At 71.3% G+C, this 55079-nt stretch carries 58 protein-coding genes (2 of these 58 only partly in view); 22 read left to right on the plus strand and 36 right to left on the minus strand.

Going from position 1 to position 55079, the window contains the following annotated elements:
* The 6 genes from AB0K82_RS21485 to AB0K82_RS21510 all read right to left on the minus strand — a co-directional run.
* Positions 1–744, minus strand: partial view of a lysophospholipid acyltransferase family protein gene (locus AB0K82_RS21485; protein WP_364399319.1) — the 5' portion only. The gene continues 186 nt to the left of window position 1, outside the view; 744 of the gene's 930 nt are visible here — the first part of the coding sequence; it begins with the start codon at positions 742–744; its stop codon lies beyond the left edge, outside the window.
* A 10-nt stretch (positions 745–754) separates the two neighbouring features.
* On the minus strand, positions 755–1813 hold the full coding sequence (locus tag AB0K82_RS21490; RefSeq protein ID WP_364399321.1) for an NAD-dependent epimerase/dehydratase family protein: 1059 nt from the start codon (positions 1811–1813) through the stop codon (positions 755–757).
* Between the two features lie 29 nt (positions 1814–1842).
* Complete coding sequence (locus AB0K82_RS21495; RefSeq protein ID WP_018654693.1) at positions 1843–1941, minus strand: AURKAIP1/COX24 domain-containing protein; 99 nt, start codon at positions 1939–1941, stop codon at positions 1843–1845.
* Between the two features lie 157 nt (positions 1942–2098).
* Entirely contained in the window at positions 2099–2302 is a 204-nt protein-coding gene (locus AB0K82_RS21500; RefSeq protein WP_187233448.1) for a helix-turn-helix domain-containing protein, read from the minus strand.
* A 108-nt stretch (positions 2303–2410) separates the two neighbouring features.
* Positions 2411–3226 carry a phosphatase gene (locus tag AB0K82_RS21505; RefSeq protein ID WP_364399322.1) on the minus strand — a complete coding sequence of 272 codons (816 nt, stop codon included), beginning with the start codon at positions 3224–3226 and terminating at the stop codon, positions 2411–2413.
* Entirely contained in the window at positions 3223–4311 is a 1089-nt protein-coding gene (locus tag AB0K82_RS21510; protein WP_364399435.1) for an acetoin utilization protein AcuC, read from the minus strand. Before AB0K82_RS21510 ends, AB0K82_RS21505 begins: the two co-directional genes overlap by 4 nt.
* Positions 4312–4446: 135 nt before the next feature.
* Between AB0K82_RS21510 and AB0K82_RS21515 the strand changes: the two genes are divergently transcribed.
* The 3 genes from AB0K82_RS21515 (at position 4447) to AB0K82_RS21525 (ending at position 6357) form a co-directional block, all read left to right on the plus strand.
* Positions 4447–4620: a DUF1272 domain-containing protein gene (locus AB0K82_RS21515; protein WP_364399324.1), complete on the plus strand. Its 174-nt coding sequence runs from the start codon at positions 4447–4449 to the stop codon at positions 4618–4620.
* Positions 4621–4712: 92 nt separating this feature from the next.
* A complete protein-coding gene (locus AB0K82_RS21520) occupies positions 4713–5312 on the plus strand; it encodes an RNA polymerase sigma factor (RefSeq protein WP_364399326.1) in 600 nt (199 codons plus the stop codon).
* On the plus strand, positions 5305–6357 hold the full coding sequence (locus AB0K82_RS21525) for a CU044_5270 family protein (RefSeq protein WP_364399328.1): 1053 nt from the start codon (positions 5305–5307) through the stop codon (positions 6355–6357). The genes AB0K82_RS21520 and AB0K82_RS21525 overlap by 8 nt, the downstream gene beginning before the upstream one ends.
* On the opposite strand, the gene AB0K82_RS21530 is transcribed toward AB0K82_RS21525, so the two are convergent.
* On the minus strand, positions 6344–7528 hold the full coding sequence (locus AB0K82_RS21530) for an MFS transporter (RefSeq protein WP_364399329.1): 1185 nt from the start codon (positions 7526–7528) through the stop codon (positions 6344–6346). The two genes, AB0K82_RS21525 and AB0K82_RS21530, sit on opposite strands and share 14 nt — an antisense overlap.
* Complete coding sequence (locus AB0K82_RS21535; RefSeq protein WP_364399331.1) at positions 7525–8199, minus strand: FCD domain-containing protein; 675 nt, start codon at positions 8197–8199, stop codon at positions 7525–7527. Before AB0K82_RS21535 ends, AB0K82_RS21530 begins: the two co-directional genes overlap by 4 nt.
* Before the next feature lie 130 nt (positions 8200–8329).
* On the opposite strand from AB0K82_RS21535, the gene AB0K82_RS21540 reads away from it, so the two are divergent.
* A complete protein-coding gene (locus AB0K82_RS21540) occupies positions 8330–9337 on the plus strand; it encodes an alpha/beta hydrolase (RefSeq protein WP_364399333.1) in 1008 nt (335 codons plus the stop codon).
* 327 nt (positions 9338–9664) lie between these two features.
* On the opposite strand, the gene AB0K82_RS21545 is transcribed toward AB0K82_RS21540, so the two are convergent.
* Complete coding sequence (locus AB0K82_RS21545) at positions 9665–10705, minus strand: NAD(P)-dependent alcohol dehydrogenase (RefSeq protein WP_364399335.1); 1041 nt, start codon at positions 10703–10705, stop codon at positions 9665–9667.
* A 154-nt stretch (positions 10706–10859) separates the two neighbouring features.
* Between AB0K82_RS21545 and AB0K82_RS21550 the strand changes: the two genes are divergently transcribed.
* Complete coding sequence (locus AB0K82_RS21550; RefSeq protein ID WP_364399337.1) at positions 10860–11735, plus strand: helix-turn-helix transcriptional regulator; 876 nt, start codon at positions 10860–10862, stop codon at positions 11733–11735.
* A 55-nt stretch (positions 11736–11790) separates the two neighbouring features.
* On the opposite strand, the gene trpS is transcribed toward AB0K82_RS21550, so the two are convergent.
* Complete coding sequence (gene trpS, locus AB0K82_RS21555; protein ID WP_364399339.1) at positions 11791–12774, minus strand: tryptophan--tRNA ligase; 984 nt, start codon at positions 12772–12774, stop codon at positions 11791–11793.
* Between the two features lie 194 nt (positions 12775–12968).
* On the opposite strand from trpS, the gene AB0K82_RS21560 reads away from it, so the two are divergent.
* Positions 12969–13868, plus strand: coding sequence for a hypothetical protein (locus AB0K82_RS21560; RefSeq protein WP_364399341.1), 900 nt, complete (start codon positions 12969–12971; stop codon positions 13866–13868).
* Positions 13869–14080: 212 nt separating this feature from the next.
* Here the strand turns inward: AB0K82_RS21560 and AB0K82_RS21565 are convergent, their stop codons facing one another.
* The 6 genes from AB0K82_RS21565 to AB0K82_RS21590 all read right to left on the minus strand — a co-directional run bounded on the left by AB0K82_RS21565 (position 14081) and on the right by AB0K82_RS21590 (position 19168).
* Positions 14081–14476, minus strand: a complete 396-nt coding sequence (locus AB0K82_RS21565) for a hypothetical protein (RefSeq protein ID WP_364399343.1) — start codon at positions 14474–14476, stop codon at positions 14081–14083.
* A 62-nt stretch (positions 14477–14538) separates the two neighbouring features.
* On the minus strand, positions 14539–15303 hold the full coding sequence (locus tag AB0K82_RS21570; RefSeq protein ID WP_364399345.1) for an amino acid ABC transporter ATP-binding protein: 765 nt from the start codon (positions 15301–15303) through the stop codon (positions 14539–14541).
* Entirely contained in the window at positions 15300–16262 is a 963-nt protein-coding gene (locus tag AB0K82_RS21575; RefSeq protein ID WP_364399346.1) for an amino acid ABC transporter permease, read from the minus strand. Before AB0K82_RS21575 ends, AB0K82_RS21570 begins: the two co-directional genes overlap by 4 nt.
* A gap of 4 nt (positions 16263–16266) precedes the next feature.
* Complete coding sequence (locus AB0K82_RS21580; protein WP_364399347.1) at positions 16267–17202, minus strand: ABC transporter substrate-binding protein; 936 nt, start codon at positions 17200–17202, stop codon at positions 16267–16269.
* A 23-nt stretch (positions 17203–17225) separates the two neighbouring features.
* On the minus strand, positions 17226–18119 hold the full coding sequence (locus AB0K82_RS21585; protein ID WP_364399348.1) for a BadF/BadG/BcrA/BcrD ATPase family protein: 894 nt from the start codon (positions 18117–18119) through the stop codon (positions 17226–17228).
* On the minus strand, positions 18116–19168 hold the full coding sequence (locus tag AB0K82_RS21590) for a hypothetical protein (protein WP_364399349.1): 1053 nt from the start codon (positions 19166–19168) through the stop codon (positions 18116–18118). The genes AB0K82_RS21585 and AB0K82_RS21590 overlap by 4 nt, the downstream gene beginning before the upstream one ends.
* Before the next feature lie 115 nt (positions 19169–19283).
* Here AB0K82_RS21590 and AB0K82_RS21595 point away from each other — a divergent pair, with 115 nt between their 5' ends.
* Positions 19284–20474: an ROK family protein gene (locus AB0K82_RS21595; protein ID WP_364399350.1), complete on the plus strand. Its 1191-nt coding sequence runs from the start codon at positions 19284–19286 to the stop codon at positions 20472–20474.
* A 134-nt stretch (positions 20475–20608) separates the two neighbouring features.
* On the opposite strand, the gene proC is transcribed toward AB0K82_RS21595, so the two are convergent.
* Positions 20609–21403: a pyrroline-5-carboxylate reductase gene (proC, locus tag AB0K82_RS21600; RefSeq protein ID WP_364399351.1), complete on the minus strand. Its 795-nt coding sequence runs from the start codon at positions 21401–21403 to the stop codon at positions 20609–20611.
* Positions 21404–21572: 169 nt separating this feature from the next.
* Here proC and AB0K82_RS21605 point away from each other — a divergent pair, with 169 nt between their 5' ends.
* Positions 21573–24878 (plus strand): S8 family serine peptidase, encoded by a 3306-nt coding sequence (locus AB0K82_RS21605; RefSeq protein ID WP_364399352.1) that lies wholly within the window; start codon positions 21573–21575, stop codon positions 24876–24878.
* A 182-nt stretch (positions 24879–25060) separates the two neighbouring features.
* Here the strand turns inward: AB0K82_RS21605 and AB0K82_RS21610 are convergent, their stop codons facing one another.
* The 3 genes from AB0K82_RS21610 to AB0K82_RS21620 form a co-directional block, all read right to left on the minus strand.
* Positions 25061–25987, minus strand: a complete 927-nt coding sequence (locus AB0K82_RS21610; protein ID WP_364399353.1) for a proline dehydrogenase family protein — start codon at positions 25985–25987, stop codon at positions 25061–25063.
* Positions 25988–26088: 101 nt separating this feature from the next.
* Positions 26089–26823, minus strand: a complete 735-nt coding sequence (locus AB0K82_RS21615) for an ABC transporter permease (RefSeq protein WP_364399354.1) — start codon at positions 26821–26823, stop codon at positions 26089–26091.
* Positions 26820–27548, minus strand: a complete 729-nt coding sequence (locus AB0K82_RS21620) for an ABC transporter ATP-binding protein (RefSeq protein WP_364399355.1) — start codon at positions 27546–27548, stop codon at positions 26820–26822. The genes AB0K82_RS21615 and AB0K82_RS21620 overlap by 4 nt, the downstream gene beginning before the upstream one ends.
* A gap of 149 nt (positions 27549–27697) precedes the next feature.
* Here AB0K82_RS21620 and AB0K82_RS21625 point away from each other — a divergent pair, with 149 nt between their 5' ends.
* Positions 27698–28225 (plus strand): SigE family RNA polymerase sigma factor, encoded by a 528-nt coding sequence (locus AB0K82_RS21625; protein ID WP_364399357.1) that lies wholly within the window; start codon positions 27698–27700, stop codon positions 28223–28225.
* A gap of 1 nt (position 28226) precedes the next feature.
* Positions 28227–29129, plus strand: a complete 903-nt coding sequence (locus tag AB0K82_RS21630) for a hypothetical protein (RefSeq protein ID WP_364399358.1) — start codon at positions 28227–28229, stop codon at positions 29127–29129.
* Positions 29130–29145: 16 nt separating this feature from the next.
* Here AB0K82_RS21630 and AB0K82_RS21635 read toward each other — a convergent pair whose 3' ends face one another.
* Positions 29146–29730 (minus strand): TetR family transcriptional regulator, encoded by a 585-nt coding sequence (locus AB0K82_RS21635; RefSeq protein ID WP_364399360.1) that lies wholly within the window; start codon positions 29728–29730, stop codon positions 29146–29148.
* A gap of 76 nt (positions 29731–29806) precedes the next feature.
* On the minus strand, positions 29807–30664 hold the full coding sequence (locus AB0K82_RS21640) for a sugar phosphate isomerase/epimerase (RefSeq protein ID WP_364399362.1): 858 nt from the start codon (positions 30662–30664) through the stop codon (positions 29807–29809).
* Positions 30665–30900: 236 nt separating this feature from the next.
* Between AB0K82_RS21640 and AB0K82_RS21645 the strand changes: the two genes are divergently transcribed.
* The gene (locus tag AB0K82_RS21645) at positions 30901–31488 is read left to right on the plus strand and encodes a class I SAM-dependent methyltransferase (RefSeq protein WP_364399437.1); all 588 of its coding nucleotides are present in this window, start codon (positions 30901–30903) and stop codon (positions 31486–31488) included.
* 12 nt (positions 31489–31500) lie between these two features.
* Here AB0K82_RS21645 and AB0K82_RS21650 read toward each other — a convergent pair whose 3' ends face one another.
* The gene (locus AB0K82_RS21650) at positions 31501–32373 is read right to left on the minus strand and encodes an SGNH/GDSL hydrolase family protein (RefSeq protein ID WP_364399364.1); all 873 of its coding nucleotides are present in this window, start codon (positions 32371–32373) and stop codon (positions 31501–31503) included.
* Between the two features lie 172 nt (positions 32374–32545).
* Between AB0K82_RS21650 and radA the strand changes: the two genes are divergently transcribed.
* Together radA and disA are read left to right on the plus strand one after the other, a co-directional pair.
* Positions 32546–33946, plus strand: a complete 1401-nt coding sequence (gene radA / locus AB0K82_RS21655) for a DNA repair protein RadA (protein WP_364399366.1) — start codon at positions 32546–32548, stop codon at positions 33944–33946.
* Between the two features lie 92 nt (positions 33947–34038).
* Complete coding sequence (disA, locus tag AB0K82_RS21660; RefSeq protein WP_364399368.1) at positions 34039–35118, plus strand: DNA integrity scanning diadenylate cyclase DisA; 1080 nt, start codon at positions 34039–34041, stop codon at positions 35116–35118.
* Positions 35119–35263: 145 nt separating this feature from the next.
* Here disA and AB0K82_RS21665 read toward each other — a convergent pair whose 3' ends face one another.
* The 4 genes from AB0K82_RS21665 to AB0K82_RS21680 form a co-directional block, all read right to left on the minus strand.
* The gene (locus tag AB0K82_RS21665) at positions 35264–35437 is read right to left on the minus strand and encodes a CsbD family protein (RefSeq protein WP_364399369.1); all 174 of its coding nucleotides are present in this window, start codon (positions 35435–35437) and stop codon (positions 35264–35266) included.
* Between the two features lie 250 nt (positions 35438–35687).
* A complete protein-coding gene (locus tag AB0K82_RS21670; RefSeq protein ID WP_364399370.1) occupies positions 35688–35921 on the minus strand; it encodes a hypothetical protein in 234 nt (77 codons plus the stop codon).
* A 286-nt stretch (positions 35922–36207) separates the two neighbouring features.
* Entirely contained in the window at positions 36208–36486 is a 279-nt protein-coding gene (locus AB0K82_RS21675) for a hypothetical protein (RefSeq protein WP_364399372.1), read from the minus strand.
* A gap of 237 nt (positions 36487–36723) precedes the next feature.
* Complete coding sequence (locus AB0K82_RS21680; RefSeq protein WP_364399374.1) at positions 36724–37383, minus strand: hypothetical protein; 660 nt, start codon at positions 37381–37383, stop codon at positions 36724–36726.
* Between the two features lie 66 nt (positions 37384–37449).
* Between AB0K82_RS21680 and AB0K82_RS21685 the strand changes: the two genes are divergently transcribed.
* Positions 37450–38325 carry an A/G-specific adenine glycosylase gene (locus AB0K82_RS21685; protein WP_364399375.1) on the plus strand — a complete coding sequence of 292 codons (876 nt, stop codon included), beginning with the start codon at positions 37450–37452 and terminating at the stop codon, positions 38323–38325.
* Between the two features lie 67 nt (positions 38326–38392).
* Here the strand turns inward: AB0K82_RS21685 and AB0K82_RS21690 are convergent, their stop codons facing one another.
* Complete coding sequence (locus AB0K82_RS21690; protein WP_364399377.1) at positions 38393–38605, minus strand: hypothetical protein; 213 nt, start codon at positions 38603–38605, stop codon at positions 38393–38395.
* A 125-nt stretch (positions 38606–38730) separates the two neighbouring features.
* Between AB0K82_RS21690 and AB0K82_RS21695 the strand changes: the two genes are divergently transcribed.
* From AB0K82_RS21695 to AB0K82_RS21715, 5 genes are all read left to right on the plus strand, one after another.
* Complete coding sequence (locus tag AB0K82_RS21695) at positions 38731–39522, plus strand: helix-turn-helix transcriptional regulator (protein ID WP_364399379.1); 792 nt, start codon at positions 38731–38733, stop codon at positions 39520–39522.
* Between the two features lie 2 nt (positions 39523–39524).
* Positions 39525–39677 carry a DUF397 domain-containing protein gene (locus tag AB0K82_RS21700; RefSeq protein ID WP_364399381.1) on the plus strand — a complete coding sequence of 51 codons (153 nt, stop codon included), beginning with the start codon at positions 39525–39527 and terminating at the stop codon, positions 39675–39677.
* 54 nt (positions 39678–39731) lie between these two features.
* The gene (locus AB0K82_RS21705; RefSeq protein ID WP_364399382.1) at positions 39732–40259 is read left to right on the plus strand and encodes a DinB family protein; all 528 of its coding nucleotides are present in this window, start codon (positions 39732–39734) and stop codon (positions 40257–40259) included.
* Positions 40260–40482: 223 nt separating this feature from the next.
* Entirely contained in the window at positions 40483–40698 is a 216-nt protein-coding gene (locus AB0K82_RS21710) for a hypothetical protein (protein WP_364399384.1), read from the plus strand.
* Between the two features lie 5 nt (positions 40699–40703).
* Positions 40704–40856 (plus strand): DUF397 domain-containing protein, encoded by a 153-nt coding sequence (locus AB0K82_RS21715; protein WP_364399385.1) that lies wholly within the window; start codon positions 40704–40706, stop codon positions 40854–40856.
* Here AB0K82_RS21715 and AB0K82_RS21720 read toward each other — a convergent pair.
* Together AB0K82_RS21720 and AB0K82_RS21725 are read right to left on the minus strand one after the other, a co-directional pair.
* On the minus strand, positions 40825–43098 hold the full coding sequence (locus AB0K82_RS21720) for a glycoside hydrolase family 44 protein (protein ID WP_364399387.1): 2274 nt from the start codon (positions 43096–43098) through the stop codon (positions 40825–40827). The genes AB0K82_RS21715 and AB0K82_RS21720 overlap by 32 nt on opposite strands.
* Positions 43099–43186: 88 nt before the next feature.
* Positions 43187–44020 carry an SAM-dependent methyltransferase gene (locus AB0K82_RS21725; protein ID WP_364399389.1) on the minus strand — a complete coding sequence of 278 codons (834 nt, stop codon included), beginning with the start codon at positions 44018–44020 and terminating at the stop codon, positions 43187–43189.
* Positions 44021–44406: 386 nt separating this feature from the next.
* Here AB0K82_RS21725 and AB0K82_RS21730 point away from each other — a divergent pair, with 386 nt between their 5' ends.
* Positions 44407–44640: a hypothetical protein gene (locus tag AB0K82_RS21730; RefSeq protein ID WP_364399390.1), complete on the plus strand. Its 234-nt coding sequence runs from the start codon at positions 44407–44409 to the stop codon at positions 44638–44640.
* On the plus strand, positions 44637–45038 hold the full coding sequence (locus AB0K82_RS21735) for a type II toxin-antitoxin system VapC family toxin (RefSeq protein WP_364399392.1): 402 nt from the start codon (positions 44637–44639) through the stop codon (positions 45036–45038). Before AB0K82_RS21730 ends, AB0K82_RS21735 begins: the two co-directional genes overlap by 4 nt.
* Positions 45039–45198: 160 nt before the next feature.
* Here the strand turns inward: AB0K82_RS21735 and AB0K82_RS21740 are convergent, their stop codons facing one another.
* The 3 genes from AB0K82_RS21740 to AB0K82_RS21750 all read right to left on the minus strand — a co-directional run bounded on the left by AB0K82_RS21740 (position 45199) and on the right by AB0K82_RS21750 (position 49516).
* The gene (locus AB0K82_RS21740) at positions 45199–46170 is read right to left on the minus strand and encodes an aldo/keto reductase (RefSeq protein WP_364399394.1); all 972 of its coding nucleotides are present in this window, start codon (positions 46168–46170) and stop codon (positions 45199–45201) included.
* A gap of 275 nt (positions 46171–46445) precedes the next feature.
* On the minus strand, positions 46446–48953 hold the full coding sequence (locus AB0K82_RS21745) for an ATP-dependent Clp protease ATP-binding subunit (protein ID WP_364399396.1): 2508 nt from the start codon (positions 48951–48953) through the stop codon (positions 46446–46448).
* Between the two features lie 242 nt (positions 48954–49195).
* Positions 49196–49516 carry an Lsr2 family protein gene (locus tag AB0K82_RS21750; RefSeq protein WP_252779361.1) on the minus strand — a complete coding sequence of 107 codons (321 nt, stop codon included), beginning with the start codon at positions 49514–49516 and terminating at the stop codon, positions 49196–49198.
* Positions 49517–50333: 817 nt separating this feature from the next.
* On the opposite strand from AB0K82_RS21750, the gene AB0K82_RS21755 reads away from it, so the two are divergent.
* Positions 50334–53801 (plus strand): UvrD-helicase domain-containing protein, encoded by a 3468-nt coding sequence (locus tag AB0K82_RS21755; protein WP_364399398.1) that lies wholly within the window; start codon positions 50334–50336, stop codon positions 53799–53801.
* Here the strand turns inward: AB0K82_RS21755 and AB0K82_RS21760 are convergent.
* The 3 genes in view from AB0K82_RS21760 to AB0K82_RS21770 are tightly spaced (each overlapping or abutting the next) and all read right to left on the minus strand, a layout consistent with a single transcriptional unit that may run on beyond the window.
* On the minus strand, positions 53787–54332 hold the full coding sequence (locus AB0K82_RS21760; protein WP_364399400.1) for an RDD family protein: 546 nt from the start codon (positions 54330–54332) through the stop codon (positions 53787–53789). The genes AB0K82_RS21755 and AB0K82_RS21760 overlap by 15 nt on opposite strands.
* Positions 54329–55021: an RDD family protein gene (locus tag AB0K82_RS21765; protein ID WP_364399402.1), complete on the minus strand. Its 693-nt coding sequence runs from the start codon at positions 55019–55021 to the stop codon at positions 54329–54331. The genes AB0K82_RS21760 and AB0K82_RS21765 overlap by 4 nt, the downstream gene beginning before the upstream one ends.
* On the minus strand, positions 55018–55079 hold the 3' portion of the coding sequence (locus tag AB0K82_RS21770; RefSeq protein ID WP_364399404.1) for an amino-acid N-acetyltransferase. It continues 454 nt past the right edge of the window; only the last 62 of its 516 coding nucleotides appear in the window; its start codon lies off the right edge, out of view; it ends in the stop codon at positions 55018–55020. The genes AB0K82_RS21765 and AB0K82_RS21770 overlap by 4 nt, the downstream gene beginning before the upstream one ends.

The following is a 55079-nucleotide window of genomic DNA, read 5'->3' on the forward strand; positions in this document are numbered from 1 at the left end:
CAGCCCGAACATCGGCCACGTCGGCGTGATCGGGAAGTACGGCAGGCCGAAGAGCCGGGCGATCGGCCGCAGGTCGGCGATCTTCGGGTAGATCTCCTCCGCGCCGACGATCGCGGCCGGGATGATCGGCACCTGGGCGCGCAGCGCGGTGGCGACGAAGCCGCCGCGGCCGAACCGCTGCAGCTTGTACCGCTGGCTGTAGGGCTTGCCGACGCCCTTGAACCCCTCGGGGAACACGCCGACCACCTCGCGCTTGGCCAGCAGCCGGGCCGCGTCGGCCTGGCAGGCGAGCGTGTGCCCGCTCTTGCGGGCCAGGTGGGCCAGCCCCGGGATCTGGTACACGAGGTCGGCGCCGAGCAGCCGGAGGTTGCGCTTGGCCGGGTGGTGGTCGTGCAGGCCGACCTGGAGCATGACGCCGTCCAGCGGAAGCGTGCCGGAGTGGTTGCCGACGACCAGCGCGGGCCCGGTGTCCGGGACGTTCTCCAGCCCGAACATCTCCACGCGGAACCACCGCTCGTACAGCTGACGGGCGAGCGGCATCAGCAGCGTGTCGTTCAGCTCCGGGTCGAAACCGAACTCGTCGACGTGGTAGTCGCCGCCCAGCCGGCGGCGTACGAAGCGCAGCGCCGACGCGATCTTCTCCTCCAGCTCCCCGGGTGGCTGGGTGCGGTGTTCGGGCGTGCCGCCGTGAAGTGGGATCACCTCGGCCTCGTGCCCCATCACCGCTCTCGCTTCCTCGGACATCAGACTGCGGTCACCTCCTGCTGAAGCCCCCTACCCCGCCGGTGACCAGGTCAAAGATTTCCGTACGCAGGCTTCGCCCGAGCCCCTGCGAATCGATGAAGTCGGCGAAGGCCTCTTCGGAGCTGTACTTCGGACGCCAGGACAGTTCGGACGTCAGACGGGCCGTGTCGATGACCCGGCCGTAGGTCAGCCAGCGCAGCAGTTCGGGCGAGAAGCCCTTCAGCCCGCCGAACCGGCGGCCGACGTCGCCGAGCGTCTGCACGGCGGGCGACGGGAGCCGGACGATCGGCCGACCGGCCCGGCGCAGGGCCTGGGACAGCAGCACGACGCCGTCGCCGGCCGCGTTGAAGCAGCCGGGATGGTCCTCCACGGCCATCCGGCGCAGGATCTCGACACCGTCGTCCTCGTGGATGAACTGCAGCCGCGGGTCGAACCCGAGCACCGTCGCCACCACCGGCATGTGGAAGTAGCGGCTGAGCGGGTTGTCGACGTTCGGCCCGAGGAAGTTCGCGAAGCGCAGCACGGAGACCAGCAGGTCGGACCGGCGCCGGGCCAGCCCCCGGACGTACCCCTCGACCTCGACCGCGTCCCTGGCGTAGCCGTGCGCCGGCGGCGCCACCGGCTCGTCGAGCTCGGTGAACACGGCCGGGTCACGAGGCGACGAACCGTACACCGCCGCCGACGACCGCACCACCAGCTTGCGCATGACGGCGGACCGCTGGCAGGCGGCCAGCAGCTGCATCGTGCCGATGACGTTGACTTCCTTGGTCGCCATCCGCGCGGCCGCGGTCATCGTCACGAGGTTCAGGTGCACGACGGTGTCGACGCGCGCCGAATCTATGATCTTCGCGATGCTCGGCGTGCGGATGTCGACACGGACGAACTCGGTGCGCCCGAGGGACGCCTCGGGCGGCACGGTGTCGACGCCGATGACCCGCTCGATGCTCGGCTCGGCCTGCAGCGCCTCGGCCACCCGTGCTCCCAGCCACCGGGAAACGCCCGTGACCAGGACCACCCGGCTCGCGCCGGGGCCGGACGCTGTACTCGCGGAGGGACGCGTCGACGGCACCGGTGTCCCCCCATCCGTGGACGGCTGCGTTACTTCTTGTTGCGACGCTGGATGCGCGTCTTCTTCAGCAGCTTACGGTGCTTCTTCTTGGCCATGCGCTTACGACGCTTCTTGATGACAGAGCCCACGGAACCCTCACTCGATGATCAGCAGGAGACGGGCGATCAGCACCCTTGGCGGGCACATGGCCCGGTGCCCAAGGGTACCGCCGCCGCGACGCCGATCGGTCGTGGGCCGCCGCCACTCGCCGCGAAGGCCGCCGCCTTCCGGTGAGGAACGTGAGCGTCAGCCCGCTTCGATGTACGCGTCCCGCAGATAGTCGTGGACAGCCTGCTCTGGTACGCGGAACGAACGTCCCACGCGAATCGCCGGTAGTTCTCCCGAGTGAACGAGGCGGTATACGGTCATCTTGGACACCCGCATCACCGCAGCCACCTCGGCCACAGTCAGGAACCTGACCTCGCTCAGAGGTCGCTCGCCTGAGCTCATCGGACGCCCTCTTCCACACGCCGCGCGTCAGACCTTTGGGTGACTTTGATCACGGCCGTGTACTTTCCTCCAGCGTAAATCGTGATTCCCGAGTCGCAAGAGGGGAGTTCAATCAATCAGGCTCGAATGTGTCAAAAGATACACAGTGAGCGGGGTGTAGTGATCCGGGAGCACGTTGTCGTCGAGGGGAACCACGGTACGAACCCTCCCCTCCGCCTCCCCCGCGAACAGGGCCGGATCATTACAGTCCGCGAACCCGACCGTGTCGACGCCCGCCTGGCCCGCCGCGCCCGCCCATCCGTGGTCCGCGATGACCAGATCCGGCCAGGGTCCGCCTTCGTCGGAAAGTTCTCGCAAAATCGCGCGCATGGGGTCCGCGTCGTGCGTATGGCGCAGGTCCGCGCCGGTGGCCAGCGTCGCGACGCCCTCCACATAGCGGATCTCCCGCCGCTCCACGCCGGACGCCGTCCGCACGTCGCAGGCCCAGCCGGACGCGGGCGTCGGCACCCGGCAGCCGCGCGCCCGCAGCGCCCGGCCCACCGCGCGGTACACCGGCAGCAGCCCGTCCGGATGCCCGGTGGCCAGCAGCACCGTCTCCCGGCGCTCCGCCGCCCGCGCGAGCCGGCCCGCCAGGGCCTCCAGGGCGTCGATCGTCCGGTCCGGGTCGATCGTGTCGTCGCCGTACAGATGCGCCGGATCCGGGTCGATCCCGCACCTGTCCACCATCAGCGCGAAGATCTGCTCGAACCCCCAGTCCCGCTCCAGCTCGAGCCCGAACAGGTAGTCCGGTTTACGCGCCGCCATCCGCCGGTAGTGCAGGAGGTTGCCCTGGCGCGGCGTGGCGACCACCCCGGCGATCAGCGTACGGACCAGGTGCTCGCGCAGCTCGTCGCGGGTCGGGACCGGCTGATCGGCAAGGCTCACGGCATCGGGTCCAGGCCGTGCTCCGGGAACACCGCCTGCCGCGTCGCCTGAATCGCCCGGTCCACCGGATCCGCCGGGTCGTACCCGCTCGCCCACGGTCGCACCTCCGTGTTCGCTCCGTCGGTCATGCGTTCGGGCGCCCGCTCCCCCGTTCGGCTTCGTACGAGCTCCCGCCAGGACTCCGGGGTCGGCGTGTCGGGCGGGATCGGCCGGCCCGACGCCTCGGCGAGCAGGTGGGTCCAGGCGCGCGGCACGACGTGGACGAGCTCGTACCCGCCCCCGCCGGTCAGGACCCAGCGGCCACCGGCCGTCTCGTGGGCCAGCCGGTGCAGCGCCGCGTACGCGGCGCGCTGCCCGTCGACGCTCAGCGTCAGGTGGGCGAGGGGATCGAGCTCGTGGCTGTCGCAGCCCTGCTGGGTGACCAGGATCTGCGGCTGGAACTCGCACAGGAGCGGCGGGACCACCGCGTCGAAGGCGCGCAGCCAGTGCCGGTCGCCGCTGCCGGGCGGCAGGGCGACGTTGACCGACGTGCCCCGCGCCCCCGTCTCCTTCGGCAGCCCGGTGCCGGGGAAGAGCGTCCGCGGCGTCTCGTGCAGGCTGATCGTCATGACGCGCGGGTCGTCGTAGAACGCCGCCTGGACACCGTCGCCGTGGTGCACGTCGACGTCCACGTACGCGACGCGCTCCGCGCCCTGGGCGAGCAGCCAGGCGATCGCGATCGCCGGGTCGTTGTAGACGCAGAACCCCGACGCCGCGCCGTGCATGGCGTGGTGCAGCCCGCCGGCGATGTTGGCCGCGTGCTCGGCCTCACCCGTCCAGACGGCCCGCGCCGCCGCCACCGAGGCGCCGGCCACCAGCGCGGAGGCGTCGTGCATGCCGGGGAAGACCGGGTTGTCGGCCAGGCCCAGGCCCCGCGCGACGTCGAGCCGCTCCCGGCGCACCGCCTCGATGTAGGCCGGATCGTGCACCAGGGTCAGCAGCGCGTCGTCGGCCGGCTCGAACCCCTCGACCGACACGTGCGGCGCGTCGAACACGCCCAGTTCGCGGGCGAGCGCCATCGTCAGCTCGACGCGGACGGGATTCATCGGGTGCTCGTCCCCGAAGTCGTACGTCACCAGGCGGTCGTCCCAGAAGACCCGAAACGAGGCACTCACCGCTGTTACCTCCCGACCGCGCCCGCGAAGCGTCCACCGGTCACGGTACCGGTAGGCTGCGCGCCCATGGCGCTCGAGATGCGCGGCGCGTGCCAACGCTGCGCCGCCCCCCTGGACCAGAACGGCCTCGCCTACATCTGCAGCTACGAGTGCTCCTACTGCGGGCCGTGCACCCGGATGCTGTCCCACGTCTGCCCCACGTGCAGCGGTGAACTCGTCCGCCGACCCACCCGCGTCTGACTTTTTTCTCCTGATCCGGCCTCAGGGCGGGAACCGGCCTTCTCCGGGCGGGCAACAACGGTCGTCCTGACCGAAAGCCGAGAGGCCGGAGTATGAGCGAGACCAGCCGGACCGCCACGGAGGCCGACGACGCCTCCGTGATCGAGCGGTCCCGGCGAGAGCCCGAGGTGTTCGCCGAGGTGTTCCGTCGGCACGCACCCGACATCAAGCGGTACGTCACCCGCCGCCTGGGCGCGGACGCCGCCGAGGACGTCGTCGCGGAGACCTTCCTGGCGGCGTTCCGGCAGCGCGACCGGTACGACCTGACCCGGTCGAGCGCGCGTCCCTGGCTGTACGGCATCGCGACCAACCGGATCGGCCGCCACCAGCGCACCGAGGTGCGGCAGTTGCGGGCCCTCGATCGGACCGGGGTCGACCCGGTCACCGATCCGTTCACCCGCTCCGACGAGCGGGTGGCCGCCGTGGCCGTACGGCGGCGCCTGGCCGCCGCCCTGAGGAGGCTGCCCGCCGGTCACCGCGACGCGCTGTTGCTGGTGACCTGGGGCGAGCTGGGCTACCAGGAGGCCGCCCAGGCGCTCGGGGTGCCGATCGGAACGGTGCGCTCCCGCGTCAATCGGGCCCGGAAGAAGCTACGCGCGGAACTCGGCGGCGTCGATCCCACTTCTGTCAGCGAGGAAGTCGAACATGGATGAGATGACCCAGCTCAACCTGCTGCGCGCGGAGGTGCCCCGGCCCGCCCTGGCGGACCTGCGCGCCGAGGAGAACCGGCTGCTGTCCGAGATGGTGGCCCCCGGGTCGGCCCGGCTGCCGCGGCCGGCCCGTCCGGGACGGGCGTGGCCGCTGCGGATCGGCCTGGGCGCCGTCGCGACCGGGCTGGCCGCCGCGGCGGTCGCCGGGATCGTGGTCACGGGCGGCGGTTCGGGCGATCCGAAGGCGTCGTACACGCCGATGGCCGTGCCGGTGGCGGTCGTGCAGACCCTCGACCGCGCGGCCGACGCCGCGACCAGGCAGCGTGAGCTGCACCCCAGGCCCGGCCAGTTCCTGGTCGTCGAGTCGCAGGCGGACGAGACCTCGGACCTGAGCAACGCGAAGGGCCACTTCCGCTACCTGGCCTGCTCCCGCCGGAAGATCTGGCTGCCCGTCGAGGGCCGGGCCACGGGCGGCGTCCTGACGGAGACCGTCCTGCCGCCCAAGCCGTACGGGAAGTGGCCGATCCCGCCCGAGGCCGAGAAGGAGGTCGGCACGTCGGGGCCGGCGCGAGCGGCGGATTTCGACAACAGGGCCGAGTACCTGCGCAACGACTACGCGTACCTCAGCCGGCTGCCGGCCGACCCCCAGGGCATGCGCGCCCACCTCTACGACCATCTGAAGCCGGGGACCCTGGAAGGCGACCGGGAGGCGTGGTCCCGGGTCGGCGCCATGCTGACGGAGGCGTACATGCCGGCCGCACAGCGCGCGGCGCTGTTCCGCGCCGCCGCGACCGTCCCGGGGGCACAGGCCGTGGGGCGCGCCGAGGACGCCGCGGGTCGTCAGGGCATCGCGATCGCCCGGACCGACGAGGACGCGGGCGAGCGGACGGAGTACATCTTCGACCCGAAGACGTACCTGTTCCTCGGCCGGCGAGCGGTGGTGACGGACGCGGAGAAGGGCCAGGCGCCCGTCGGCACCGTCACGGAGTCGACCGCTCAGCTGAAGGTGACCGTCGCGGACAGCGCGCCGAAGGTCACGGGCGGCTGACGAGGACGGGCTCGGGTTCGGCGCCGATCGTGCGGGCACGGCCGGCGCCGAGGCCGGGCACCACGAGGATCACCGACACGACCAGCAGGATGACCGACGGAACGCTCCAGCCGTGCGTGGCGTCGTGCACCGCGCCGACGGCGAGCGGGCCCAGCGCGGCGATCACGTAGCCGACGCCCTGCGCCATCCCCGACAACTGCGCGGCCACGTGCGCGTCGGCGGCGCGCAGGCCGATGAAGGACAGGGCGGTGGCGAAGCCGACGCCCTGTCCGAGCCCGAGCACGATGATCCACAGCCAGACCGAGCCGATCGGCGCCCAGGCGGTGCCGGAGAAGCCGATCAGGCAGAGCACCCCGACCAGGACGACGAGGGGCCGCTGGTCGCGCAGCCGGCGCTCGATCACCGGGACGGCCAGCGCGCCGACCGCCTGGAGGAGGCTGGTGACGCCGAGGGCGTAGCCGGCCGCCGTCTCGCTCAGTCCCCGGTCCTGGCAGAGGGTCGGCAGCCAGCCGGAGACGACGTACGCCAGCAGCGACTGGACGCCCATGAACGCGGTGACCTGCCAGGCCAGCCCGGACCGCCAGACCTGCGGCGAGCCTTCGGCGGCCGGTACCGCGGCGGCGGCCCGGCGGGCGCGCGGCAACCAGGCCAGCGCGGCCAGGGCCGCGGGGATGGCCAGCAGCGCGAGGGGAAGCCGCCAGGAGGACCCGGTGGCGTGCTCGATCGGCACCGCGACGCTCGAGGAGACCGCCGCGCCGACGGTCACCGCGATCGTGTAGACGGCCGTGACCGCCATGATCGCCTGGGGGTGGTCCCGCTTGATGATCGACGGGACGGCGATGTTGCCGACGCTGATCGCGATCCCGGCCAGGAGCGCCCCGCCGAACAGGGCGACCTGGGACGGCAGCACGCGCACCAGCAGCGCGACGACGAGCACGAGCATGCTGACGACCAGCAGGCGTTCGCCGCGCGGCGACCGCCGCAGCAGGGGCAGCACCAGGCCGAACGAGCCGAAGAAGACCAGCGGGAGCGTGGTCAGCGCGCCGGCCGCCGCGCCGGAGAGGTGCAGGTCATCCTGGATCTGGCTGAGCAGCGGACCGACCGCGACGATCGCGGGACGCAGGTTGAGCGCGACGAGGACGATCAGGGCGATGCCGGCGTAGCGCCTCACAGCACGTCCTCCAAGGCGCGAAGGGTGGGTTCGACGACGCGGGCCGCCGCGCGGCCGGCCGCCTCGGCGTCGCGGTCGGCGATCGCCGCGAGCACGGCGTGGTGCGGCTCGGGGCCGCCCTCGGGCAGATCGCGGTCCTCGCGGAGGGCGCTCAGCGACTCGCGCAGCCGATGCCGGAAGAACCGGAACGCCTCGGTCAGCAGCGCGTTCCGCGCGGTCTCGGCGACGCCCAGGTGGAACCGGGAGTCCGCCTCGCCGAAGGCCTCGGGGGCCTCGGCGGCGTCGCGGTCGCGCAGGAGGCCCTCGAGCCGCCGCAGATCCTCGGGCGTACGGCGCACGGCGGCGAGCTTGGCCGCCTGGACGTCATAGGCGAGCTGAACCTCGAACACGTCCCGCAGCGACGCCCGCTCGACCCGCCGCAGCAGCGGCCGGGGGTCGGCGGCGCTGCGCACGTAGGTGCCGTCGCCGCGCCGGACCTCGAGCACGCCGACGTGGCTCAGGGCGCGGATGGCCTCCCGTACGGCGGGCCGGCTGACCCGCAGCCGGGCGCTGAGCTCGTGCTCCCCGGGAATGCGGGCACCGACCGCCCAGGCGCCGGAGGCGACCTGGTCGTGCATCTGATCGAGTACGGCATCGACGGCGGACGCGCGTTCGACCGGCTGCAACGGCACGTCAGACCTCCTCTTGAATTTGCCAGATGTCAGACATGTAGCGCTTAACTCTACATGTTTGTGACGTGAGGAACCGGACATGTGGGGCATCTAACTAACTAGGTGACTCCTGGCGCAGGAGGCGGTTGCCATGACGTACGTCGCAGATGCCGAACTCCCCCCGTACGAGCGGACCCCCAGCTCCCAGAGCCGCGCGCTGGCCGCGGCCATCCGGCTGGGGGTCCGGCCCTTCTCCGGCCGCGTCAAGGGCAGGCCGACCGGCGTCCGGGTGTGGCGCACCCTCCTGGGCGCGGGTTCGCACTGCCTGCGCGCCGACCCCCGCGTCCACGTCGAGCCCTTCAGCGATCCCTGTGTCGACCTCCCGGCGATCCGGCGCCCGGTCCGCGGCGAGTGGCTGCGGCCGCCCGGCGGTGACGCGAGCCGTGGCGTGGTCCTGTACCTGCACGGCGGCGCGTACGCGATCTGCTCGCCCCGCACGCACCGGGTGATCACCACCCGGTTGGCCATGGACACGGGGATGCCCGTGTTCGCGCCGCGCTACCGGCAGGCGCCGGAGCATCCGTTCCCGGCGGCGTTCGAGGACGCTCTGGACGCGTACCGCCTGCTGCTGGCCCGCGGCCTGCCGCCCGAGCGGATCACCGTGGTGGGCGACTCCTCCGGTGGGCACCTGGCCGCCGCCCTGGCCGGCGAGGCGTGCCGCACGGACCTGCCGACACCCGGCAAGGTGGTGCTCTTCTCCCCCTGGATCGACCTGACCGGCGAACTGGCGCTGACCTCGCCGATGCTGCGCCGGGATCCGTTCATCGTCCCGGCGGTCGCGACGCGGTTCGGCCGGCTGTACGTGGGGGCCGGAGATTGGAACGATCCACGTCTGTCGCTCCTCACCTGCGCGAGCGCCGACCTGCCGCCCTTCCTCATCCAGGTCGGCGGGATCGAGGTGCTGCGGGACGAGGCGGAGAAGTTCGCCGACGTGCTGGCCGAGGCGGGGGCCGACTACGAGCTGCAGGTCTGGCCCGGCCAGATGCACGTGTTCCAGATGTTCAACGGCCTGATCCCGGAGGCGAGCGCGGCGATGCGGGAGGCCGCGCGCTTCATCCGCCGCGACGCCGACCACGGCTCCGTCCCCGAGGCCGCCTGACCCGCGAGCCATCCGGTGCCGTACGCGGGATGCGGCGCCCGGACCTCCCGCGCCCCGGACGGTGACACCTTCGACCGGTTGCGTACCCGCATGGGCCCCGCACGGTCGATCGGCTTCGCCATCGGCGCCGTGTGGTGCTGGATCGCGAGGAAGATCATGACCTTCGGTCACCGGTAGACAGAGCCGAAGCGACAAGAGCCATGGCCGGACGCCGGCCTCGGCCCCGAAGAGAGCGGCCCTCACCCGAGGGCCGCTCACTCTTACCGCTCCATCTGACGCGTCGTCGCCCGTACCCCGCCCGGTCGCATCGGCCGGCCGCGCTCCGTGTCAGCCGAGAGTGGCGGTGTCGATGACGAACCGGTAGCGGACGTCGGAGGCCAGGACACGCTCGTACGCCTCGTTGATCTGATTCGCTGAGATCAGCTCGATGTCGGCGCCGATGTGGTGCTCCGCGCAGAAGTCCAGCATCTCCTGCGTCTCGGCGATGCCGCCGATCATCGACCCGGCGTAGGAGCGCCGGCCGCTCAGGAGGGAGAACACGTTGACGCTCAGCGGCTCGGCGGGGGCGCCCACGTTGACCAAGGTGCCGTCGACGGCGAGCAGGCCGAGGTAGGCGTCGACGTCGATGGCCGCGCTGACGGTGTTGACGATCAGGTCGAACCGGCCGGCGAGCCGCTCGAACGTGTCGGGGTCGCCGGTGGCGTGGTAGTGGTCGGCCCCGAGCCGCAGGCCGTCCTCCTGCTTCTTGAGGGATTGCGAGAGCACGGTGACCTCGGCGCCCATGGCGTGGGCGATCTTGACGGCCAGGTGCCCGAGCCCGCCGAGGCCGACGACGGCGACCTTCCTGCCCGGCCCGGCTCCCCAGCGGCGCAGCGGCGAGTAGGTGGTGATGCCGGCGCACAGCAGCGGCGCCGCGGCCGCGGAGTCGATGCCCTCGGGCACCGACAGGACGAAGTCGGCGTCGACGACGACGTGCGTGGAGTAGCCGCCCTGCGTGACGGTCCCGTCCCGGTCGACGCCCGCGTAGGTGGGCACCATCCCGTCAAGGCAGTACTGCTCGTCACCGCCCCGGCAGTTGGCGCAGCGGCCGCAGGAGTTGACCATGCAGCCGACCCCGACGCGGTCGCCCACCTGGTGCCGGGTGACGGCGGCGCCGACCTCGGCGACGATGCCGACGATCTCGTGGCCGGGGACGACAGGGAAGGGCTGGGGGCCCCAGTCGCCGCTCACGGTGTGGATGTCGGAGTGACAGATGCCGGCGTACTTGATCTCGATGAGAACGTCATTGGGGCCGACGTCACGCCGTTCGATGGTCGTGGGGGCCAGCGGCTCGCCGGCGGCCGGTGCGGCATAGGCGTGGACACGCATGAAGATCGCTCCTTTGATCCGGGCCCGCTCCCCGAGAAGTCACGGGGCGGTCGCTACCCATCAAAAGCCCTGGTCCGGGCGGGAGGAAGGCACTGCTGAAGGGTGTACTGGCAGGGCACCCCTGGCCGGTGGAGCGCCGCCTAGCCTGGGAAGAGTGGACCATCGCAGCGAAGTCCGGGAGTTCCTGACCTCCCGCCGGGCCAAGATCACGCCGACGCAGGCCGGGCTGCCCTCCTACGGCATCCGCCGGGTGCCCGGCCTGCGCCGTGCCGAGGTCGCCCAGCTGGCCGGCGTCAGCGTGGAGTACTACTCCCGCCTGGAACGGGGCGACCTGTCCGGAGTCTCCGACAGCGTCCTGGACGCCCTGGCGCGCGCCCTGCGGCTGAACGACGAAGAGCGCACCCACCTGGAAGACCTGGCCCGCACCGCCGGACCCGGACCGCGCCGCCGGCGCCGCTCCGCCCCGCAGCAGGTACGGCCCACGGTGCAGCGGATGCTGGACGCCATGACCGACGCGCCCGCGCTCGTCATGAACGGCCGCGGCGACATCCTGGCCTTTAACGCTCTCGGCCGAGCGCTGTACGCTCCCATGATCGACGCAGCCGGCGGCGCGACCCCCAACCATGCCCGGTTCATCTTTCTCGATCGCAGGTCCCATCTTTTCTGGGGTGACTGGGACCGCGCCGCCGACGACACCGTCGCCCTCCTCCACGCCCAAGCCGGACGGGACCCCTACGACAAAGACCTCACCGACCTCGTCGGCGAACTCTGCACCCGCAGCGACGACTTCCGCACCCGCTGGGCCCGGCACGACGTCCGCCAGCACCACATCGGCGCCAAACCCTTCCACCACCCCGTCGTCGGCGACCTCCACCTCACCTACGAGTCCCTGGACCTGCCCGCCGACGGCCTCACCCTGGTGGTCTACGGCGCCGAACCCGGCAGCGACTCCGAAGACAGACTCCGCCTGCTCGCCAGCTGGGCGACCACACCCGGCCACGAGGCCCACAGCCTCCTCGAAGGCCCTTGAGCGCGCCGCCCGGCCGTTCTCGCGGCCGGGCGGCGGGCCCTGAGGCGGGTGTCCTTCAGGCAGCCGTCAGGCCGATCGCGCGCCGCGCCGCGGCGAGCGTCGGCGCGGCCAGGTCGCGGGCCTGCTCCGCCCCTTCGCGCAGGACCTTCTCCAGCCCCGAGCGGTCGGCGGCGATGACGGCGTACCGCTCCCGCAGCGGCTCGAGCAGCGCGATCACCGCGTCGGCGGTGTCCCGCTTCAGCTCGCCGTACGAGGAGTACGACAGCGCCTCGACCGGCGTGTCGGTGCACGCGGACAGGATGGCCAGGAGGTTGGACACGCCCGGCTTGCCCTCCGGGTCGTACGTCACGTCCGAGCCGGAGTCGGTGACCGCCCGCATGACCTTGCGCCGTACGACGTCGACGGGGTCGAGCAGGTAGATCGTTCCCGGCGAGTCCATCGACTTGCTCATCTTCCGCGACGGGTCGGCCAGGTCCATGACGCGCGCCGCGGCCTTCGGCAGCACCGCGCGGGGCGGGGTGAACACCGGCCCGTACGCCCGGTTGAAGCGCTCGGCCAGGTCACGGGCCAGCTCGAGGTGCTGGGACTGGTCCGCGCCGACCGGGACGTCGGTCGCCTGGTACAGCAGGATGTCGGCGGCCATCAGCGCCGGATAGGTGAGCAGCGACAGGCGCACCACCTCATGTCGGGCCGACTTCTCCTTGAACTGGATCATCCGCTGCATCTCGCCGTAGTGGGCGGTGCTCTCCAGCAGGTACGACAGTTCGGTGTGCGCGGGGACCGCGCTCTGCCGGAAGAACACGCACCGTTCCGGGTCGATGCCGGCCGCGACGGCCAGCCCGGCCAGCTCCAGCGCCCGCTCGTTCAGCAGCGCGGGGTCGTGCGGACTCGTGAGGGCGTGCAGGTCGGAGATCCCGTACACGTGATCCGTGCGGGCGGCGCCGGCGGTCAGGCGCAGCGCGGACGGCCGCAGCGCGCCCAGCAGGTTGCCGAGGGTCGGGCGGCCGGACGGGGTGAAGAGGCTGAGGACGCGGGCCACGGTGACTCCTTGTGAACAGGGCCACCGCACCCGGCGGAAAGAGAAACGGCCGCCGAGGCGGCGGCCGTCGAGTGGGTACGCGAGGAGAGGTCGGCCGCCGTCAGGCGACCCACCAGCTACTGCTGTTGAGCGTTCCTCGCATGGGCCCGATTGTAGCGCGGCAAAACGTCGTACCTCAGGGTGACCATCGCGGTATGACGGAAAATGTCGCGCTCGCCGTGCGGGGGCCGTTCGACCTGGCGGCGAGCATCCGGTTCCTGGAAGGGTTCACGCCGGCGGGCCGGCCGGACGCCGGGCGGCACCGGGGCGCGCTCGCGCTCGCCTTCCCCGCCGCGCCGTCCTGGCGTCCCGTGGGCGTACGGCTCCGTCAGGAGGGCGACACGGTCCACGCCGAGATCGAGGCGCACCCCGACGACGTGGCGCCGGCCGCCGAGCACGCCCGGCGGATCCTGTCGCTGGACGTCGACGGCACCGGCTTCGCCGCGCTCGACGACCCGCACGTCGTACGGCTCCGGGAGCGTTTCCCGGGCCTGCGGCCGGTGCTGTTCCACTCGCCGTACGAGGCGGCCTGCTGGACCGTGATCGGGCACCGCGTCCGGATGGCCCAGGCCGCCGGCATCAAGCAGCGCATGGCCGAGCGTCTCGGCGACGTCGTCGGCGGGGTGGCGGCCTTCCCGGGGCCGGAGCGGCTGCTCACCGTCACCGACGTGCCGGGGCTGCCGCCGGTCAAGATCGAGCGCCTGCACGGCATCGCCCGCGCCGCCCTCGACGGCGACCTGGAGGCCGACCGGCTGCGGGCGATGGAGACCGCGCAGGCCCTCGTCGAGCTGCAGCGGACCCCCGGCATCGGGCTGTTCTCCGCCGAGCTGATCCTCATCCGGGGCGCGGGGCACCCCGACGTCTTCCCCGCCTCCGAGCGGCGGCTGCACGACGAGATGGCCCACGAGTACGGCCTGCACGACCCCAGCCCGGCGCGCCTCGCGGCGATCGCCGAGGCCTGGCGGCCGTACCGGTCCTGGGTGGGGCTGCTGCTGCGCGCCCGGCGGGAGGCCGAGACCGCCGAGGTCGCCCGCGGCCGCCGCATCACCCGCTGAACGCCTGGTCGCCTGGCTTCGACGGGCCGGGCGGAAGGCTCGGCGAAGGGGCGCGCTGCCGGGCGGTTCACTCCGGTAAGGGAGCCGATCTCGGCGGCTTCACCGAGCGTTCGGCGCGCGGTGAGAGGGACGCGGCGCGGAATCCCTGGTGATTGCTGTCGTCTATGCGCAGCGATCGCCAGCCGTAGCTGTGGGAGACCCCGCCGCGCCCCTCACCCGCCGGTCGCCACTCGTGGCGACGTTCGCCAGAGGCCCAGCGCGGCGGCGATGGTCGCCACGGCCTCGGCCACGGCGGTGACGACCTTCTCGGCGTACCAGACCGGCTCGTACATGTTCGGCATCGGGCCGAGCGGCCCGACGTCGACGTACCGGTAGAGCAGGACGGCGGCGAGCGCGCTGGCCGCGACGACGAAGGCGATCCCGTACGTGAGGCGGGTCGCGCGGATGAGCACCAGCACGGCGACGAGCGCGGCCAGCGCTCCCTGGATCCAGAACAGCGTCCCCTCGGTGAGGCCGCCGCCCGACCCCATGTCCCCGGCCAGGTGGAAGTGGATGTACGCGTCGACCGCGAGCCCCGCGACGACGAGCAGGCGAAATATCAGGCCCATACCTGCATCACCGTTCGCGAGGCCGCTTCGGTTCAACGTCCGGCCGAAAAAGTGCGGCGCTTTCAGCGAACGTTCGCCAGGAAGGCGCGCGTACGGGGGCTCCGTGGCTCGTCGAAGACCTCCGCCGGCGCTCCGCTCTCCACGATGACGCCTTCGTCCATGAACACGACCCGGTCGGCGACCTCGCGCGCGAAGCCCATCTCGTGCGTGACGACGACCATCGTCATGCCCTCCCGCGCGAGGTCGCGCATCACGTCGAGGACCTCGCCGACGAGTTCCGGGTCCAGCGCGCTGGTCGGCTCGTCGAACAGGAGCAGGCGGGGGCGCATCGCCATGGCCCGGGCGATGGCGACCCGCTGCTGCTGGCCGCCGGACAGTTCGGCGGGATAGTGCCCGGCCTTGTCCGCCAGGCCGACACGGGCCAGCAGCTCACGCGCCTGCTCCTCGGCCTCCGCCCGGGCCCGCCCCTGGACCCGGATCGGGGCCTCGACGATGTTCTGCAGCGCGGTCATGTGGGAGAAGAGGTTGAACTGCTGGAACACCATGCCGACGCCGGCGCGCTGGCGGGCCACCGCGCGTTCCGGCAGTTCCTCGACGCGGCCGTTGCGGCGGCGGTATCCCATCAGCTCGCCGGAGACGTACAGCCGGCCCGCGTCGATCTTCTCCAGGTGGTTGATACAGCGCAGGAACGTCGTCTTACCCGACCCGGACGGGCCGAGGAGACAGACGACCTCCCCCGGCCGTACCTCCAGGTCGATGCCGCGCAGGACGTGGTGGTCACCGAATTTCTTCCACACCCGCTCCGCGCGGACCAACGGCTCGGTCATCGGGTCGGACCTCCCTCGGTGACGCGCGGAGCGCCGTGGAACGTGAACGCGCGTTTGCCGAACCGGCGTACGGCGCCCGGGGACGACCGTCGCCCGGTACCGCGTCCGAAGTACTTCTCGATCCGGGTCTGGATGAGGGTGAGCACGGTGGTGACGATGAGGTACCAGAGGCTGGCGACGATGAGCAGGGGCATCGTCTGGTACGTCCGGGAGTAGATGAGCTGCGCGCTGTAGAGCAGTTCAGGCATGGCCAGGACGCTGACGAGCGAGGTGGTCTTGAGCATGCCGATCGTCTCGTTGCCGATCGGCGGGATGATGACCCGCATCGCCTGGGGCAGCACGATGCGCCGCATCCTGGTCATCGGGGTCATGCCGAGCGCCGTCGCGGCCTCGATCTGGCCACGCGGCACCGACAGGATGCCGGCGCGTACGATCTCGGCGGTGTAGGCGGCCTGGTTGAGGCCGAGCCCGAGGAGGGCGGCGGTGAGCCGCGAGACGAGGTGGTTGGCGTCGGCGGTGACGAACGCGGGTCCGAACGGGATGCCGACGGAGAGCCGCGGGTACAGCGACGCGAGGTTGTACCAGAAGATGACCTGCACGAGCAGGGGTGTGCCGCGGAAGAACCATACGTAGCCCCACGCGGTACCGGAGAGGATGGGGTTCCGCGACTGCCTCATGATCGCCAGTACGGTGCCGAGCACGATGCCGATGAGCATCGAGAGGACCGTCAGCTCCAGGGTCTGGAGCAGACCGGAGAGGATCTGGGTCGAGGTGAAGTAGTCCCCGACCACGGACCACTGGTAGCGCGGGTTGCGGATCAGGGTGTGGACGAGCATGGCGGCGAGGACGGCCACGATCGCGGCCCCGACCCAGCTCGCGGGCTGCCGCCGCCGTCGGGCGTGGATCTCGTCACCGGGGGCGGGGGCGTCGACCGCCCGCGCCTGCTCCGTGAGGCTCACGGGGTCACCCCTTCTCGGTGGGCGGGTTGACGACGGACTTGGTGAGGGCGGACTTCTGCTGCCCCCACTTGGCGAGGATCTTGGCGTAGGTCCCGTCGGCGATGAGCTTGTTCATCGCGCCGACGAGGGGCTGGGCCAGGCCGGAGCCCTTCTTCATGAACATCGCCTCCAGGCCGGCGCGGATGATCGGCCCGACGGTGACGAGCGCGCCGTGGGACTGTTCGGCCTGGTAGGCGGTGACCGGGTAGTCGGCGAACAGCACCTGCGTACGTCCGCTGCCGAGCGACTGGTTGGCCGATGACTGGTCCGGGAACGCCTGGGTCGTCACGGCCGGCTTGCCGGCCTGCGTGCACTTCTTGTTCTGGTCCTGCGCGTCGGTCAGTTCGAGTGATCCCTGGACGACGGCGACGGTCTTGCCGCACAGGTCGCCGAGGCCGGTGATGGTCTTGGCGTCCTCCTTGCGCACGAGCAGCGACTCGCCGGAGTAGTCCGTCGTGACGAAGTCGAGGACCTTCTCCCGCTCGGGGGTCGGCGCGGCGGAGGAGTTCCCCAGGTCGAACTTGCCGTTCGTCACCGCCGGGATGAGGCTCTGGAAGTTGAGGTTCTGCAGGCGCACCTTCAGGCCGAGCACTCCGGCGGCCGCGTAGACCATGTCGATGTCGACGCCCTGGATGGTCTTGCCGTCCTCGGCGACGAACTCCTTCGGGGCGAGGGTCGCGTCGGTGCCGACGGTGATCTCGCCCTTGGTCTGGATCGCCTGGGGGACGAGCGCGGCCAGCTTCGCGTCCTTGGCGGGGGTGGGGATGCCCTGCATCGGCCCGAGGTCGGCCGCCTTCGCCGATCCGCCGTCCGTCGCGGATCCGTTCCCGCATGCTCCCAGCAGCACCATGAGGGCCGCCGAGGGGAGGACGGCGCGCTGCCATCTCGCCGTGATCTTCATCTCGCTGTCTCCCTGTTGTCGTGTCAGGCGGTCGCCAGGGCGCGGGCCAGCCGGACCGCTCCGTTGACCGGGGGCTCGGTCAGAACGTGGACGCGGCAGCCGGGGACGAGATCGCCGAGCGCCGCGGTGAACGCCGCCTGGAGCGGCGGCTGGTGGACGATCACGCCGCCGGCCGCCACGACGCGGTCGGCGGTCGCTCCCCTGTCGGCGAGGGTGCGGACCAGTTCGGCCAACTCGCGGCCTGCCGACTCGATGACCTGGCGGGCGGCGGCGGACCCGTCGTGGTGGGCGGCGAACACGACGGGCGCGCAGCCGGCCCACCACTCCGGCGTTCCAGTGGTCAGACGCGTCGAGATGCCCGTGGTGTCGGGCAGTTCGAGCGCCTGCAGCAGGTGGCCGATGAGGGGGTCATCGTCCTGCCCGCGGTCGCGCGCCCGCAGTACGGCGCGGGCCGCCTCGCGGACGAGGCCGGCGCCGCCACCGTCGTCGCCGAGGAACCAGCCCCAGCCGCCCGCGTAGAGGGTCTCGCCACCGGCGTTCCGGCCGACCGCGATGGACCCGGTCCCGGCGATGAGGCCGATGCCGGTCGACCGTCCGCTCGCTGGAACGATCAGCTCGGCGTCGTTGACCACCGTGCGCGGGACGCCGACGAGTGGCGCGAGCACCTCCTGGAACCGAGCGCACTGCTCGGCGCTGTCGCACCCGTGGGCCCCGACGGCCAGGGCCCTCAGAGTCGTCCCGTCGCCGAGCGCGCCCTCGAGCAGGTCCGCCAGCCGCTTGGCCCGGACCGGGTAGGAGTACCGGCGCCAGTCCCCGCTCGGCCAGGTCAGGTCGGCGACCGTCTCCCCGGAGAGCGTCTCGGCGCGCAGCCTGGTCTTGGTCGCTCCGACGTCGAAGCCCGCCACCACATCGGTCATGCGGACAACTCGCGCACTGCGTCGATCTTGGTGTCGAGCCGCCGGAAGATCGACTCGTCGATGTCGGCCGACAGCAGCCGGGCCGTCGAGCGCAGCAGCAGTTGCAGTACGACGATCTCCAGGACGGCCCGCCGGCACGCGTTCACCTCGGGCAGCCGGATCACCCGGCCGGCGGACGTGCTGACGTCCCGGTCGGTGATGAATAGGAGCTTGTCCGTACGCTCGGCGAGTTGGTCGATGAGCAGCCCCTCGCGTTCCCGGCCGAGCACGACGTGCGCGGTGTCGCCGGCGCTGTCCATCGGCCCGTGCAGGTAGGAGCGGGTCTCCATGCCCATGGCGGGGTAGCGCACGCCCTCGCGCAGCAGCAGCGCGCCCTCCTCGGCGGCCGTCACCGAGGGCCCCCCGCCGACGACGTCGACGGCGCGAACGCCCACGACCTGTTCGGCGAACGCGTCGACGACCGGCTCCGCCTCTTCCATGACGGCCTCGATCTGGTCGCCGAGACCGGACCAACCGGCGCCGACGGCCCCTTCGGTCCAGCGTTCGACGGCCATGCCGAGCGCCATGACGGTGCCGGTGAAGCCGATGGTGGATACCCCGCTGTCCGGCAGGTCGCCGAATGACAGGACCGCGTCGCAGACGTCGCCGAGCGGGGTGTCCGCGTAGTTGGCGACCCCGGCGCGCGCCTCGCGCTCGACGTCGAGGAGGGTCTGCACGGTCTCCCGGCTGCGTCCGCTCTGGGAGACCCCGACGTACAGGTCGGCCAGGCGGGCGGTCCGCGTCTGCCGGTGCGCCGGGAGCTCGCCGCAGGACGTCCGCTGGGCGACGACGCCGCGGGCGCGCAGCGCGTGGACCGGTGCGGCGAGGGCCGCGTGACTGGCGCCGATCCCGGCGAGCAGCACGCTGCGCGGCGCGCGCCACACGTCGAACGCCCCGGCGGCGAGCCGGTCGGCGACGAACGCGGCCGCCTTGTCGAGCTGGCGGGGCTGGGCGGCGAAGGCCTCCAGGTACGGGATCCGCTCCTGGACGGCATGCTGCCGATCGACCACGTGAAACTCCTTGCTAATAGCACTGACCTGCGAGGAGTTGTAAAAGTAATCTACTTAAATAAGTTGGGTCAAGAGTGTTCCGGGACGGGAACACGGGAGAGGAGAATGTTCGGTGATGCGTACGAGCGCGGAGGCCCCGCTACCCGAGACCGCCAAGGCGGTGCTGGCCAAGGTGGTCGCTCGCGGGCAGGTCACCCGGCCGCAGCTCACGTCCGACCTCGACCTCTCGCATCCCACCATCGGCACCGCGCTCGGCCAGCTCGAGAGCCGCGGCTTCGTCGGCCGGGTGGGCACCACGCAGGGCGCGCTGGGCCGCGCCGCGACCGTCTACGGCCCCGGCCCCGGGCTCGGCTGGATCCTGGGCGTCGACCTCGGCAACACCCACGTCGACGTCCTGGCCCGGTCCCTGGCGGGCGACGACCTCGTGCGCGAGCGGCACACCGTACGCCGGGGCCGCGACCAGGACGTCGCCGCGCACGCCGGGGAGATCGTCCGCGGGATCATGGACGGCCTGGCCACGCGCGACCCGCTGCGCGCCGTCGCGGTCGCCGTCGGAAAGATCATTCCGCCCGGCCTCGACCTGTCCCCCGCCGACCGGGCCGCCCGGCCGATCGAGCGGCTGGCCCGCGATCTCGTCGCCGCCATGCGGCTGCCGGACGGCGTTCCGGTGATCTTCGAGAACAACGTCAACTGCGCCGCGCTCGCCGAGTCGCATCAGGGCGCGGCCCGTGACGTCGACAACTTCGCGTACCTGCAGATCGGCGTGCGGATCGGCCTGGGGATCGTGATGGGCGGCCGGCTCCTGCGCGGCGCGACCGGCGCGGGTGGCGAGGTGTCCTTCCTGCCGTTCCCCTGGGCTCCCGGCATCCACCCGCAGCGGGAGGCGCTGGAACGCCACCTCGGCTCGGACGCGCTGCTCGACCGGGCCCGGCGGGCGGGGGTCGTCCCCGCGCCGGATACCGCCCAGCAGCTGTTCGAGGCGGCCGCCGCCGGTGACGCCGCCGCCCGGGCTCAGGTCGCCGACCACGCCGGCGAGGTCGGCCGCCTCGTCGCCGCCGTCACCGCGATCCTCGATCCGGGCCTCGTCGTGCTCGGCGGCGGCGTCGGGAAGAACCCGCAACTGCTCCCCGGTGTCGGCGCTGCGCTGCGCGACCTCGGCTCGGAGATCGCGGTCACGGTCACCGAACTCGGCGACGACGCGACCCTCGAAGGCGCCGTGCTGCTGACCACCGACTACGCGCTGAGCTCGATGCTGGACGGCTTCCACTCACCCCTGGTCGAGCGCCCCTCGGTCGTCACAGCCTGAGGACCGCGCGCCGGTCCCGAGCCCGGCCGCGCTCCCCGCTCCAGCTCGCGAGCGATCGGTCCGCGAGGTGAACCCGACGGACCACCTCGGTCGCGGCCCGAGCGGCCCGCCGGTGGATCCTCTCCGACCGGCGGTCAGCCCGCGCCGAGTTCGCGGCCGCGGTCGCGGGCGGCCTCGATGGCCTCGATCACGGCGGCGCGCACGCCGTGGCGCTCCAGCTCGCGGATGGCCGAGATCGTCGTCCCGGCGGGCGAGGTGACCGCCTCGCGCAGCATGACCGGGTGGTCGCCGGAGTCGCGCAGCATGATCGCGGCGCCCACCGCCGACTGGATCACCATCTCGAGCGCCGCCGCGCGCGGCATGCCGAGCAGGATGCCCGCGTCGACCATCGCCTCGACGAGGTAGTAGAAGTACGCGGGGCCACTGCCGGACAGGGCGGTGGCGGCGTCCTGCAGCGACTCGGGGATGCGCAGCACCTTGCCGACCGGGCTCATCAGCTCCTCGGTCAGCTTCAGGTGCTCCTCCCCGGCGTGCGTGCCCGCGGAGATCACGCTCATCGCCTCGTCGACGTGGACGGGCGTGTTCGACATGACGCGGACGACCGCGACGCCGTCGGGCAGGCGCTCCTCGATGAACGCGGTCGGGATGCCGGCGGCCATCGAGATGACGAGGCGGCCCGCCGGGACGTGCTCCCGCAGCTCCCGCAGCAGCGTGTCCATGTCCTGCGGTTTGACGGCCAGGACGAGGGTGTCCGCGGTCGCCGCGGCCTCGGCGTTGGTGACGACCTGCACGCCGTACCGCTCGCGCAGCAGCGCGCCGCGTTCCTCGCGGCGCGTCGTGACCAGCAGCTCGGACGGTCGGCGCCCCGCGCGCAGCACTCCGGACAGCAGTGCCTCGCCCATCTTGCCGGCACCCAGAATCGCGATCATCGTCTCCAGCCTCCGTGTCTCCCAGAAGCGTACCGAGCCCCCCGCTCCGCCTGCTCCGTGACCTGCGGACGCGCCGTCTCCGCAAAAAAGTTCCGATCACCCGGAAAGATCACGACTCCTCCGGTGAATCACTTGTGACCGCTGTTGTCGATGAGGATCGAGAGTCCGAATGAGAAGACCCAGAGCGGGTGTGGCGATCACCCTCGCCGGAGTCGTGGCCGCCGGCGTTCCGGCCGCCGCGCACGCCGCGCCCGCCACTCCCGCCCCCACCACCCGGAACACGGCGAAGCCCGCAGCGGCCAAGCTCCCTCCCGGCAGGTCATGGAAGGTGACGCTGCTCACCGGGGACATCGTCCGCGTACGGACCGTCGCGAACCGCCCGCCGCTCGTGTCGGTGGCACCGGGAGCGGGCCGGAAGAACATCCCCTTCGTCAAGGACATCCGGCCGGACGGCACCATCCGGGTGATCCCCCAGGACGTCGTCCGGAAGATCGGGAAGGTCTACGACCCGGCGCTCTTCGACGTCACCACCCTGATCAACGACGGGGACGACGACGCCGCGAGCACCGGCCTGCCGCTGATCGTCAAGAGCGGCGGCAAGGTCAAGACGCTCGCCGCGGGCGGACGGACCCTCCGCAGCATCGGCGCCACCGCGGTCCGCCAGCCCAGGGCGAAGGGGCCCGCCCTGGCCCGCAGCGCGCTGGCCGGGGACGTCCAGCACATCTGGCTCGACCGCAAGGTCCACGCCCAGGCGCTGGACCACAACCTCGACCAGATCGGCGCCCCCACCGCCTGGACGGCCGGCGCCACCGGCAAGGGCGTCAAGGTCGCCGTCCTCGACACCGGCGTCGACGCCACCCACCCCGACCTCAAGGGACGCATCGCCGAGCAGCAGAACTTCAGCGAGAGCGCCGACACCGTCGACCGGTTCGGGCACGGCACGCACGTCGCGGCCACGATCGCCGGGACCGGCGCCGCCGCCCACGGTGAGCGCAAGGGCGTCGCCCCGGACGCCAACCTGCTGATCGGCAAGGTGCTCGGTGACGACGGCTACGGCCGGGACTCCGACCTCATCGCCGGCATGGAATGGGCCGCGCCCAAGGCCAGGATCATCAGCATGAGCCTGGGCGGCAGGGCCGAGGACCCGGCGAACGACCCGATGGCCAAGGCCGTCGAGGAGCTCACGGCGAAGGACAACACCCTGTTCGTCCTCGCCGCCGGCAACAGCGGGCCGTACACCGACAGCGTCGAGACGCCCGGTATCGCCCCCTCGGCGCTGACCGTCGGCGCGGTGGACCGCAACGACAAGGTCGCCGACTTCTCCAGCCGTGGCGGCACGCTGATGAAACCGGAGATCTCCGCCCCGGGTGTCGGCATCGTGGCGGCTCGCGCCGCCGGTACGTCGATGGGGCACATCATCGACGCGCGGTACACCTCCGCGAGCGGCACGTCCATGGCCACCCCGCACGTCGCCGGCGCGGCGGCCGACCTGCTGCAGAAGCACCCGTCCTGGACGCCGGCGCAGCTCAAAGCCGCGTTGGTGACCACGGCGCACGAGGCGTCGGGGACGGTGTACGAGACGGGCGCCGGCCGGTTGGACGTCGGCGCGGCGGTCGGGACGACCGTCCTCGGCGACCGGCCGGGCGTTTCGTTCGGATCGATCCCGCACGGCTCGACCAAGGCCCTCACCCAGCAGCTGAGCTGGACGAACAGCGGATCGTCCGCCGTCACGCTGAAGCTCGCCGCCCGCCTCGCCACCCCGGAGGGGAAGAGCGTGGACGCACTCGGCGTGCCCGCGACGGTGAGCGTCCCGGCCGGCGGATCCGCGTCCGTCACGCTGACGCTCGACCCCGGCCGGCTGTCGACGGCGGGTCGCTACAGCGGCGCGGTCACCGCCACGGCGGACGGTGTCGCCCTTCGCGTCCCGGTCGGCGCGACCGCCGAGCCGGAGACCCACACCCTGACGCTGAAGGCCACGCCGATCCCGGGCACTCCCGATGGGGCGCTCGGCGGCTACATCGAAGTGGTCGACATCGACAACCAGGCTCTGTACGACGGCTGGGCGGACATCCCGGCCGACGGGGTCGCGCGCCTCACCGTGCCGGCCGGTCACTACTCCGTGTTCGGCAGCGTGGGCGACACCACGAAGGGCAAGGAGCGATCCGCGTTCGCCGGAGACCCCGAGGTCACCGTGCAGGGCGACACCACCGTGACGCTCGACGGCTCCCGCGCCGAGCCCGTACGGCTGTCGGCGCCGGGCACGACGGCCGACCCGGACGCCGTCCAGGGCATCATGGTCGAACGCGGCTTCGGCGGCGGGGTCTGGAGCACCGGCGTCATCAGGGTCGGGGGCTCCCCCGCCGTGTACAGCACGCCGGTCGGCGCCGCGCGGACCGGCACCTTCCACGCGTACGTCCTCGGCCGGCTCACCGACGGTGGGAAGACGGTCTACGACATCCTCCACGACCTCGGCAACGGGGTTCCCGCGACGGTGGACTACACCGCCACCGCGAAGGATCTCGCGCGGATCGACGAGCGCTTCGGCGCCCTGGCCGGCGACACCTCCAAGCCGGACGGCGAGAAGCGGTACGGCGTCTCCCCGGCCGGCTTCCTGATGAACGAGGCGTCCAGCGATGTTCCCGCGGGCTCGACGCGGGTCGACTACGTGTCCGGCGAGGCCGGCATTCAGTGGCTCAACGAGGCGTTCCGCACGGACATCGCCGAGTACGGCTGGGTGACGCAGTTGCCGATCCGGCGCTTCGAGGCCGGGCGGACCTACACGAACGACTGGTTCCGCCAGCCGTTCCGGCCCGGCCCGTACTCGGCGACGGAGCCGTCGGCGAGTTCGTGCCAGCCGGGACCGACGACCCGGGCCCGCGGGAACATCCACGTCCAACTGGTCGACCTGCAGGACCTGCCGGACGGCTTCGACTGCCTGCTCGGCGACCCCGTCTGGGAGAGCTCCACGTCGCGCACCATGCGGCTGTACGTGGGCGACAGGCTCGCCGGGACGAGCACGCACTCCTACGGCGACTTCAGCGTTCCGGCGAAGGCGGGCACCTACCGGCTCGGCTACGACGTGGACGTGTCGAAGCTGCTGCCGATGTCGACGAAGACCTCGACGACGTGGACGTTCCGCTCGAAGCCGGGTGAGGAGCGCGTGCCGCTGCTGACGGTGGACTACGCACTGCCGCTGGACGTGCTCAACCACCCGAACGGCGACACCGCGACCTTCACCGTCGCCCGCGTCGCGGGGGCGGCCACCGCCACGGCCACCGGCCTGAAGCTGTGGACCTCCCTCGACGACGGGAAGACCTGGCAGGCCGCCACCGCCACCGCCGCGGGCGGCGAGAGGTACACCGCCAAGCTGCCCACGGCGGCGAAGGACCAGACCGTCTCGCTGCGCGTCCAGGCCACCGACTCCGGCGGCGGCAAGGTCGACCAGACGATCATCCGCGCCTACACCGGAGGCTGATCCCGGCTCCGCGTGACCTCCGTCACAACCGGCGGTCATTGGGAAACCGAAACCCCCCCTTCGGACAAGTACTGAAGGGGCACCCCGGGCCGCCCGGCCCGCAGTACGCGAACCGCCCCGGCCCCACACCTCCCGTGTGTGCGTTATCCCACCCTGGCCGGGGCGGTTCGTCCCTTTCAGCCTCAGGACCGGGAGGCCAGCGACCTCAGGAAGAAGCCGACGTTGGCCGGACGCTCGGCCAGCCGGCGCATGAGGTAGCCGTACCACTCCTGGCCGTAGGGGACGTAGACGCGCACCTGGCCGCCGAGCTCGGTCAGGCGCCGCTGCTCGTTCGGGCGGATGCCGTACAGCATCTGGTACTCGAAGGTGTCCGGGCTCCGCTCGTTGAGCACGGCGAGCGCCCCGGCGATCTCGATGAGCCGGGGATCGTGGGTGGCCAGCATCGGGTAGCCGCGCCCCGCCATCAGCACCCGCATGCACCGCACGTAGGACTTGTCCACGGCATCCTTGCCGGTGAACGCGACCGAGTCGGGGGCGTTGTAGGCGCCCTTGCACAGGCGGACCCGCGATCCTTCGTGGGCGAGGTCGGCACAGTACTCCTCGGCGCGGCGGAGGTAGGCCTGGATGACCGCGCCGGTGTCGGGGAAGTCCTGCCGCAGCTCCTTCAGGATGCGCAGTGTGGAGTCGACCCTGGTGTGGTCCTCCATGTCGAGGGTCACGGTGGTGTTCGCCTGCCGGGCGGCCGCGCAGACGCGCCGGGCGTTCTCCAGCGCCATGCGCTCGCCGTCGTCGAGCAACTGGCCGAGCGCGGTCAGCTTGACCGAGACCTCGGCGCGGGGGCCGTACCCGGCCTCGGCGACCCGCTCCAGGAGCCGTTCGTACTCCGCGGTGATCGCCTTGGCCTGCACGGCCTCGACGGTGTCCTCACCGAGATGGTCGACGGTGACCAGCAGACCATCGCAGATCAGCCGGTCAATGGTGGTGAGGACGTCGGCGGCGGTCTCCCCCGCGACGAACCTGCGAACGACGTTCCTGCTGTACGGCGCGGTCTCGACGATCCGGCGTACGCCACCGCTGCGTGAGGCGGCCAAGAGAGCCTGGCGGAGCAAGGTTCCCCCTCTCCCTGAGGACCACACTGTCCCGATCGCCCATCAGGCTATGCCAGCCTTGACGACCCTGGTCACGATGGATCTCCCTCAGGTTGACCGCGTCAGGGCGTACGGCGGCGGAGGGTCGCGGCGCCCAGCAGCAGGGCGAGGACCGTGCAGCCGGCGATGACCGCGATGTCGCGCCCCAGCGTGCCGGTCAGGCCGGAGTGGCCGGTCAGCTCCCGCATCGCCCCGACGAGGTACGACAGCGGCAGCACGTCGGCGATCCACCGCAGGACCGTGGACATCTGGTCGCGCGGCACGAACAACCCGGCCAGCAGCACCTGCGGCAGGATGAACGCCGGCATGAACTGCACCGCCTGGAACTCCGTACGGGCGAAGGCGCTGGTGAACAGCCCCAGCGCGACGCCGAGCAGGGCCGCGAGGAGGGTCAGGATCACGAGCGTCCACACCGAGCCCCGCAGGTCCAGGCCGAGCCAGGTGAGGGAGATGGTGGCGACGACCGCGACCTGGACGAGCGCGGTGACGCCGAACGCCAGGGCGTAGCCCAGCAGCAGGTCGAGCTTGCCGAGCGGCATCGTCATCAGCCGCTCCAGCGTGCCGCTCGTCCGCTCCCGCAGCGTGGCGACGCTGGTCACGATGAACATCACGACCAGCGGGAAGACGCCGAGCAGCATCGGCCCGAACCGGTCGAACGCCTCGGGCCGGTTCATGACGTACCGCAGCAGGACCATCAGCAGGCTGGGGACGACCACGATCAGTGCCAGCGTGCGGTGGTCGTGCCGGAGCTGGCTCAGGATCCGCCGGGCCGTCGCGAGGGTGACGGTGATGCTCACCGCCGGCCCACCTTCTCTCTCCGCTCGATGATCTTGAGGAACGCCTGCTCCAGGTCGCCGGCGCCGGTCTGGTCGCGCAGCGCTTCGGGCGTGTCGTCGGCGATGATCCGGCCCTCCCGCATGAGCAGCAGCCGCTCGCACCGGGCGGCCTCGTCCATGACATGGCTGGAGACGAGAAGGGTCGTCCCGTGCCCGGCCAGCTCGTGGAACAGCTCCCACAGCTCGCCGCGCAGCACCGGGTCCAGCCCCACCGTCGGCTCGTCCAGGACGACCAGCTCCGGCCGGCCGAGCAGCGCGACCGCGAGGCTCACCCGGTTCAGCTGGCCGCCGGACAGGGCGGCGACGAGCTGGTCGCGGGCGCCGCTGAGGCCGACCTCGCCGACGACCCGGTCGACGTCGCCCTTCGGTGCGCCGAGCACGGCGGCGAAGTAGCGCAGGTTCTCCCGCACGGTGAGGTCGGCGTAGACGGACGCGCGCTGGGTGGCGTAGCCGACGCGGTGGCGCAGCTCGCGGTGGCCGGCCGGGCGGCCGAGCACGGTGACGGTGCCGCCGTGGACGATCTGCACGCCGACGACGGCCCGCATGAGCGTCGTCTTGCCGCAGCCGCTCGGCCCGAGCAGGCCGACGACGGAACCGCGCGGCACGTCGAAGGTCAGATCGTGCAGAACCGGGCGCCCGCCCCGCACGACCCGGAGGTCCCGGGCCTCGATGACAGAATTCATCATGCGTTGAAATTAGGCTCACGTCCCTGAAGTGTCAAGGGCTCCGAGCTTCGTCACCGATCGCTCGCAGGACTTTCGGATCCGCTCGGCGAGCGGGGCATAGTGGCGCTCCCCCGTCGCGTCTACCGACATGACAGGACGAGAGGAGACCCGTGAACCGCGAGGCGCGTCGGCAGTTCACCGAGTTCGTCACGGCGCGGACGCCGAGCCTGCTGCGGCTCGCGTACGTGCTCACCGGCGACCGGCACGCGGCCGAGGACCTGCTGCAGAGCGCACTGACCAAGACCGCGGGCCGATGGGGAAGCGTGCGGGACAGCCCCGAGGCGTACGTGCGCAAGGCGATGTATCACGAGCAGGTGGGTCGCTGGCGCAGCCCACGATGGCGCCGCGAATCCGTCACCGCGAGCGTGCCCGACCGCTCCGTCGCCGACCCGAGCGGGCAGGTCGACCTGCGGCTCGCCCTCGAGCGCGCGCTGCTGGCCCTGCCACCGCGGCGGCGGGCCGCCATCGTCCTGCGGTACTTCGAGGATCTGCCGGAGGCGGAGGTCGCGCAGGTGATGGGCTGCTCGGTCGGCACCGTGCGCAGCCAGACCCACCGCGCGCTGGCCCGGCTGCGGGAGCTGGTGCCCGACTTCGCCGCGCTGGCCGAGGACCGCGCCCCCGAAACGACGAGGAGCTGACATGACCATGAGGCAGGACGAGACTCTGAAGGACACCCTGCACCAGATGGCGGGCCGCGTCGCGGACACCGACCCGGTCGGCGATCGACTGGCCGGGCGCGCCCTACGCGGTGCGGAGCGGCGGCGCACCAGGCGGATCGCCGCGGGAACCACCGCCGGTATCGCCGCGATCGCGCTGGCGTCGATCGCCATCACCGGCGGAGGTCCTGACCGTGCCGAGCCCGAAGCGGTCCGGCCGATGACGGCCGATACCCCCACAGGTCACTCCCGTCTCCCATCGAACACCGCGGCGGAACTCGACGTGGTCCGCGCGTGCATGGTCGACGATCCGAGCGTGCCCGGCATCTCCGCCGATGACGACGGCGTAGGGGACAAGACGGGGGCGGGGACCCACGTCGCCGACTTCCGGGTCCTGGTCACCTACCGGGACTCCCTCGGGCAGGCCGTACTCCTCGGCAGCACCGTCGCGCACCGAACCTGCGCTCTCGACAACCGCGGCCTGCCGACCGCCATCGATCGGATACCGCATCAGACCGCGAACACCTGGCAGCCGTCGCTCTCCTCGTTCACCGGAGTGATCTCCCTGGACGACGACACCCAGGAGCCCGTCCTGCACCGCTCCGACCTGACGCGCGGCGACCTGACCCCCTACGGGGTCCAGGCGGAGGTCGCGGGCCGGGTCCGGCCCGACGTGACCCGCGTGACCTTCGCCCTGCCCGACGGGCGGACCTCCAACGCCGCCGTCTCCCACGGATTCTTCCTGTGGCGGAAGAGGACCGACACGTCGGCTCCGGTACGGGAGGGGTCTCCCGACAAGACGCTGGTCATCCGGGCCTACGACCGCGGCGGCCGGGTGCTGAAGACGGTGCACACCAAGATCAGCGCCACGCTCGCGGACTCCTGATCGCGGGGCGGGCGGATCAGCCCTCGAGGTAATGCTGGAGCGTCGGCGCGAGCAGCGCGACGAGATCGTCCTCGGTCGCCGACGCCATCGGCTCGACCTGCACGATGTACTTCAGCAGCACGACGCCCATCATCTGGGCCGCCGCCGCCGCGAGGTTCAGCGGCGGCAGGTCCAGGGCGTCGGCGACGCGGGTCAGGATCGTCCGGGTGATGAAGTCCCGCAGCAGCGCCGCGCCCTGCTCCGTGGTGGCCGCCGACCGGAAGATGCCGACGAACTGCGGGCGCAGCCGCGGATCCGACCAGATCCGCAGGAAGGTCCGCGCCATCCGCTCACCGATCTGCGACCGCGGGCCCGCCATCACCTGCCCGAGGAACACCGCCGGGTCCACCGGGAACTCCATCGCCGCCGCGAAGAGCTCCTCCTTGGCCCCGAAGAAGTGGTGGACCAGCGCCGGGTCCACCCCCGCCTCGCGGGCGATGGCCCGGATCGAGGCCTTGTCGTAGCCGCGCTCGCCGAACAGCACGCGCGCGGCCGCCAGGATGTCGTCCCGCGACGAGGACGGTCCCGGCCGGCGTCCCGGGCGGCGCGTCGGCGCCGTCATCCGCGGCGCCCCTCGTCACCGATACCGCCGGACGGCTCCAGCGCGGCCCGTACGGGCGACGGGGCCGCCGGCGCGGTCACGAGGGCGTGACCTCGCCCTCGGAGTTCACCTGCCAGTGGCCGGCGGACGCGGCCGCGGCCAGGTGCAGGCGCGCGAACGCCAGCGACTCGGCGAGGTCGCTCTCCCGCTGCTCGCGGTCGGTGGCACGGCGCGTGTTGATCTCGACGACGACCTGGCCGGTGTACCGCTGGGCGGCCAGCCGCTCGAGCATCTGCGCGCACGGCTGGTTGCCCCGGCCCGGGACCAGGTGCTCGTCGCGGTTGACGATGCCGATGCCGTCGGCGAGGTGGATGTGTGCGAGCCGGTCACCGAGGGCGTCCGCCATCGCGAGCGGGTCCGAGCCGGACACGGCGGCGTGCGACAGGTCGACCGTCACGCTGGGATAGGGCAGGTCGACGGGGTTCCAATGCGGGGAGTACATCCCGACCTCGGCCGTGCGCGCCCGTACGGGGAACATGTTCTCCACGGCGAAGACGACGTCGGTCTCCTCCTGCATGCGGGCGAGCCCCTGCTCGAACTCCCGGGCGTACTCACGCTGCCAGCGGAAGGGGGGATGGACCACGACGACGTCGGCGCCGAGCTTCTCGGCGGTGTCCTTGGAGCGCATCAGCTTGCCCCAGGGCTCCCGCCCCCAGACCCGCTGGGTCAGCAGGAGACACGGCGCGTGGATCGACGTGATCGGGATCTGGTGATAGTCGGACAGTCTGCGCAGCACGTCGATGTCCTGGCTCGCCGGATCGGCGGTGACCATGATCTCGATGCCGTCGTACCCGAGGCGCGCGGCGAGGTCGAACGCGGCCGGCGTCTTCTCCGGGTAGACCGACGCCGAGGACAGAACGATGGGCGCGTCGGGGACCTGGAGGACTTCTTCCACAATCGGCAAGCCTATGCGTTCCATCGGCTGGTCCGGCCAGCCGTCCCGGTGCCGGCCGCGACGGTGTGGTATTCCGGGGCGCCGTCCACCGCGGCGGCGTGATCACCGCCGACGCCGTCTACCGTGGAGGCGTGATCGCCCCTGGAGCCATCGCCAGCCCCAACATCTGGAACAGCCCGCAGGTCTATGAGCTGGAGAACCGCGCGGTCGACCCGGACGGCCGGATCGAGCGGGCCATGCGCGAGATCCGGCCGTGGGACGGCGCGGTGGTGCTCGACGTGGGCTGCGGCACCGGCTTCCACCTGCCGGCGTTCGCGCGGACGGCCGCGAAGGTCGTCGGCGTCGAACCGCACGCCGGTCTGGCCGGGCTCGCCCGCCGCCGCGTCGCGGGCGTCCCCGACGTGGCCGTGCGCGTGGGCGCGGCCCAGGCGCTCCCGGTACCCGACGCGTCGGTGGACGTGGTCCACGCCCGCTGGGCGTACTTCTTCGGGCCCGGCTGCGAACCGGGCCTCACGGAGCTGCGCCGGGTCGTGCGACGCGGGGGCGCGGCGTTCGTCATCGACAACGACGCGACGCGGTCGACGTTCGGGGCGTGGTTCCGGCGCTGGCTGCCGTCCTACGACCCCGTCACCGTCGAGCGGTTCTGGTCTCGGCATGGGTTCTCCCGTACGCCACTGGACATTCGCTGGCGTTTCGACGACCGCGCGGACCTCGAGGCCGTACTGAAGATCGAGTTTCCGGCCGAGCTCGCCGCGGAGTTCCTGAGCGAGGTCGAGGGCTGTGAGGTCGACTACGCCGTCAACCTGTGGTGGCGGCGCTACTGACACGTACCCGGATCAGTCACCGGTCACGCGGGACGCGCCGAGCACGGCGAGGACGCGGTCGGCGACGGCCTGCATGCCCTTGGCGTTCGGATGGACGGGCGCGGCCGGGTTCGTGACCAGGATGCCCTCGACCCACCGGTCCGTGGAGCACATGTCATGGCGCTGGGCGGTGCGGTACGCGTCGACGAAGTCCGCATCGCCGCGCCGGGCCTCCTCGGCGAGCATCGTGTTGAGATGCCGCTCGAACCGGTCGAGGAACGGGATGTCGCCGGAGGCGGTGGGGACGTTCGGCCAGCAGCCCGTACGGGCGGGCAGCATCCGGGGATAGCCGACCACCATGACGCGGGCGTGCGGCGCGCGGGTGTGGACGGCCCGCAGGACCGCGGCGACCTTCGGCGCGGTGGCGGAGATCCGTTGGTCCAGGGTCGAGCCGTAGTAGCGCGTGCAGGGCGCGCCGTGCGGACTGGCGAGGCTGAGCGTCGCGCAGGTCAGCACGATCCGGCTGTAGCCGATGTCGTTGCCGCCGATGCCGAGCGTCACCAGGGTGGTGTCGCGGGTCACCGCGTCGAGCTGCGGGATGTTCTTGCCGAACAGGACGGACTGCGCCCGGCTCATGTTCTCCGTCGTGGCGGCACTGCAGCTCACGTCGGTGAACGAGGCGGGCTGCAACATCCGCGCCACCAGCGACGGATAGTTATGGTCGGAGCGCAGGCAGGCGATCGGAGTGCCGTGCCGGTGCGGGATCAACGGCCCCGCCGTGAACGAGTCGCCGAGCGCGACGTAGCGGCCGGCGGCGGCGGCCGCCCGCGCCGAGGCACCGGTGGCGCCGGTGGCGGAGCACGCCCGCTCGGAACCGCCGGCGACGAGCGTCGGAACCAACGCCATGAGTGCCGACCACCTGCGCATCGCGCCCTCCCCCTGCCCCTCTGCCCGCCAGTAAGGACCAGCGGACAGGCCCAGTCAACATACCTGTCCGGAGTCGGCCAGTGACTACTATGTCACCCACCGTCACCGGGGTCACTCTCATTTGTCAGCGGCGGCCCGTACAGTCGCGGGCATGGCGAAGAGCGTGAAGCAGGCGTACCGCTGCGCCGAGTGCGGTTGGCAGGCCTCCAAGTGGGTCGGGCGCTGTGGCGAGTGCCAGGCGTGGGGCACCGTCGACGTGGCGGGCGCGGCGAAACCGGCGCGCGTCGTCACGGCCGGCCCGGTCAGCGTGCCGGCCCGGCCGATCGGCGAGGTCGATGTCCAGGCCGCGCAGACCACCGCCACGGGGTTGGACGAGCTCGACCGCGTGCTCGGCGGCGGTCTGGTGCCGGGGGCGGTGCTGCTGCTGGCCGGCGAGCCCGGCATCGGCAAGTCGACCCTGCTGCTCGAGGTCGCGGCGCTGCACGCCGACCGCGGCACCGCGCTGTACGTGACCGGTGAGGAGTCGGCGGAGCAGGTGCGGCTGCGGGCCGACCGGATCGGCGCGATCGCCGACCGGCTCTACCTCGCCGCCGAGACCGACCTGGCGGCCGTCCTCGGCCAGGTCGACTCCGTCGCCCCGGAGCTGCTGGTGGTCGACTCGATCCAGACGATCGGGTCCGCCGAGGTGGACGGCGCCGCCGGCGGGGTGAGCCAGGTCCGGGAGGTGGCGGCCAACCTGATCCGGGTCGCCAAGGAGCGCGGCATCACCACGGTCGTCGTCGGCCACGTGACCAAGGACGGCTCGATCGCCGGTCCGCGCGTCCTGGAGCACCTCGTGGACGTGGTCCTCTACTTCGAGGGCGACCGGCACAGCCGGCTCCGCATGATCCGCGCGGTGAAGAACCGCTACGGTCCCACCGACGAGCTGGGCTGCTTCGACCTGTCGGAGATGGGGATCATCGGGCTGGCCGATCCCAGCGGCCTGTTCCTGACCCGCCAGGAGAAGCCCGCGCCGGGCACCTGCGTGACGGTGACGCTGGAGGGCCGGCGGCCGCTGGTCGCGGAGGTGCAGTCGCTCGTCGCCCCCTCCCCGCTGGCCAACCCGCGCCGCATGACGTCCGGGCTCGACTCCGCGCGGATCGCGATGATGCTCGCGGTGCTGCAGCGCCGCTGCCGCATCAAGCTGCACGACCGCGACGTGTACGCCGCGACGGTCGGCGGCGTGCGGCTCAGCGAGCCGTCCGTCGACCTGGCCGTGGCGCTCGCCGTCGCGGGCGCGGCCAACGACGCCACCCTGCCTTCCGACCTGGTCGCCTTCGGCGAGGTCGGGCTGGCCGGTGAGGTGCGCGGCGTGCAGGCGGCCAAGCGGCGGCTCTCCGAGGCCGCCCGGCTCGGCTACCGGCGCGCCATCGTGCCCGGCGGGTCACTCGACCCCACATCCGGCCGCGCCGGTGGCACGATCGTGACGGATGAGGGTATGCAAGTGACAGAAGTGGATGACGTGTGGACGGCGATCGGCCTCGCGTTCGCGACGGCGGGAGCGGACGCGTGACCGCCGTACGACCGCCGTCGGGCGAGGGGAGCGGGTCGGCTTTCCGCGTTCACCGATAAACTGACCGCCGTTCAGAGACCTCCGGGGGTCACGTGCCAGCACAAGACAAGGGCAGAGACGAGCGACGCCGCGCAACGCTTGCCGCGGTCGCTCCTGGGACGCAGCTCCGCGACGGGCTGGAACGCATCCTTCGTGGTCACACCGGTGCGTTGATCGTGATGGGCTACGACCGCGTCGTCGCCGGCCTGTGCACGGGCGGTTTCGAGCTCGACGTCGAGTTCTCCTCCACCCGGCTGCGCGAGCTGGCCAAGATGGACGGCGCTATCGTCATCGACGCCCACTGCACCCGCATCGTGCGCGCCGGCGTGCACCTGATGCCGGATCCGACGATCCCGACCGAGGAGTCCGGCACCCGGCACCGCACGGCCGAGCGGGTCGCCCGCCAGACCGGCTACCCGGTGCTGTCGGTCAGCCAGTCGATGCGGATCATCGCCCTCTACCTCGACGGCCAGCGCTACGTCCTGGAGGACTCGGCGGCCATCCTGTCCCGCGCCAACCAGGCCCTCGCCACCCTCGAGCGCTACAAGCTGCGGCTCGACGAGGTCTCCGGCACCCTGTCGGCGCTGGAGATCGAGGATCTCGTCACCGCGCGCGACGTCAGCGCGGTCGTGCAGCGCCTGGAGATGGTGCGCCGCATCGCCGACGAGATCAACGGCTACGTCGTCGAGCTCGGCACCGACGGGCGACTGCTGTCCCTGCAGCTCGACGAGCTGGTCTCCGGCGTCGACATCGACCGTGAGCTGATCGTCCGCGACTACCAGCCGGAGGATCACACCCGCTCGGTCGACGAGGTCCTCGCCGCGCTGAACCAGCTGTCGGCCTCCGAGCTCCTCGACCTGGCCACCGTGGCGGACGTCCTCGACTTCGGCGGCAACGACCCGCTGGACACGCCGGTCAGCCCGAAGGGCTACCGGCTGCTCGCCAAGGTCCCCCGCCTGCCGTCCCTGCTGATGGAGCGCCTCGTCGAGCACTTCGGCGGCCTGCAGAAGCTCCTCGCCGCCAGCATCGACGACCTGCAGTCGGTCGGCGGGGTCGGCGAGTCCCGCGCCCGCAGCGTCCGCGAGGGCCTGTCCCGCCTGGCCGAGTCCTCCATCCTCGAACGCTACGTCTGACGCGACCGGTCCACCCGGCGGCCCGGCGCGGGCGAAACCGGCCGCCCCGTGTGGAGCGCCGCCCGCGGAACCCACGCGCAGGGCCGCAGCCCTCCTGGCTGCGGCCCTGCGTTCGAAACGTGCGTTCCAGAGAGGATCGCCGGGATCAGTCCTTGAAGACGTCCTTGACCTTCTCGCCCGCCTGCTTGGCGTCACCCTTGACCTGGTCGGCCTTGCCCTCGGCTTCCATCTCCTCGTTTCCGGTGACCTTGCCGACCGTTTCCTTCGCCTTACCCTTGATCTTGTCGCCGGTGTTGGCGGCCTTGTCCTGAGCGCTCATATCGACTCCCCTTCCGCTATGGATCGCTGTAGCCCGCCCCTACCCGTCCTGGCGCCAAGGATGCCGATCCCGGATGGTCAAGACGACCCTGCCTCGAATCCAGACGGAATCGTGTCGGTCGGCGCGGGCGGCGTGCCCCTTTCACCCCCCGAAAAAGAGAACTGGTCCCACGGCCGAGGCCGCAGGACCAGACGCTTGGCAGCGGGACCGGTCGCCGAACCGGTCCGCCGAGTGGCATCGCGCCTCCTGGCTACCAACGGGGCCGACGACCGGTTCCGACGATGACGGCACCGCAGACGGCGCAGATGAGGCCGAAGATGATGACGCTGCCGACCCTGCCGTCACAGGCACCGTAGACGCAGCCGAGGAGGCCACCGGTCCCGGCACCGTAGGCGGTTCTGCCGTGGCCGAGGAGGTAGCCCACGGCGGAAGAGACGACGACGAGGAAGAAGGCCACGGCGACCATTGCCACGACGCTGATCATGAGGATCTCCGTTGTCATCCGGTCCGCGCGCTATGACGCGCGGACGATCGAATCCTGACTGCCGCCCGCCGTACGCGGACTGCAGTGGCTACTGTGCCGCGGCACGACCGCCACGCCACCACCGCGCACCGGCGTCACCGCTGCGGGCGCGAGCGGGCATGGGTCGGGGTGCCGGGGCCGACTGTCGTACGCCGAAAAAGGAACTGGTCCCGCGGCCGAGGCCGCAGGACCAGACGCTTGCGAGCGAGACCGGCCGTCAGGCCGGTCCGCCGAGTGAAAGACGCCGTCACCGGCGCGAGTAGAAGCACCGGCGGATGTACCAGTCGTGGCACCAGCGGAGGCACTCGCAGGAGCACCAGACGACGGAGAAGCCGATGGCGACGCCGATCCCGCCGAGCCAGAAGACGCTGATGATGCCGCCGTCGTGATTGCCGATGAAGCCGCCGCCGAAGCCGCCGCCGAAGGTGGCGATGCCGTAGGCGACGCCCATGAGGCCTTCGAAGCTGTAGCCGATGATGAACGCGACGACGGCCGCGAGGACGGCGATGCCGAGGATCATGTGCATGAGGACTCTCCGCTGTCATCTGGTCCGCGCGCTCTGACGCGCGAACGACGGTTTCTAGATTGCAACCCGCGGTACGCGGGCTTTTGTGGTTACTGTGCTGCGACACGACTGCCGCGCCACCACTCACACCGACGTCACCGCATCGGACGCCGGGCGGACGCGGGCAGTGCCGACTACGGTGGCGTCGGAGCATTCGATTCGGACTCGCTGGGCGACGGCACCGTCTGTCATCCGGTTCTAGCGCAGGCGGAAGACCTGGCTCTGTGTGCGGACGCCGCCGCTCTTGGCGGTGACGACGTACGTCCCCGGGCGGGCGCGGGAGTCGCCGCCGCAGCGCGTTCTGTCCCAGTCGACGTCCGCGATGTACGGCACCCCGCGCCGTAGGAGCCGAAGATCGGACGCGGGTCCGGCGGCGCACCGGTCGGACGACCAGATCGAGTCCGAGCCGGAGGTGATCCGCAGCCGCAGCGCCTTGGCGCCCACGTCGAACGTGCAGGCCCGGCGGCCGGTGTTCACCACGCTGATCCGGAACCTCGGGTGTTCCCTGTCCTGGTAGACGTCCTTGCTCGGCGTGAGCCCGACGACCACGTCCTTGTCGTCACAGGGATCCCCGCCGCGCGGCTTCGCGGCGGGCAGGCCGGGCGTCACGGTGACCGTCACCGTGGCCGCCGGAGTCGCCGGCGTCACCGTCGGCGTCGCCACCGGGGTCACGGTGACCCGCAGCGGCGTCACCGAGGCCGCCGCGTTGCGCACCTGGGCCGTCGACTTCTTGTGATCGGGACCCGAGCAGGCCCACGCCATCAGGCCGATGGCGGTGATCCCCCCGGCCAGGACGTAGACCCGGCGGCGCCAGTAGGCGTCCGCCTCCCCCAGGTCCCCCTGCGTATCGGAGTCCATACTCTAAGTATCCTTTTTTGATCAGTGCGTGCTATCGCGACCCGCCGTGTCAGGATCGAACTCACCATGCACCGACCTACCTACGCCGAACCCATTCTCAGCTGGTACGCCGAACACGCGCGGGATCTGCCCTGGCGGCGGCCGGACGCCTCCCCCTGGGCGGTCCTGGTCAGCGAGATCATGCTGCAGCAGACGCCGGTCTCCCGGGTCCTGCCCACGTACGAGGCGTGGCTGACCCGCTGGCCCACGCCCGCCGCACTGGCCGCGGAGCCGCCGGGCGAGGCCGTCCGCGCCTGGGGACGGCTCGGCTACCCGCGGCGCGCGCTCAACCTCCACGCGAGCGCCCGCGCGATCGTCGAGCGGCACGACGGGCAGGTGCCGTCCGCGTACGACGACCTGCGCGCGCTGCCGGGCGTGGGCGCGTACACGGCCGCGGCGGTGGCGAGTTTCGCCTACCGGCAGCGGCACGCGGTGCTGGACACCAACGTGCGCCGGGTGCTGGCCCGAATGGTCACCGGCGTCGAGTACCCGCCGAAGACCCAGACGGCCGGCGAGGTCCGCCTCGCCGAGTCGCTGCTGCCGCCGGACGCGGAGACGGCCGCGACCTGGGGTGTGGCGGTGATGGAACTGGGGGCGCTCGTGTGCACGGCCCGGACTCCGCGCTGCGCCGACTGCCCGGTGATCGCCTCCTGCGCGTGGCGGCTGGCGGGCAAACCCCCGTACGACGGCCCCGCCCGGAAGGGCCAGACGTACGCCGGGACGGACCGCCAGTGCCGGGGCCGTCTCCTCGCCGTTCTGCGGCACGCCAGCGGCCCCGTGGAGCGCGCGGCGTTGGATGACGCGTGGGACGACGTACGGCAGCGTGAGCGCGCCCTCGCGTCGCTCATCGAGGACGGCCTCATCGACCCCCTGGACGACGGCCGCTTCACCCTCCCCCGCTGACCTCTCAAAGCAGTGGTGCTCGGCCCGGCAGAGCCGGGGCGCGTACGCCCCGGCTCTCGACCCTCGATCAGACCGTGTCGGCCTCGGGCTGATGCGCTCCTTGGATGGCCTCGATGAGGGCTGGGACCATGGCGTCGTCGAGTTCGACGACGAGCAGTTCGTCCTCGCCGAACCGCACGGAAGTGATCTCCTCGTCCGCGTGCCGGACGACCCGCAGTGCCGTGTCCTCGGGGACATGGGCGCACGTCGAGACGTACACGCCCTCGACCTTCATCTGCACGGGTGACCTCCTGTGATCGGATTTTCCATCTGCCTGACGATGGTGTCACCGAGTGATTACGCTGCGAAATGGTTCCAGCTCGTACCCCTCAGCTCTCCCCCCACGCGTACAAGGAGCCCGTACCCATGACGAACTCCTCCGGCTTCGTCTCCTACTTCGGCACCGAACTACGACGCCACCGCGAACGCATGGGCTGGCCGCGCGAACAACTCGCCGAGCGCGTCCCCTGGTCCGTCTGGACGGTCGCCTCCGTCGAACAAGGCCGCCGCAAGCCCCCACCCGGCCTCGGCGAACACGCCGACGCCCTCTTCAACCTCCCCGGCGTCATGGCCGAACTCTCCAAAAAGGCCCAAGAGGACAGCAGCCGTTTCGGCGACTTCGTCGATCTTGAGCAGCGAGCGCTGTTGGTCAAACTCTTCGACATGCGGGTCGTTCCCGGCCTCTTGCAAACGCCGGCATATGCCCGCGCTCTCAACCAGTTGCCCGGACGCACGCTCTCCCCGCAGGAGTTGGATCGGGTGGTCCGAATGCGGATAGATCGACAGAGACTCCTCGATCGCGACAACGCACCGACCTTGCATGCAGTCATCGACGAAGCCGTGCTCTGTCGACGGATCGGTGACTGCCAAGTAATGCGCGAGCAGCTCGCCTCACTGTGCCGACCGCGTCCCAACGTGATGGTGCAGGTGCTTCCCTTCTCTGCCGGCAGCCACGATGGGATCGTCGGCCCGATCACCATCATTCGTCTACCCGACGAACCGGATGTCGCCTACGCCGACGGCTGGCCGGAGGGCCGGCTCATCGATACTCCGGCCGAAGTCATCCGCGCACAGCAGGCGTTCGAACAGATCGCTGCTTTAGCATTGCCGCCGGATCTAACGAGGGAGATGATCCAGGCGTATCTAGAGGAGGCGTGAGTATGGCCGGATGGCGCCGGAGCACGTACAGCACCCAAGGTGAGTCCCAGTGCGTCGAGGTACAGCTGCGATGGCGCAAGGCCACGTACAGCGGCACCGGAGATTCCAACTGCATCGAGATCACCGCATGGCCTGACGAAGTCCACCAGTACTGATGGATGGTGGAGCGGGGCGGCCCTGCTGACCTGTGGAGACAGGCAGGTGAGTTCGTGACCTGGACGGCGCCGGAGATCGCGCGCGATTCCGTTCCCGTTCTGGCGGTGACGGCGGACGAGCGCGCGAGTGCCGAGGCGTGGCTGGACCACCATCGGCGGACGCTGCTGTGGAAGTGCGGCGGGCTGACCGCCGAGCAGCTCAAGCGGCGCAGTGTCGAGCCGTCCGGCCTGTCGCTGCTCGGCCTGGTCCGCCACATGGCCGAGGTGGAGCGCGACTGGTTCCGGTACCGGTTCGCCGGGGAGCGGCCCGGCTACCTGTACTGCACCGACGACGATCTGAACGCCGAGTTCGACGTGTCCGGCGCCGACGCGGCGGCGGACCTGGCCGCGTACGCCCGCGAGATCCAGCTCGTCCGGGAGGTGACGGCGGGGCGCTCGCTCGACGAGACGTTTCTCGACCCGCGCCGCGGCGTGGAGATGACCCTGCGCTGGGTGTACGCGCTGATGATCCAGGAGTATGCCCGGCACAACGGCCACGCCGACCTGCTCCGCGAACGCATCGACGGCGCGATCGGCCACTGAGACCGCTACCGTACGGCGCGCCGGGCGCCCTCGCCGAGGAAGGGCGCCAGCAGCTCGGCGGTGACGGCGCGCAGCCGGGCGCGGACCTCCGGGTCGTAGGTGCCGTGGTGCGCCCTCGCCTCCTTGCCGCCGTCGAAGTACCGGCCCGTCGCTGCGCCGCCGGTCGGTCCGACCGCGAGGTTCAGACCGCGGTGACTTCGGGACGAGCGACCAGACCCGGTCCATGCGCGTGGCCGTGGAGGCCGCGACCCGGATCTACCAGGCCCTCGCGGACTGGGCCGAGTGGGCGCGGACCGTCCCGCCGGCGGTCCCGGCCACGGACGACGACGCCGCGCCGGCCGCTCTCGACGTTCAGCAGAGCTTCGAGCAACTTGCAGCTCTGGCGTTGCCACCCGACTTGTCCGCAGAGATGATTCAGGCGTACGTCGAGGAAGGATGAGAGTCATGTCCCAATGGCGAAAGAGCACCTACAGCGCTCAGGGCGAGACCGAATGCGTCGAGGTCTCCGCTCCACGGAGCGGCCCGAGCCGGAGGCCCGCGCGGTGGCGGGCCTCCGGCACTACGGTCAGCTACCGCACTTCTGTCCGTTCAGGGTGAACGCCGTCGGCACCGGGTTCTGGCCGGTCCAGGCGCCGTTGAACCCGACGGTCGTGGACGCGCCGGGACTCAGGTGGCCGTTCCAGCTCAGGCCGGTCGCGGTCACGCTCTTACCGGTCTGCTGCCAGGTGGCGGACCAGCCCTGCGTGACCCGCTGACCGGCGTCGGGGAAGTCGAACGCCAGCTTCCACCCGTCGATCGCCGTCGTTCCGGTGTTGGTGACGGCGACACCGGCGGTGAAGCCGCCCGGCCAGGTGCTAGAGATCGTGTACGCCACCGTGCAGGTCCCCGAAGACGTGGCCGTCGTCCGTACGGTCACCGACGGGGAGACCGGTGAGGGGTTGCCGGCCTTGTCGCGTGCCCGGACGGCGAAGGTGTAGGACGTGTCCGGGGTCAGCCCCGTCACCGTGTACGAGGTGCCGGTGGCATCGCCCACCTTCGTCGTCGTCCCGCCGTCGACCCGCAGGACGTCGTAGCCGGCCACCCCCGTGTCGTCGGTCGACGCCGCCCAGCTCAGGCCGACGCTGTCGCTCGTGACCGTCCCCGCCACGGGCCCGCCCGGCGCGGTCGGCGGCTGGGTGTCGCCCTGGCCGCCGCTCGGCAGCACGACCATGGTGATCGAATTGGCCGGGAAGGTGGCGTTGAAGCCGGTCGCGGTGACGGGCTGGTCGGCCTGCCGTACGACGCCGGTCAGGTCCGCGGAGCTGTAGCGGTAGACCTGGGCGGTTCCGGCGGAGGCCCCGGTGAGCGCGACCGGGCTGGTCAGGTCGTCGCCGGTCTTGTTCACGACGACCATCGTGAGGGCCTTGTCGCCGGACCGCTCGGCGGCGTAGATCGCGAGCTTGCCCTGGTCCTCGCTGGTCGCCTTGACCGAGGTCTCGCCGAACGCCCCGCCCTTGCCGTCGTAGTTCCGGTAGATCCGGAACGCGTCGGCGACCGGCTGGTCACTCGTGGGGGCGGTCCACAGGTCGGCCAGGTCCAGCCCCTCCCGGCCGAAGATCCCGAGGACGTCCGCCTCGGCGAGCGCCCCGTTGATGTCGCCGAAGGCGCCCCAGCTGTACTCGGTCATCGCGGTCTTCGTGCCGGGGTAGTGCTGGTCGACCAGCCCGCGCATCCGGGGGATCATCTGCACCGGCTGGTTGATCCAGCTCTCGTCAACGTACGTCGGGTCCCAGAGCTGGCGGGTGGACCGCAGGCGCAGCGCCTGGGTGGCCGCGTCGCCCGGATCGCTGCCGGAGACCCCGGACTGCTGCGGGTACAGGTGGATGTCGAAGTAGTCCAGGATGCGGGTGCCGTGCGCCTGCTCGTACGCGCGCATCTGATCGAGGTACCACGGCCCGAGGTCCTCGCCGCCGTGGGCCGCCTTGTCCGGCGGGTTCGACCAGCAGCCGGTGCGGTTGCACTCGTCCTGGTCGAGGCCGGAGTAGAAGATCGAGTTCAGACCCCAGCCGACCGGTCCCAGCGTCTTGGCGTCCGGGTCGGCGGCCTTCACCGCCGCCGCCCACTGGTACGTACGGTCGCGGAGCTCGTCGTAACCGAGCCCGGTGGGGCGTACGTCCCGTTGGGTGCTGTGCCAGATGTCCGGCTCGTTGTCCAGGTCGTAGAACCGCACTCCGCCGTCGGCGGCGCCGCCGTAGCGGCCCTTGAGGTGGGCGATCCAGTCCTTCGCGTACTGCGGGCCGACCTCGACGCTGGTGTCGGTCGGATCGTTGCCGGTGATCTTGGTGCCGTCCGGCTTGACGCCGTTGCCGCAGTCCGGGGCCCACTGGTCGGTCTGCTGCTGCGGACCGTACTTGGCCACGCTGAAACCGCAGGCCTTCGCCCGGTCCTTCGCCACCCAGCCGATCATCGGCAGGGTGAGGATGGTCTTCGTGCCGGTGGCCCGGTCCTGGTCGACGAAGCGGTCGGTCTCCGAGCCGTCCGGCAGCGTGGACGGGTCGGGGTTGTCGTTGGGGATGTTCTCGAAGTACCAGTCGGCCGCGCGGTTGGTGGTGTCGTTGCGGAAGTTGTACCGCGAGGTCGCGTTGCCGCCCCAGCGCCGTACCGGCAGGCGCAGGTCACGGGCGAGGGCCTCGTCGGCGAAGTTCATCCCGTAGATGTAGGGACTGATCGCGTGCCGGGCGGCGGTGGTGTCGACGGACAGTGCGGGACCGGTGGCGGCCTGGGCCGGCCGTGCCGCGAGCACGCTGCCGCCGAGGGCGGCGGCGAGCGCGACCGAGAGCAGTGCGGGGGCAGTGCGCACGGAGCGTCCTTTCGTTGTGGGAGCGCTCCCATAGCACACACCCCATCGCACCGCGTCAACGAAAGCCGTGAATCTTTCAGAAAGGGGTTCAGCGTTTGACGGCGACGCCGCCCAGCATGTGGGGAACCGGGTCGTCCAGGTCGACCGGCCCGGCGGGGTGCCACTCGGTGACCTTGACGACCCCCGGCTCGATCAGGTCCAGACCCTCGAAGAAGCGCTCGGTCTCGGCCGCGGTGCGCATCTTCATCGGGATGCCCTGCGAGCGGTACTCCCGCACGCCAACGGCCAGCGGGCTCTCCTCCTCCGCCGTGGGCACCACCGACAGGGCCAGCACGCTGCCCGGCGCCAGCGGCGCCACCAGGGACCGTACGACCGCGAGGGCCTCGTCCTCGTCGACGAAGAACTGCAGGATCGCGATGAGGGTCAGCGCGACCGGCCGGCTCAGGTCGAGAGTGCCGCGGAGGTCGGCGGAGTCCAGTATGGCCTTGGTGTCCCGGAGATCGGCGTCGATGTAGGCGGTCCTGCCCTCGGCGGAACTGGTCAGCAGCGCCCGCGCGTGCGCCAGCACGATCGGGTCGTTGTCGACGTACACCACACGGGTCTCCGGCGCGATCCCCTGGGCGACCTCATGGAGGTTCGGGGAGGTCGGCAGGCCGGTGCCGATGTCCAGGAACTGCCGGATGCCCAGCTCGGTGACCAGGTACCGGGTCATGCGGAGCATGAAGTCGCGATTGGCCCGCATCGAGATCGGCAGGGTGGGCAGGTGCTTGGCGATCTCGTCGGCCGCGGCGCGATCCGCCGCGAAATTGTCCTTACCGCCGAGCATGTAGTCGTAGATCCGCGCGGAATGCGCGATGTCGGTGCGCAGATCCGTCCCCTGCGCGGCGCCCGCCGACCCGCCGTTGACCTCGCTCGTCTCCACGCGCGACCTTCCCGTAAGGTGCCTGGAGCAAGTGATCTTAATCTAGGACCGGACGCCCGAACGCGAGATCATCCATCCGGCACCGGGGCGCGGCGACCGGATCGGCGGCGGACGCCCCGGCCACCGAGCGGAATGCTCGGAGAATGGCGGGCCGTCCGCCTGAAAAATGCGTCATTTCGTGGCACCGGCGCCTTATCGATCAGCTTCCCCGAGCCTTCCGCGCGCCCTCCGAGCCAACGCCGCAGCCCCATGCCGACGATCGGCGCCGTGACGAACGACTTGCCCAGCACCCAGGCGAGCGCCGCCTGGGCGCGCGGCCCGCCATGAGCCTCGGCGATTCATGCGGAACGCATGTGCGACACGTGAACCGCATGTACGCTCGAACCATGGCGAAGAACCTGCAGATCCGCAACGTCCCGGATGACGTGCACTCGACGGTACGCGCGCGTGCGGCGGCGGCGGGACTCTCCGTGTCCGAGTACCTCCTCGACCAGATCATCGAAATCGCCAATCGCCCCACGCAGACGGAGGTCTTCAAGCGCGCGGCCCGCCGTGCGCGCGAAGAGGGCCCGACGGTCGACGACATCCTCACCGCCATCAAGGAAGGGCGCGAAGAGTGAGGCTGGTCGTCCCCGACTCATCGGCGCTTCTCCATGCCTTCGAGGCCCGGGATCCCAATCCGGAACTCCTCACGCGCCTGGAAGGCGCTCAACTACATGCCCCGCATCTCCTTGATGTCGAGTTCCTCAGCGGGCTTCGGGGGTTGGTGCGCGGAAAGAAGCTCCACCCCGATCAGGCGCGTGACGCATGGCATGAATACGAAGATCTGGTCATATACCGGTATGTCACGACGGGGCTGGCGGACCGCATCTGGACCCTCCGCGACGACTTCACCGCTTACGACGCTTGCTATATCGCGCTGGCCGAAGCGCTCGACTGCCCGCTGGTGACAAGCGACGCCAAGCTCAAGAAGGCATCAGGGCACTACGCGGAGGTCGAGGTCTACCCGTCCGCTTGATCCGGAAGTACTGCCTCCAGCGCGGGACCAGGCGGCCGCGCTACGCGGAGGCCCCGCGTTCCGTGCCGAACGCGGAGCCTGCGACGCGGGGGCGAAGTGCGGCGGTCCGCCGACGGCCGCTTCGCCCATGCGGCCCGTCCGCGCGCGGAATGACCGCGGATCAGGAGTGGCCGACGACCGCGCGCGGGGTGTAGGGCTTCTCCAGGCGGGTGATCTCGTCGTCGGTGAGCCGCAGTTCCAGTGCGGCCAGGGCGTCGTCGAGGTGCCGTTCCCGTCCCATGCCGACGATCGGCGCCGTGACGAACGGCTTGCCCAGCACCCAGGCGAGCGCCACCTGGGCGCGCGGCACGCCACGGGCCTCGGCGATCTCGGTGACGGCCTCGACGATCTCCCGGTCTCCCTCCTGGTAGAGGGTCTTGCCGAACTCGTCGGTGGCGGTGCGGTGGGTCGTCTCGTCCCAGGCGCGGGTGAGGCGGCCACGGGCCAGCGGGCTCCACGGGATGACGCCGACGCCCTGGTCGGCGCAGAGCGGCATCATCTCGCGCTCCTCCTCCCGGTAGAGGAGGTTGTAATGGTTCTGCATGGTCACGAAGCGTGTCCACCCGTGCCGTTCCGCGGTGAACTGCGCCTTGGCGAACTGCCAGGCGTACATGGACGAGGCGCCGATGTAGCGGGCTTTGCCGGCCTTCACCACGTCGTGCAGCGCCTCCATGGTCTCCTCGATGGGCGTCGAGGGGTCCCAGCGGTGGATCTGGTAGAGGTCGACGTGGTCGGTGCCGAGACGGCACAGGCTGTTGTCGATCTCCGTCATGATCGCCTTACGGGACAGCCCGCCGCCGTTCGGGCCGGGCCGCATCCGCCCGTGCACCTTGGTCGCCAGAACGATCTCGTCTCGCCGGGCGTACTCGGCCAGGGCCCGTCCGACGATCTCCTCGCTGGTGCCGTCCGAGTAGACGTTGGCGGTGTCGAAGAAGTTGATCCCGGCCTCGACGGCGCGACGGATCAGCGGGCGGCTCTGCTCCTCGTCCAGGGTCCAGGCGTGGTTCCCCCGGTCGGGCAGGCCGAAGCTCATGCACCCCACGCAGATCCGCGACACGTCCATGCCGGTCGTGCCGAGTTTCACGTACTCCATTCGTCTCCCTCTCCCTCGAATACCGCCCGGCGAGCGAAAAGCTCGGTCAACAGCCTGCCACCGGCCGACATTCCGCACTATTTGGGGTGCCACAGCTCCGTCTCGATCAGCTTCACCGAGCCTTCGGTACAGCGCTCCGCGCTTTGCTGAGCGCCCCCGCGCTTTGGCACAGCGCCCGCGCTTTGGCACAGCGCCCCGCGCTTTGGCGCGGCGGCTGCGGGAACGCCGGAGGCCCCGCGTTCCGGGTGGAACGCGGGGCCTCTGGCGTGCTCGTACTACGGGCGGTTGACCGACTCGGCCGCGGGCGGCGGGGAGTCGGGCACCGAGCTGGGCTTGGGCTCACCGGTGAAGGTGAACTTGGCGGTCTCGCCGGTGCCCTCGACACCGACGATGACGATCTCGCCGGCGCGCAGCTCGTTGTACAGGATCTTCTCGGACAGGTTGTCCTCGATCTCCCGCTGGATCGTGCGGCGCAGCGGACGGGCGCCCAGCACCGGGTCGTACCCGCGCTCGGCCAGCAGGTCCTTGGCCTCCTGGCGAAGCTCGATGCCCATGTCGCGGTCCTTCAGCCGCTCGTCCACCTTGGCGATCATCAGGTCGACGATCTGGATGATCTCCTTCGGCGTGAGCTGGTGGAAGACCACGGTGTCGTCGACACGGTTCAGGAACTCGGGCCGGAAGTGCTGCTTGAGCTCCTCGTTGACCTTCGCCTTCATCCGGTCGTACGACCCCTGCTGGTCGTTCTCCCGGGCGAAGCCGACGGAGACGCCCTTGGAGATGTCGCGGGTGCCGAGGTTCGTCGTCATGATCACGACGGTGTTCTTGAAGTCGACGACCCGGCCTTGGGCGTCGGTCAGGCGACCGTCCTCCAGGATCTGCAGCAGCGAGTTGAAGATGTCCGGGTGGGCCTTCTCGATCTCGTCGAACAGGACGACGGAGAACGGCTTGCGGCGGACCTTCTCGGTCAGCTGGCCGCCCTCTTCGTACCCGACGTAACCGGGCGGGGAGCCGAACAGCCGCGAGACCGTGTGCTTCTCCATGAACTCGGACATGTCAAGCTGGATCAGCGCGTCCTCGTCGCCGAACAGGAACTCCGCCAGGGTCTTGGACAGCTCCGTCTTACCGACACCGGACGGGCCGGCGAAGATGAACGAACCGCCCGGACGCTTCGGGTCCTTCAGGCCGGCGCGGGTACGGCGGATCGACTGGGACAGCGCCTTGATGGCGTCGTTCTGGCCGATGACCCGCTTGTGGAGCTCGTCCTCCATGCGGAGCAGCCGCGCGGACTCCTCCTCGGTGAGCTTGAAGACCGGGATGCCGGTGGCCGTGGCGAGGACCTCGGCGATGAGCTCCTCGGTGACCTCGGCGACGACGTCCATGTCGCCGGCCTTCCACTCCTTCTCCCGCTGCGCCTTGGCCTGGAGAAGCTGCTTCTCCTTGTCGCGCAGCGCGGCGGCCTTCTCGAAGTCCTGCGCGTCGATCGCGGACTCCTTCTCGCGCCGCACATCGGCGATCTTCTCGTCGTACTCGCGCAGGTCCGGCGGCGCGGTCATGCGGCGGATCCGCATCCGCGAGCCCGCCTCGTCGATGAGGTCGATCGCCTTGTCGGGCAGGAACCGGTCGCTGATGTAGCGGTCGGCGAGCTGGGCGGCGGCCACCAGCGCGCTGTCGGTGATCGACACGCGGTGGTGCGCCTCGTAGCGGTCCCGCAGGCCCTTGAGGATCTCGATCGTGTGGCTGAGCGAGGGCTCGGCCACCTGGATCGGCTGGAAACGGCGCTCCAGCGCGGCGTCCTTCTCCAGGTACTTGCGGTACTCGTCCAGCGTCGTGGCGCCGATGGTCTGCAGCTCACCGCGGGCCAGCATCGGCTTCAGAATGCTGGCGGCGTCGATCGCGCCCTCGGCGGCGCCCGCCCCGACGAGCGTGTGCAGCTCGTCGATGAACAGGATGATGTCGCCGCGCGTGCGGATCTCCTTGAGCACCTTCTTCAGGCGCTCTTCGAAGTCACCGCGGTAGCGGGAACCGGCGACCAGGGCGCCGAGGTCCAGCGTGTAGAGCTGCTTGTCCTTCAGCGTCTCGGGCACCTCGCCCTTGACGATCTTCTGGGACAGGCCCTCCACGACGGCGGTCTTGCCGACGCCGGGCTCCCCGATCAGCACCGGGTTGTTCTTGGTACGGCGGGACAGCACCTGCATGACCCGCTCGATCTCTTTCTCTCGCCCGATGACGGGGTCGAGCTTGCCCTCGCGCGCGGCCTGGGTCAGGTTGCGGCCGAACTGGTCCAGCACCAGCGAGGTCGAAGGCGCCGCCTCCGACGGGCCGCCGGACGACGCCGGCTCCTTGCCCTGGTAACCGTGCAGCAGCTGGATGACCTGCTGGCGGACGCGGTTCAGATCGGCGCCCAGCTTCACCAGGACCTGGGCCGCCACGCCCTCACCCTCGCGGATCAGGCCCAGCAGGATGTGCTCGGTCCCGATGTAGTTGTGGCCGAGCTGCAGCGCCTCGCGCAGCGACAGCTCAAGGACCTTCTTCGCCCGCGGAGTGAACGGGATGTGTCCCGAAGGAGCCTGCTGCCCCTGGCCGATTATCTCTTCGACCTGCTGGCGGACGGCCTCGAGGCTGATGCCCAGGCTCTCCAGAGCCTTGGCGGCAACACCCTCGCCCTCGTGGATGAGGCCCAAGAGGATGTGCTCGGTGCCGATGTAGTTGTGGTTGAGCATCCTGGCCTCTTCCTGAGCCAGGACGACAACCCGCCGCGCGCGGTCCGTAAACCTCTCGAACATCTCGTCGCTCCTCACAGAGCGGTCGGGCAGAGGCCGGGATGTCCGACCCTGTCCTCCCGCATGCTAGCCCGCCCCGCGGTCCCTACCTCGGCGCCGTACCAGAGAAGATTCCCCGGGCTAGGACTGTTCATCCTCATCCAACTACCGCGCGGCCCCCGGATGTTCCCCGTACGCCGCAAGCGAACGGCCCGCCGCCGACAAAACTCGGGCAACGGGCCGGTCTGACTTCTCTGTGCCGCGGGTCAGTGCGCGCGCTCGTACTCCTCGACGACAGTCGCCGGGATGCGGCCGCGCTCGTTGACCTTGATCCCACGCGCCTTCGCCCACGCACGGATGTCCGCGCTACGCTCGCGGCTCGAGGCGGCACGGCTGCGGCGGCGGCGTCCCACACCGGCCCTCCGCGCGTGCTCCACGAACGGCGACAGAGAATCACGCAGCTTCTTCGCGTTGTCGCTGCTGAGATCGATCTCATAGGAGACACCGTCGATAGAGAACGGAACCGTCTCCTCCGCCTCGCCGCCATCGAGGTCGTCGATGAGGCGCTTAATGATCTGCTCTGCCATGGAGACTGACCTTTCACCGGAGCAAACTGCATTCGGTTGCCAAAGATATACCGCCACGGTGGCCGATGACAATTCGAACCACAGATCCGAGTTTAGCACGCCCGTTACGCAGCGTTATCCCCGGCAATCGCTCCGGATCCTCCGGGTTACTCGCCGCTCCGGCGCTTCTCGGGGGTACGTTCGCGCCGTCGCTTACCGCCCATCTCTCGTCGCACCACCCAGAACACGCCTGCCAAGAACGCGGCGGCCACCGTGAGAGGCGGCGCCAGCGCCGCCAGGTCCTTCCACATCCAACCCACGCCTTCCGTTCCGGTCGGGTTAAACGGACGCCTGCCCCGAACGCTGTGCTCTTGGACCTGCATCCTCACCATGAAATTGTCTCCCGGCACCTCGCCGGGAGGTGCACCGCCCCCTTTCGGGCCCGACGGCCGCGAACATCTGGGCCGCACGGTGGCGCGGGATTGGTCGAGTCCGGCCCCGAGCCGACTGATCAACGTACGGGCCCGCCATCGGCGTTCCCGCAGCGTCCGGGACTTCGCGCGGCCCGTACGACACCGGCGGCAGCTCGTTCAGTAAACGGGCGTCTCTCCGTTTTAGCGACACCTCCGGCATCGCGAATAACAGCCGCGAAGCAGCCCTTAAGCCCCACGGTGCATGGGAATGCGCCGTGCGGACCACCGCCGCGGAGTCCGCGATCCCCTGTGAGCAAGGGCTTCCAGGGAATCCGGCCGCCCCGGCGATCGGGCGATCATAAGTCCCGGGGCATGGCAGGATCCAATGCGGTTGGGTCGGACGATCGAGAGACGGCGGCGACGACGTGATGTTCTACGCGGACCTTCATATCCATTCGAAGTACTCCCGCGCCTGCAGCAAGGACTGTGACCTTGAACACTTGGCCTGGTGGGCCGGACGCAAAGGCGTATCGGTCGTGGGCACCGGGGATTTCACGCATCCGGCGTGGATGGAGGAGCTGCGGCAGAACCTCGTTCCCGCCGAACCGGGGCTGTTCCGGCTGCGGCCCGAGCTGGAGCGGCGGGTGGCCCGTACACTACCGCCCGCCTGCCGGGCTCCGGTGCGCTTTCTGCTCTCGGTGGAGATCTCAACCATCTACAAAAAGGGTGAACGTACACGGAAGGTGCATCACCTTCTTTATGCCCCCACGTTCGAGGCGGCCGAGCGCATCACCGCCGCGCTGTCCCGCATCGGGAACCTGACCTCGGACGGACGGCCCATCCTCGGCCTCGACTCCCGCCACCTGCTGGAGATCACGCTGCAGAGCGACCCGGGGTCGTACCTCATACCCGCGCACGTGTGGACGCCGTGGTTCTCCGTCCTGGGGTCGAAGTCCGGGTTCGACGCCGTCGCCGACTGCTACGACGACCTCGCGGACCACATCTTCGCGGTCGAGACCGGCCTGTCCTCCGATCCCCTGATGAACTGGCGGGTCGGCTCCCTGGACCGGTACCGCCTCGTCAGCAACTCGGACGCGCACTCCCCGCCCGCGCTGGCCCGGGAGGCGTCGGCCTTCTCGACGGACCTGGACTACTACGCCCTGCGCGCCGCGCTGGAGACCGGCGAGGGGTACGCCGGCAGCGTCGAGTTCTTCCCCGAGGAGGGCAAGTACCACCTCGACGGGCATCGCAAGTGCGGGGTGCGACTGGAGCCGGAGGAGACCAAGGCGCAGGACGGACGCTGCCCCTCCTGCGGCCGCCCGCTCACCGTCGGCGTGCTGTACCGCGTCGACGAGCTCGCCGACCACCCCGAGGGGCGGCGGCCCGAGGGCGCGGCGGACTTCCGCAACCTCATCCCGCTGCCGGAGATCGTCAGCGAGATCCGCGGGGTCGGGCCGCGGTCCAAGTCCGTGCTCGGCCACATCGCCGAGCTGGTGGCGACGCTCGGCCCGGAGCTGGCGATCCTGGACGAGGTGCCGCTCGACGACGTACGCCGGGCGGGCGGGGAGCTGCTGGCCGAGGCGATCGCCCGGCTGCGCCGGGGCGAGGTGATCCGCGACGCGGGCTACGACGGCGAGTACGGCGTGATCCGGCTCTTCGAGACGGGCGAGCTGCGCCGGGAGGGGAAGCGCGCCGTCGGCCTCCTGGGAGCACCCGACGACTCGGGCCTGTTCGACCTGCCCGAGCCGTCCACCGCCCCCGCCACGGCCGTACGGGACCCGGCGCCCGCGGTCCGCGAACCCGGTCTGTTCCACGTGCCGGGCGCCGACGACCGTCCGTCCCCGCTCGAGAGCGCCGCCCCACAGCCCTCAGAGGCCGCTGAAGAGGTCGAGAAGGTCATCCCCGACGAAATACCGATCGAGGGCCAGCAGGACATCCTGGAGGCCGTCGAGGCCGTCGAGGAGTCGACACCGAACGACCCCGCGGCCCCTCAGCGGCCGGACGGGTCGGCGCCGGGCGCTCAGGAGCCGGACGGGTCGGCGCCGGGCGCTCAGGAGCCGGCCGACGGGTCGGCGCCGGGCAACCCTACGGCCCCCAGGGAGCCGGACGGGTCGGTGCTGGACGGGCTGGACCCCGACCAGCGGGCGGCGGCCGCGCATCCCGGCGGGCCGCTACTGATCATCGCCGGGCCGGGCACCGGCAAGACCCGTACACTCACGCACCGCATCGCCCACCTCGTCGGCGAGCGCGGCGTCCCGCCCGAGCGGTGCCTGGCGATCACGTTCACCCGCCGGGCGGCCGAGGAGATGCGCGAGCGCCTCGACGCGCTCCTGCCCGGCCGCGCCCGCCGGCTCACCGTGACGACCTTCCACGGTCTGGGCGCGCTGATCCTGCGCGAGCAGCACACCCGCGCCGGGCTCCCCGACGGGTTCCGGATCGCCGACGAGACCGACCGGCTCGACGTGGCGCGGGAGATGACCGGCTCGGACAAAGAGGCGCGGCGGCTGCTCGCCGGGTTCGACCGGCCGGAGAGCGGGACCGGGCGGGAGGAGTCCGAGTCCCGCAGCTCGTTCGAGAAGCGGCTGCGCGAACGCGGCCTCGCCGACTTCACCGACCTGCTGCGCCTGCCCGTGCGCCTCCTGGGCGAGGACGCCGAACTCGCCGAGACCTACCGCGACCGCTGGCCGTGGATCAGCGTCGACGAGTACCAGGACGTCGACGAGACGCAGTACGCCCTGCTGCGCCTGCTGACCCGGCCCGGCGGCGGACCGGGTCGAGCCGACGGCGGAGCGGACCCGGTGGACCGCGGAACGAATCCGGCGGCCTTCGGCTCCGCCCCGGCGGACGGCGAACCGGACCCGCTGGACGGCGGAGCGGCTCCAGTGGACGGCGGGTTGACCGCGATCGGCGATCCGGACCAGGCCATCTACTCCTTCCGCGGCGCGGACGTCGGCTTCTTCCTGCGCTTCCAGGAGGACTTCGCCGGTGCGACGACGGTCCAGCTCACCCGCAACTACCGGTCGGCGCCGGCGATCGTCGACGGGGCCGTACGCGCGATCGCCGCCACCAGCCTCGTGCCCGACCGCAAGCTCCTCCCCCAGCGCTCCGGCGACCGGCTCATCCAGGTGCACGAGACCGCCGACGCGCAGGCCGAGGCCGACCACGTCGTCGGCACGATCGACCGGTTGCTCGGTGGTTCGTCCTTCCACTCGATGGACTCCGGGCGCTCCGACGGCCACCACGCCGACCACCTGGACTTCTCCGACATCGCCGTGCTGTACCGGACCGACGCCCAGTCCGAGGCGGTGATGGAGGCGCTGACGCGGTCGGGCATGCCGTACCAGAAGCGCTCGCACGACCGGCTGCTGGGCCGGCCCGGCGTGCGGGACCTCGCGCACGAGCTCCGCCACCACGGCGGGCCGCTGCGCGACCGGCTCCGGGCCGCGACCGGCGTGCTCGCCGAGGCGCACGACGAGGCGGTGCTGCGATCGGCGGCCGAGCTGATGACGCCGCTCGCCGACCGCCACGGCGACGACCTGGAGGCGTTCCTGAGCGAGCTGGCGCTGGGCGCCGAGGTCGACGCGTACGACCCGCGCGCGGACCGGATCGCGCTGCTGACCCTGCACGCGGCCAAGGGACTGGAGTTCCCTGCCGTGTTCGTCATCGGCTGCGAGGACGGGCTGCTGCCGCTGCGGCTGCCGGACAGCGACGAGGCGGAGGAGCGCCGGTTGTTCTTCGTCGGCATGACGCGGGCGCAGACGCACCTGTTCCTGTCGTCCACGCGCCGCCGGGAGCCCTCGCCGTTCCTGCGCGCGATCCCGGCCGAGCTGGTGACCCGCCCGGAGGCGGCCCGCCGCCGCCCGAAAAAGGACCGGCAGCTACGGCTGCTCTGACTCCGGCTCGTCGATGAGGTCGGGCTCGCCGGGCTCCTCTTCCACGGGGCCCGGCGCGGGTTCCACTGCGCCCGGCGCGGGCGGCCGGACGTCGATCACGAGCGTGCCGGCCAGGCGGTCGTGCAGGGCCTGGCGGTACGACCCCTCGAACACCAGGCCGTTCTCGACGAGCCAGAAGATCCCGGCGAGGACGTTGAGGATCGGCACGGGACGCGCGGCGGGCGGCAGCGCGTAGATCGCCGCCCGGATGAGCGCCTGCACCACGGTCGGCCGCCGCCCGGTCACCGAGACGACCCGCAGCCCCGTCAGACGCTTGCCGACCGTGCGGCCCCAGACCGCCAGCTGCACCGCCTCGTACAGGAAGAAGATCACCGCGAAGGCGATGGGCGCGACGACGCGCTGCGCGGTCTCCCGGGGGAACAGCTCGGTCGCGCCCAGGCCGACGGGCACGCCCACGATGAGGATGTCGATGATCCGGGCGACCAGCCGCTGGGACGGCTCCGCGACCGCGCCGGTGCCGTCCTCGGTCACTCGTCCGCGAACTCTCGGTCGTCGACCACCACGGTGGCCGCCAGCCGGTCGTGCAGCGCCTGATGCAGGGGCTGGTCCCAGATCGCCCAGAGGTACGCCATCACCGTGCCCACTCCGCAGCCGAAGAGATAGACGACGTTGTTGACCGCCGCGCGGGCCGCGGCGCGGGCCGGGGTCAGGGGCTCGCCGGTCTCGGTGAGCACCCGCAGCCGCAGCACCCGCTTGCCGAGCGTCTGCCCCCAGAGCGCGAGCTGCACCGCCTCGTACCCGAACGGCAGGATCCCCAGGACGAGGATCCAGCCGAAGATCGCCGTGCCGGACCAGATGCCGCCGCCGTTCCTCACGTGGCTGCCCGGCTCGTTCAGCCCCACCGCCGCGATCATGAAGGGGAGGATGAGCGCGAACCCGACCACCCCGAGCAGTCCCGCGTCGAGCAGGCGGGCGGCGGCCCGCCGGGCGATCGGCGCGAGGAGCAGCTCCGCGGGCGGCTCCGAGTCCCCGTACGCCCCGTCGTCCCCGTACGCGCTCTGGCTCCCGTACGCGCCGTCGTTCCCGTAGGCGGCCTGGCCTCCGTAGGCGCCGTGGTCCTCGTACCTGCCACGGTCCCCGGAGGACCTGGCGTCGCCGTACGCCCCGCGATGCTCCGGGTACCCCGCCGACCGGCCGTGCGACGGGTAAGGCTCGCTCATGAACCACCTTCCAGGTGCAGCAGCATCCGCGTGTTGCCCAGGGTGTTCGGCTTGACCC

This window comes from Actinoallomurus sp. NPDC052274 (assembly GCF_040679475.1).
Lineage (GTDB): Bacteria > Actinomycetota > Actinomycetes > Streptosporangiales > Streptosporangiaceae > Actinoallomurus > Actinoallomurus liliacearum.

Excerpts from the sequence above, each read along its gene's own strand:
- AB0K82_RS21500 (WP_187233448.1), bottom strand. The coding sequence starts at position 2,302 with ATGAGCTCAGGCGAGCGACCTCTGAGCGAGGTCAGGTTCCTGACTGTG.
- AB0K82_RS21510 (WP_364399435.1), bottom strand. The coding sequence starts at position 4,311 with ATGAATCCCGTCCGCGTCGAGCTGACGATGGCGCTCGCCCGCGAACTG.
- AB0K82_RS21515 (WP_364399324.1), top strand. The coding sequence starts at position 4,447 with ATGGCGCTCGAGATGCGCGGCGCGTGCCAACGCTGCGCCGCCCCCCTG.
- AB0K82_RS21520 (WP_364399326.1), top strand. The coding sequence starts at position 4,713 with ATGAGCGAGACCAGCCGGACCGCCACGGAGGCCGACGACGCCTCCGTG.
- AB0K82_RS21525 (WP_364399328.1), top strand. The coding sequence starts at position 5,305 with ATGGATGAGATGACCCAGCTCAACCTGCTGCGCGCGGAGGTGCCCCGG.
- AB0K82_RS21540 (WP_364399333.1), top strand. The coding sequence starts at position 8,330 with ATGACGTACGTCGCAGATGCCGAACTCCCCCCGTACGAGCGGACCCCC.
- AB0K82_RS21545 (WP_364399335.1), bottom strand. The coding sequence starts at position 10,705 with ATGCGTGTCCACGCCTATGCCGCACCGGCCGCCGGCGAGCCGCTGGCC.
- AB0K82_RS21560 (WP_364399341.1), top strand. The coding sequence starts at position 12,969 with ATGACGGAAAATGTCGCGCTCGCCGTGCGGGGGCCGTTCGACCTGGCG.
- AB0K82_RS21565 (WP_364399343.1), bottom strand. The coding sequence starts at position 14,476 with ATGGGCCTGATATTTCGCCTGCTCGTCGTCGCGGGGCTCGCGGTCGAC.
- AB0K82_RS21570 (WP_364399345.1), bottom strand. The coding sequence starts at position 15,303 with ATGACCGAGCCGTTGGTCCGCGCGGAGCGGGTGTGGAAGAAATTCGGT.
- AB0K82_RS21580 (WP_364399347.1), bottom strand. The coding sequence starts at position 17,202 with ATGAAGATCACGGCGAGATGGCAGCGCGCCGTCCTCCCCTCGGCGGCC.
- AB0K82_RS21585 (WP_364399348.1), bottom strand. The coding sequence starts at position 18,119 with ATGACCGATGTGGTGGCGGGCTTCGACGTCGGAGCGACCAAGACCAGG.
- AB0K82_RS21595 (WP_364399350.1), top strand. The coding sequence starts at position 19,284 with ATGCGTACGAGCGCGGAGGCCCCGCTACCCGAGACCGCCAAGGCGGTG.
- proC (WP_364399351.1), bottom strand. The coding sequence starts at position 21,403 with ATGATCGCGATTCTGGGTGCCGGCAAGATGGGCGAGGCACTGCTGTCC.
- AB0K82_RS21605 (WP_364399352.1), top strand. The coding sequence starts at position 21,573 with ATGAGAAGACCCAGAGCGGGTGTGGCGATCACCCTCGCCGGAGTCGTG.
- AB0K82_RS21620 (WP_364399355.1), bottom strand. The coding sequence starts at position 27,548 with ATGATGAATTCTGTCATCGAGGCCCGGGACCTCCGGGTCGTGCGGGGC.
- AB0K82_RS21630 (WP_364399358.1), top strand. The coding sequence starts at position 28,227 with ATGACCATGAGGCAGGACGAGACTCTGAAGGACACCCTGCACCAGATG.
- AB0K82_RS21635 (WP_364399360.1), bottom strand. The coding sequence starts at position 29,730 with ATGACGGCGCCGACGCGCCGCCCGGGACGCCGGCCGGGACCGTCCTCG.
- AB0K82_RS21645 (WP_364399437.1), top strand. The coding sequence starts at position 30,901 with ATGCGCGAGATCCGGCCGTGGGACGGCGCGGTGGTGCTCGACGTGGGC.
- AB0K82_RS21650 (WP_364399364.1), bottom strand. The coding sequence starts at position 32,373 with ATGGCGTTGGTTCCGACGCTCGTCGCCGGCGGTTCCGAGCGGGCGTGC.
- radA (WP_364399366.1), top strand. The coding sequence starts at position 32,546 with ATGGCGAAGAGCGTGAAGCAGGCGTACCGCTGCGCCGAGTGCGGTTGG.
- AB0K82_RS21665 (WP_364399369.1), bottom strand. The coding sequence starts at position 35,437 with ATGAGCGCTCAGGACAAGGCCGCCAACACCGGCGACAAGATCAAGGGT.
- AB0K82_RS21670 (WP_364399370.1), bottom strand. The coding sequence starts at position 35,921 with ATGATCAGCGTCGTGGCAATGGTCGCCGTGGCCTTCTTCCTCGTCGTC.
- AB0K82_RS21675 (WP_364399372.1), bottom strand. The coding sequence starts at position 36,486 with ATGCACATGATCCTCGGCATCGCCGTCCTCGCGGCCGTCGTCGCGTTC.
- AB0K82_RS21680 (WP_364399374.1), bottom strand. The coding sequence starts at position 37,383 with ATGGACTCCGATACGCAGGGGGACCTGGGGGAGGCGGACGCCTACTGG.
- AB0K82_RS21685 (WP_364399375.1), top strand. The coding sequence starts at position 37,450 with ATGCACCGACCTACCTACGCCGAACCCATTCTCAGCTGGTACGCCGAA.
- AB0K82_RS21695 (WP_364399379.1), top strand. The coding sequence starts at position 38,731 with ATGACGAACTCCTCCGGCTTCGTCTCCTACTTCGGCACCGAACTACGA.
- AB0K82_RS21700 (WP_364399381.1), top strand. The coding sequence starts at position 39,525 with ATGGCCGGATGGCGCCGGAGCACGTACAGCACCCAAGGTGAGTCCCAG.
- AB0K82_RS21710 (WP_364399384.1), top strand. The coding sequence starts at position 40,483 with ATGCGCGTGGCCGTGGAGGCCGCGACCCGGATCTACCAGGCCCTCGCG.
- AB0K82_RS21715 (WP_364399385.1), top strand. The coding sequence starts at position 40,704 with ATGTCCCAATGGCGAAAGAGCACCTACAGCGCTCAGGGCGAGACCGAA.
- AB0K82_RS21730 (WP_364399390.1), top strand. The coding sequence starts at position 44,407 with ATGGCGAAGAACCTGCAGATCCGCAACGTCCCGGATGACGTGCACTCG.
- AB0K82_RS21740 (WP_364399394.1), bottom strand. The coding sequence starts at position 46,170 with ATGGAGTACGTGAAACTCGGCACGACCGGCATGGACGTGTCGCGGATC.
- AB0K82_RS21745 (WP_364399396.1), bottom strand. The coding sequence starts at position 48,953 with ATGTTCGAGAGGTTTACGGACCGCGCGCGGCGGGTTGTCGTCCTGGCT.
- AB0K82_RS21750 (WP_252779361.1), bottom strand. The coding sequence starts at position 49,516 with ATGGCAGAGCAGATCATTAAGCGCCTCATCGACGACCTCGATGGCGGC.
- AB0K82_RS21765 (WP_364399402.1), bottom strand. The coding sequence starts at position 55,021 with ATGAGCGAGCCTTACCCGTCGCACGGCCGGTCGGCGGGGTACCCGGAG.